The sequence below is a fragment of the Pseudomonas sp. S2_C11 genome (assembly GCF_054668395.1).
Genome location: NZ_CP162765.1, coordinates 1,310,857 through 1,368,527 on the forward strand (window position 1 = coordinate 1,310,857; position 57,671 = coordinate 1,368,527).

At 61.0% G+C, this 57,671-nt stretch carries 44 protein-coding genes (2 of these 44 only partly in view); 16 read left to right on the forward strand and 28 right to left on the reverse strand.

Annotated elements, in window-relative coordinates; all coding sequences use genetic code 11:
• Positions 1–25: the 5' end (the start) of a hybrid sensor histidine kinase/response regulator gene (locus AB4N48_RS06105; protein ID WP_460094951.1), read on the reverse strand. The gene continues 2,297 nt to the left of window position 1, outside the view; only the first 25 of its 2,322 coding nucleotides appear in the window; its start codon is at positions 23–25; its stop codon lies off the left edge, out of view.
• 165 nt (positions 26–190) lie between these two features.
• On the opposite strand from AB4N48_RS06105, the gene AB4N48_RS06110 reads away from it, so the two are divergent.
• Together AB4N48_RS06110 and AB4N48_RS06115 are read left to right on the forward strand one after the other, a co-directional pair.
• Positions 191–1,081, forward strand: coding sequence for an ATP-binding protein (locus tag AB4N48_RS06110; protein WP_041478431.1), 891 nt, complete (start codon positions 191–193; stop codon positions 1,079–1,081).
• A complete protein-coding gene (locus tag AB4N48_RS06115; protein ID WP_016770850.1) occupies positions 1,078–1,560 on the forward strand; it encodes a GAF domain-containing protein in 483 nt (160 codons plus the stop codon). The genes AB4N48_RS06110 and AB4N48_RS06115 overlap by 4 nt, the downstream gene beginning before the upstream one ends.
• Here AB4N48_RS06115 and AB4N48_RS06120 read toward each other — a convergent pair whose 3' ends face one another.
• The 8 genes from AB4N48_RS06120 to AB4N48_RS06155 form a co-directional block, all read right to left on the reverse strand.
• On the reverse strand, positions 1,561–4,506 hold the full coding sequence (locus AB4N48_RS06120; RefSeq protein ID WP_460094952.1) for an HD domain-containing phosphohydrolase: 2,946 nt from the start codon (positions 4,504–4,506) through the stop codon (positions 1,561–1,563). It lies immediately after the preceding gene.
• Between the two features lie 49 nt (positions 4,507–4,555).
• The gene (locus tag AB4N48_RS06125; RefSeq protein WP_460094953.1) at positions 4,556–8,200 is read right to left on the reverse strand and encodes a transporter substrate-binding domain-containing protein; all 3,645 of its coding nucleotides are present in this window, start codon (positions 8,198–8,200) and stop codon (positions 4,556–4,558) included.
• Between the two features lie 8 nt (positions 8,201–8,208).
• A complete protein-coding gene (locus AB4N48_RS06130; protein WP_041478434.1) occupies positions 8,209–8,835 on the reverse strand; it encodes a response regulator transcription factor in 627 nt (208 codons plus the stop codon).
• A 380-nt stretch (positions 8,836–9,215) separates the two neighbouring features.
• Positions 9,216–10,544, reverse strand: coding sequence for a deoxyguanosinetriphosphate triphosphohydrolase (locus tag AB4N48_RS06135; protein ID WP_016770846.1), 1,329 nt, complete (start codon positions 10,542–10,544; stop codon positions 9,216–9,218).
• Positions 10,545–10,613: 69 nt separating this feature from the next.
• Complete coding sequence (locus AB4N48_RS06140) at positions 10,614–11,777, reverse strand: EAL domain-containing protein (protein ID WP_041478435.1); 1,164 nt, start codon at positions 11,775–11,777, stop codon at positions 10,614–10,616.
• 120 nt (positions 11,778–11,897) lie between these two features.
• Complete coding sequence (locus AB4N48_RS06145; RefSeq protein WP_016770844.1) at positions 11,898–12,236, reverse strand: hypothetical protein; 339 nt, start codon at positions 12,234–12,236, stop codon at positions 11,898–11,900.
• On the reverse strand, positions 12,233–12,619 hold the full coding sequence (locus tag AB4N48_RS06150) for a phage holin family protein (protein WP_008079909.1): 387 nt from the start codon (positions 12,617–12,619) through the stop codon (positions 12,233–12,235). The genes AB4N48_RS06145 and AB4N48_RS06150 overlap by 4 nt, the downstream gene beginning before the upstream one ends.
• Positions 12,620–12,621: 2 nt before the next feature.
• Entirely contained in the window at positions 12,622–12,936 is a 315-nt protein-coding gene (locus AB4N48_RS06155; protein WP_016770842.1) for an ElaB/YgaM/YqjD family protein, read from the reverse strand.
• 302 nt (positions 12,937–13,238) lie between these two features.
• Here AB4N48_RS06155 and AB4N48_RS06160 point away from each other — a divergent pair, with 302 nt between their 5' ends.
• A complete protein-coding gene (locus AB4N48_RS06160; protein ID WP_150637780.1) occupies positions 13,239–14,447 on the forward strand; it encodes an ammonium transporter in 1,209 nt (402 codons plus the stop codon).
• Here the strand turns inward: AB4N48_RS06160 and AB4N48_RS06165 are convergent.
• Positions 14,444–16,156, reverse strand: coding sequence for a cation:proton antiporter (locus AB4N48_RS06165; RefSeq protein WP_236168505.1), 1,713 nt, complete (start codon positions 16,154–16,156; stop codon positions 14,444–14,446). The genes AB4N48_RS06160 and AB4N48_RS06165 overlap by 4 nt on opposite strands.
• 198 nt (positions 16,157–16,354) lie before the next feature.
• On the opposite strand from AB4N48_RS06165, the gene AB4N48_RS06170 reads away from it, so the two are divergent.
• The 3 genes from AB4N48_RS06170 to AB4N48_RS06180 all read left to right on the forward strand — a co-directional run bounded on the left by AB4N48_RS06170 (position 16,355) and on the right by AB4N48_RS06180 (position 17,983).
• The gene (locus AB4N48_RS06170; protein WP_016770838.1) at positions 16,355–16,591 is read left to right on the forward strand and encodes a glutaredoxin family protein; all 237 of its coding nucleotides are present in this window, start codon (positions 16,355–16,357) and stop codon (positions 16,589–16,591) included.
• Positions 16,592–16,704: 113 nt separating this feature from the next.
• Positions 16,705–17,022 carry a hypothetical protein gene (locus tag AB4N48_RS06175; RefSeq protein ID WP_016770837.1) on the forward strand — a complete coding sequence of 106 codons (318 nt, stop codon included), beginning with the start codon at positions 16,705–16,707 and terminating at the stop codon, positions 17,020–17,022.
• Positions 17,023–17,092: 70 nt separating this feature from the next.
• Entirely contained in the window at positions 17,093–17,983 is an 891-nt protein-coding gene (locus AB4N48_RS06180) for a pseudouridine synthase (protein ID WP_460094956.1), read from the forward strand.
• A gap of 82 nt (positions 17,984–18,065) precedes the next feature.
• Here AB4N48_RS06180 and AB4N48_RS06185 read toward each other — a convergent pair whose 3' ends face one another.
• A complete protein-coding gene (locus AB4N48_RS06185) occupies positions 18,066–18,287 on the reverse strand; it encodes a YgdI/YgdR family lipoprotein (protein ID WP_016770600.1) in 222 nt (73 codons plus the stop codon).
• 78 nt (positions 18,288–18,365) lie between these two features.
• A complete protein-coding gene (gene mobA, locus AB4N48_RS06190; protein WP_056788518.1) occupies positions 18,366–18,968 on the reverse strand; it encodes a molybdenum cofactor guanylyltransferase MobA in 603 nt (200 codons plus the stop codon).
• 81 nt (positions 18,969–19,049) lie between these two features.
• Here mobA and moaB point away from each other — a divergent pair, with 81 nt between their 5' ends.
• Both moaB and AB4N48_RS06200 read left to right on the forward strand, forming a co-directional pair.
• Positions 19,050–19,589: a molybdenum cofactor biosynthesis protein B gene (gene moaB, locus AB4N48_RS06195; RefSeq protein ID WP_016770598.1), complete on the forward strand. Its 540-nt coding sequence runs from the start codon at positions 19,050–19,052 to the stop codon at positions 19,587–19,589.
• Positions 19,573–20,799 carry a molybdopterin molybdotransferase MoeA gene (locus tag AB4N48_RS06200; protein ID WP_460094957.1) on the forward strand — a complete coding sequence of 409 codons (1,227 nt, stop codon included), beginning with the start codon at positions 19,573–19,575 and terminating at the stop codon, positions 20,797–20,799. Before moaB ends, AB4N48_RS06200 begins: the two co-directional genes overlap by 17 nt.
• A 59-nt stretch (positions 20,800–20,858) precedes the next feature.
• Here AB4N48_RS06200 and AB4N48_RS06205 read toward each other — a convergent pair whose 3' ends face one another.
• Entirely contained in the window at positions 20,859–21,167 is a 309-nt protein-coding gene (locus AB4N48_RS06205) for a hypothetical protein (protein WP_172834003.1), read from the reverse strand.
• A gap of 315 nt (positions 21,168–21,482) precedes the next feature.
• Here AB4N48_RS06205 and yegS point away from each other — a divergent pair, with 315 nt between their 5' ends.
• Positions 21,483–22,400 (forward strand): lipid kinase YegS, encoded by a 918-nt coding sequence (gene yegS, locus AB4N48_RS06210; RefSeq protein WP_041478444.1) that lies wholly within the window; start codon positions 21,483–21,485, stop codon positions 22,398–22,400.
• Here yegS and AB4N48_RS06215 read toward each other — a convergent pair.
• The 3 genes from AB4N48_RS06215 to AB4N48_RS06225 form a co-directional block, all read right to left on the reverse strand.
• Positions 22,384–23,043, reverse strand: a complete 660-nt coding sequence (locus AB4N48_RS06215; protein ID WP_041478445.1) for a response regulator — start codon at positions 23,041–23,043, stop codon at positions 22,384–22,386. The two genes, yegS and AB4N48_RS06215, sit on opposite strands and share 17 nt — an antisense overlap.
• Positions 23,040–23,933, reverse strand: a complete 894-nt coding sequence (locus tag AB4N48_RS06220; RefSeq protein ID WP_024013690.1) for a sensor histidine kinase — start codon at positions 23,931–23,933, stop codon at positions 23,040–23,042. The genes AB4N48_RS06215 and AB4N48_RS06220 overlap by 4 nt, the downstream gene beginning before the upstream one ends.
• 462 nt (positions 23,934–24,395) lie before the next feature.
• The gene (locus AB4N48_RS06225) at positions 24,396–24,866 is read right to left on the reverse strand and encodes a hypothetical protein (protein WP_056788632.1); all 471 of its coding nucleotides are present in this window, start codon (positions 24,864–24,866) and stop codon (positions 24,396–24,398) included.
• 454 nt (positions 24,867–25,320) lie between these two features.
• Between AB4N48_RS06225 and AB4N48_RS06230 the strand changes: the two genes are divergently transcribed.
• Positions 25,321–26,256, forward strand: coding sequence for a chemotaxis protein CheV (locus AB4N48_RS06230; protein ID WP_016770829.1), 936 nt, complete (start codon positions 25,321–25,323; stop codon positions 26,254–26,256).
• A gap of 191 nt (positions 26,257–26,447) precedes the next feature.
• Positions 26,448–27,254: an MOSC domain-containing protein gene (locus AB4N48_RS06235; RefSeq protein ID WP_122700118.1), complete on the forward strand. Its 807-nt coding sequence runs from the start codon at positions 26,448–26,450 to the stop codon at positions 27,252–27,254.
• 72 nt (positions 27,255–27,326) lie between these two features.
• Here AB4N48_RS06235 and ppnP read toward each other — a convergent pair whose 3' ends face one another.
• The 8 genes from ppnP to AB4N48_RS06275 all read right to left on the reverse strand — a co-directional run bounded on the left by ppnP (position 27,327) and on the right by AB4N48_RS06275 (position 36,833).
• A complete protein-coding gene (gene ppnP / locus AB4N48_RS06240; protein WP_007940055.1) occupies positions 27,327–27,611 on the reverse strand; it encodes a pyrimidine/purine nucleoside phosphorylase in 285 nt (94 codons plus the stop codon).
• 71 nt (positions 27,612–27,682) lie between these two features.
• Positions 27,683–28,225 (reverse strand): 3'-5' exonuclease, encoded by a 543-nt coding sequence (locus tag AB4N48_RS06245; protein WP_041478448.1) that lies wholly within the window; start codon positions 28,223–28,225, stop codon positions 27,683–27,685.
• A 70-nt stretch (positions 28,226–28,295) separates the two neighbouring features.
• Positions 28,296–30,257: an acetyl/propionyl/methylcrotonyl-CoA carboxylase subunit alpha gene (locus tag AB4N48_RS06250; protein ID WP_310217436.1), complete on the reverse strand. Its 1,962-nt coding sequence runs from the start codon at positions 30,255–30,257 to the stop codon at positions 28,296–28,298.
• A gap of 292 nt (positions 30,258–30,549) precedes the next feature.
• Positions 30,550–31,347 (reverse strand): enoyl-CoA hydratase/isomerase family protein, encoded by a 798-nt coding sequence (locus tag AB4N48_RS06255; RefSeq protein WP_460094958.1) that lies wholly within the window; start codon positions 31,345–31,347, stop codon positions 30,550–30,552.
• Positions 31,344–32,501, reverse strand: a complete 1,158-nt coding sequence (gene atuD / locus AB4N48_RS06260; protein ID WP_056788533.1) for a citronellyl-CoA dehydrogenase — start codon at positions 32,499–32,501, stop codon at positions 31,344–31,346. Before atuD ends, AB4N48_RS06255 begins: the two co-directional genes overlap by 4 nt.
• Positions 32,502–32,531: 30 nt before the next feature.
• Positions 32,532–34,148 carry a geranyl-CoA carboxylase subunit beta gene (gene atuC / locus AB4N48_RS06265; protein ID WP_460094960.1) on the reverse strand — a complete coding sequence of 539 codons (1,617 nt, stop codon included), beginning with the start codon at positions 34,146–34,148 and terminating at the stop codon, positions 32,532–32,534.
• A 3-nt stretch (positions 34,149–34,151) separates the two neighbouring features.
• Positions 34,152–35,036 (reverse strand): SDR family oxidoreductase, encoded by an 885-nt coding sequence (locus AB4N48_RS06270; RefSeq protein ID WP_460094962.1) that lies wholly within the window; start codon positions 35,034–35,036, stop codon positions 34,152–34,154.
• A gap of 12 nt (positions 35,037–35,048) precedes the next feature.
• Positions 35,049–36,833, reverse strand: coding sequence for an acyclic terpene utilization AtuA family protein (locus AB4N48_RS06275; RefSeq protein ID WP_460094963.1), 1,785 nt, complete (start codon positions 36,831–36,833; stop codon positions 35,049–35,051).
• 184 nt (positions 36,834–37,017) lie between these two features.
• Between AB4N48_RS06275 and AB4N48_RS06280 the strand changes: the two genes are divergently transcribed.
• From AB4N48_RS06280 to AB4N48_RS06290, 3 genes are all read left to right on the forward strand, one after another.
• Positions 37,018–37,641, forward strand: coding sequence for a TetR/AcrR family transcriptional regulator (locus AB4N48_RS06280; protein WP_041478455.1), 624 nt, complete (start codon positions 37,018–37,020; stop codon positions 37,639–37,641).
• Between the two features lie 93 nt (positions 37,642–37,734).
• Positions 37,735–38,532, forward strand: coding sequence for a substrate-binding periplasmic protein (locus AB4N48_RS06285; protein ID WP_460094964.1), 798 nt, complete (start codon positions 37,735–37,737; stop codon positions 38,530–38,532).
• Positions 38,533–38,617: 85 nt separating this feature from the next.
• On the forward strand, positions 38,618–39,631 hold the full coding sequence (locus AB4N48_RS06290) for a GNAT family N-acetyltransferase (RefSeq protein ID WP_460094966.1): 1,014 nt from the start codon (positions 38,618–38,620) through the stop codon (positions 39,629–39,631).
• Positions 39,632–39,767: 136 nt separating this feature from the next.
• On the opposite strand, the gene AB4N48_RS06295 is transcribed toward AB4N48_RS06290, so the two are convergent.
• Positions 39,768–40,322: an RNA polymerase factor sigma-70 gene (locus AB4N48_RS06295; RefSeq protein ID WP_008088195.1), complete on the reverse strand. Its 555-nt coding sequence runs from the start codon at positions 40,320–40,322 to the stop codon at positions 39,768–39,770.
• A 370-nt stretch (positions 40,323–40,692) separates the two neighbouring features.
• Between AB4N48_RS06295 and AB4N48_RS06300 the strand changes: the two genes are divergently transcribed.
• Both AB4N48_RS06300 and AB4N48_RS06305 read left to right on the forward strand, forming a co-directional pair.
• The gene (locus tag AB4N48_RS06300; protein WP_460094967.1) at positions 40,693–53,691 is read left to right on the forward strand and encodes a non-ribosomal peptide synthetase; all 12,999 of its coding nucleotides are present in this window, start codon (positions 40,693–40,695) and stop codon (positions 53,689–53,691) included.
• 192 nt (positions 53,692–53,883) lie between these two features.
• The gene (locus tag AB4N48_RS06305; protein ID WP_460094968.1) at positions 53,884–54,699 is read left to right on the forward strand and encodes an alpha/beta fold hydrolase; all 816 of its coding nucleotides are present in this window, start codon (positions 53,884–53,886) and stop codon (positions 54,697–54,699) included.
• A 136-nt stretch (positions 54,700–54,835) separates the two neighbouring features.
• Here the strand turns inward: AB4N48_RS06305 and dsbG are convergent, their stop codons facing one another.
• The 3 genes in view from dsbG to dsbD are tightly spaced (each overlapping or abutting the next) and all read right to left on the reverse strand, a layout consistent with a single transcriptional unit that may run on beyond the window.
• Positions 54,836–55,606: a thiol:disulfide interchange protein DsbG gene (dsbG, locus tag AB4N48_RS06310; RefSeq protein WP_252882429.1), complete on the reverse strand. Its 771-nt coding sequence runs from the start codon at positions 55,604–55,606 to the stop codon at positions 54,836–54,838.
• Entirely contained in the window at positions 55,582–56,463 is an 882-nt protein-coding gene (locus AB4N48_RS06315; RefSeq protein WP_041478462.1) for a TlpA disulfide reductase family protein, read from the reverse strand. The genes dsbG and AB4N48_RS06315 overlap by 25 nt, the downstream gene beginning before the upstream one ends.
• Positions 56,463–57,671, reverse strand: the 3' portion of a protein-coding gene (dsbD, locus tag AB4N48_RS06320; RefSeq protein WP_460094970.1) for a protein-disulfide reductase DsbD. It continues 525 nt past the right edge of the window; the window shows 1,209 of its 1,734 coding nt (coding positions 526–1,734); its start codon lies beyond the right edge, outside the window; the stop codon is at positions 56,463–56,465. Before dsbD ends, AB4N48_RS06315 begins: the two co-directional genes overlap by 1 nt.

The following is a 57,671-nucleotide window of genomic DNA, read 5'->3' on the forward strand; positions in this document are numbered from 1 at the left end:
GCCGGTGGGTGAATTTGATATCCATGGGTTGTTGAACCACTTCCGTTTCCCTTCGCTGCTCAAGCATAGTCGATCATGCAGGGATACCGAGGTTCCCGAATCGCCTTGTAACAAGGCTTGCTGAGGCGATTTTATCTGTGTGTCGTCGCTGGATCGTCATCATCACTGTGAAAGTGCCCGAGGAGAAGACGTGGATTCCCGATTGAATGCTTTTCTTGAACGCGCCGAGTCGGTTCTGGCGCGAATCGAACCACTGTTGCCGGCACCGCGCCCTGTCATTGACTGGAACACTTGCCTGGCAGCGCGCTGGCAGCGTGACGGTCGCAGCGGCTACCTGTTGCCGCTGGAAGTCAGCCTCGACATGCGTCTGTCCGACCTGATCGGCGTCGACCGGCAGTTGGAGCAGTTGGGGCGCAACACACAACAATTTCTTGATGGCATGCCGGCCAACCACGCCTTGCTCTGGGGTTCACGCGGTACCGGCAAGTCTTCGCTGGTGCGTGCGTTGCTGGCCGAGCACGCCGGTGCCGGCCTGCGTCTGATCGAGATCGAACGCGATCACTTGGCTGACCTGCCACGCGTGGTCGAGCAAGTCGCCAAATTGCCGCAACGATTCGTGCTGTTCTGCGATGACCTGTCGTTCGAATCCGGCGAAGGCGACTACCGCGTGCTGAAAAGCGTGCTCGACGGTTCGCTCGAGCAGGCCCCCGACAATGTCTTGTTGTACGCCACTTCCAACCGCCGCCACCTGGTGCCGGAAAAGGAAAGCGACAACGAAAACTGGAAGCGCGTCGACGGCGAACTGCACCCGAGCGAAGCGGTGGAAGACAAGATCGCCCTGTCCGACCGTTTCGGTCTGTGGCTGTCGTTCTACCCGTTCACCCAGGAACATTTTCTCAACGTCGTCGAGCACTGGATCGGCCAGTTGGCCGCCAAGGCCGGCCTGAGCTGGCAGCGCGACGAAGCACTGGACATCCTCGCCGTGCGCTGGGCCACCGGCCGCGGTAATCGCAACGGACGTTGCGCGTATCAATTCGCCCGCTACTGGGTGGGACTGAAATTGCTGGAGCACAAGGCATGATTGATTTGCAACAAAGCGGCCAGGGCCTCGAGGGCTACGGTATGTTGGCCGCGCAACTGGAATCGCTACTGGCGGACGAACGCGACTTCATCGCCAATGCGGCGCAGTTTTCCGCATTCCTGTTCAACCAGCTCGATGATTTGAACTGGGCCGGTTTCTACCTCAATCGTAACGAAGAGCTGGTGCTCGGCCCGTTTCAGGGCCAGATCGCTTGCGTGCGCATCCCGTTCGGGCGCGGTGTTTGCGGCGCCGCTGCTGCCAGCCTGCAAACCCAGCGCGTCGAGGATGTACATGCCTTCCCGGGCCACATCGCCTGCGACAGCGCGTCCAACAGCGAACTGGTTGTGCCGTTGGTCAAGGACGGACGCCTGATCGGCGTGCTCGACCTCGACAGCCCGAAGCTGGCGCGTTTCGGCGCCGAAGATCAGGCCGGCATCGAGCAACTGGCGGCGATTTTCCTGCGCCTGACCGACTGCTGATCAACCGCCGAGGCCAGCCTTGTGCAACAGGCTGGCCGTATCCACGCTGTCGATTTGCGCGGGATCGAGAAACCGCGTTGCGTACTGCATGTACACCCCTTCGTTGATGAACAGGCCGAACAGCGGCGCATCGATGTGCGCTTCACGGCACATGGTCGCCATGATCCCCAGCGCGTCGCTCAGCGACTTGGCTTTCTTGTAAGGGCGATCGGCGGCGGTCAGCGCTTCGAAAATATCGGCAATCGCCATCATCCTGGCCGGCAGGCTCATCTCCTCGCGTTTCAGCCGTTTCGGATACCCGGTGCCGTCCATTTTTTCGTGATGGCCGCCGGCGATCTCGGCAATGCTGTCCAGGTGACCGGGGAAAGGCAGGTGGCTGAGCATCATGATCGTCTGCACCATGTGATGGTTGATGATGTAGCGCTCTTCGCGGGTCAGCGTGCCGCGGGCGATCTTCAGGTTGTACAACTCGCCGCGGTTGTACTTGTACGCGGGCACATCGAGTTTGAAGCCCCAGGGGTTGTCCTCGGGGATCAGTTCGCTCTTGTCGCGTTCGATCAGATGCTCGGGTTTGTCGGCCAGCAGACTTTCACTGACGGGCAGCAGCGGCGCAGGGGTTTTCGCCTGGCGGCGGTTTTCTTCCCATGACACACCGAGGCGATCATCAAGTGTGCGCAGCCATCTGCGTTGCGCCACTCGCTCGAGGCGTTGCAGGTCGGCCTCGGCCATGGCCTCGCCACCGAGATTGCAGCGGGCGACAAAGGCGAAGTCGTTGTCGAGCATCAGCAACTCACTATCACGGTCGCGGGCCAGCGCCGCTTCGTCTGCACCGCTTGCCAGGGTCTGCCAGTAGTTGATCCACACGTCACGCTTGAGCACTTCGAAGCGGGTGCGGATTTCATGGATGCGGTCGTTGATGGTCTCGAGCTTGGTGGCTTTGTCGACCACGTATTCCGGCGTCGTGACCTTGCCGCAATCGTGCAGCCACGCAGCGATGTGCAACGCCTCCCATTCATCCTCGCTCGGTTGGTAGGCGCTGAACGCCGGGTCCTGGCTTGCCGCAGCAGCCTGGGCGAGCATCAACGTCAGTTCCGGCACCCGCTGGCAATGGCCGCCGGTGTAGGGGCTCTTGGCGTCAATCGCGCTGGCCAGCAGTTGGATGAAGGCGTCGAGCAGTTGTTTTTGCCGCGCTTGCAGACGCTGACTTTCGATGCTCACCGCCGCCGCGCCGGACACCGCCTGCAAGAAGGCAATTCGGTCAGGCCGCAGCTTTTCCAGATCACTCGGCTCACCACTGTCATTGACCAGCAGAATCAGCAGGCCGATGGTTTCATCGTGCTGGTTGTGCAGGCGGATGCCGATCAGGTGAATGCGCGGTGATTCCATGACGAGGAGGATTTTCTGCAAGTCGCCGGCCTGATCGAAGCCCAGATGGCTGACGGTATTGTTGGCGCTGGCCAGTTGCTCGAACCACGCCGGGCCGGTGTTCTTATGCAGCTCGCGTCCCTCAATGTCGAACGCCTCCAGCTTCTGCGGCACGCCATCAATCACCAGTCCATAGGGTTCCATGCGCGCGCCGTCGGCTTCGCGCAGGTAGATCAGACCGGCCTGCGCCTGAGCAATCTGTACGGTTTCGAACAGCACACGTTCGAGCAGCGGGGCAAAACGGGTTTCGGCGCACAGGCTGTCGGTGATGCGGAAGAAACTGCCCAGGGTTTCTTTCATCCGCGCCATCGACAGGCTTAATTGATCGACTTCCAGTACGGGCGAGCGGCGCGCCAGCGGAGAACTGAAGTCGAAGCTGCGGATCGCGTCGGCTTCTTTGACCAAGGCATGCAGCGGCTTGACCAGAATCCGCGAAATCACCCAGCCCAATGGCAGGCACAGCAAAAGGATGGCCAGGGTGATCAGCGCGCCTTGCCAGCGCATGCGGAACGCATCCACCAGTAATTCGTCTTCCGGCACCAGCAGCGCCAGTTGCAGACCTTTCGGCCCGCCTTCCTCGATGCCGGTGCGTGCGACGATCCATTGCCGGTCGTTTACTTGCAGACGCTTGCCGATATTGTCGGAGCTGAGCAGCGCGTTCAGCTCAGGGCTGAGATCGGCCGCTCTGGCCAGCCGCGCAGTGCGGTCATCGACGATCAGGCGATGGCTGTCGGGGTAAGCCACGGCGTTGCCGTCGGTGTCGTACAGCGCGATCTCTGTCGAAGGCGTGACCCGGTGCTTGCCCAGGGCGGTCGACAGCGAAGCGAGGGTCAGGTCGGCGCCGATCACCGCGTTCTCGCCGCTGCGCCGGGCCAGCGTGGTGCCGACATTGTGGGTCGAGAAAAATACATAGGGCTCGGTGGTGATTTGCCCGGCCTGTTGCAGGGCGTCGCTGAACCAGGTCCGGCTGCGCGGATCGTACGGCTCTTGGGGATGCTCGCGGCGGTTGATCGGTGTCAGGGCCTGATCAAAGAACAATGATTGCGAGCGTACGGCGCCTTGTGGAGCATGCTCGATGCTCCAGACCTGATAGGCCGCCGCTTCCGGCGCCTGAAGCTGTGCCTTCAGAGCCGGAGTACGCAGCGCGCGCACCATGAAGAAATCGCCATTGGCGTAACCCAGATACAGCGACGCCAGCGCCGGGTTGTCGGTGAGCGACTGGCTGAAGGGTTTGAGCAAGGGCAGGCGTTGTTCCAGATCACTAGCCTGGGCTGCCGGGGTATCCGCCAGCAGGCTCAACAGGTTGCGGATCGGCTGATAGGTTGCCTGCAGATCGAGGCGTACATCCTGCTCGATGCGGTCAAACAGCTTTTCGCTGCTCGACAGGATGATCTGCGTGGTCTGGTGGTAATTGAACAGGCCCAGCACCACGCCGGTGAGCAATAAAAGAAAGGTGAACATGACGCTGATGTGCACGTGCAGCGGCAACCGGCGTTGCTCGGGGCGCAGTGGGCTGTGCATTGCAGGCTCTCCATGAATGTTTAACTCACTGCTCAGCGTCCAAGCATAGTTAAGACTCGCTCACTGTGCCTTGATCGGCCAGGGACAATTGCTGTTGCAGGGCCTGCGCCAGTTCGAGCATCGCTTGGCTGGTTGCCGCCCAGCGACGGGCAATCTCCTGTGACGCGAGCGCTTGCTGGCAGGCGTCCTCGAGCTCATCGCAACATTCGATCAACCGCGAGGCCTGCGCGATGCGTGCTGCGCCCTTGATCTTGTGCGCAACCACTGCCAGCGCTTCGCGATCATCCTCGGGCGACAGCCTCAGCAGTTCTTCGCGGTCGAGACGGCTGCTCTTGAGCAGTTCCACCAGCATGCGCCGGGTTTGCCCGGGGTTGTTGCCGGTCAGCAGGCTCAGACTTTGCAGGTCGAAGACCGAGGCCGGTGATGCCGGCGTGATGCCGTCGATCCATTGTCCGAGCAAGGTCAGACTCAACGGTTTGAACAGGCAGTCGTCCATGCCGGCGAGCTTGCAGCGCTGGACTTCTTCGGGCTGGGCATTGGCGGTGAAACCCAGCACGGTGCACGGCGGGCGGTGGTTTTGCAGTTCAAGCTGGCGAATCCCACGGGTCATGTCATAGCCGTTCATCAAGGGCATGTTGCAGTCGACGATCACCAGATCGAAATGATCGGCCTTCCACCGCTCGAGGCCGCTGCAGCCATCTTCGGCAATGCTGAAGCGATGACCGAGAAACTCCAGTTGCTGACACATGAGCAAACGGTTGGCCGGATGGTCGTCGACAACCAGGACATGTAACGGCGTTGTCGCAGGCTTGATCAACGGTTCGCTTTTCGGCGGATTCGCCTTTGCCGGCAGGCTGTCCAGCGGCAGCGATATGCAGACTTGAGTGCCGATACCGGGCTGGCTGCTCAATTGCAGTTGTCCGCCCATCATTTCGCAAAGATTGCGACTGATGACCAGCCCGAGGCCGGCGCCGTTTTTTGCCTGCCTACTGCCGTTGTCCGCCTGCGAGAACGGCTCGAACAAGCGCTGTTGATCTTCGGCGCTGATGCCTGAGCCGCTGTCCTGCACGGTCAGCTGCATCAATGTTCGCCCAGCAGCGTCTGCCGGGATCAGGTCGAGGGTGATCCGCACGTGGCCGCTTTCGGTGAACTTGATAGCGTTGCTGACCAGGTTGGACAGCACCTGCTTGAAGCGCAGCGGATCCAGATGCACATCCACAGCCGGGTGCGGCGGGTTGAAGACGACTTGCAAGGCAAGGTTTTTCTGCCGCGCGAGGCCGTCGAAGATGCGCGCAACGGAGGTCACCGTGTCGACCAGATTGATCCATTCCGGGGACAGGCTCAGACGGCCGGACTCAATGCGGGCGATGTCGAGAATATCGCCGATCAGCCCGAGCAGATCCTTGGCCGAATGGTAGGCCGTGTCGATCGAAGCGCGATCGGGGTGCTGGGGATCGATGCGTCGCAGGGTCAGTTCGAGCATGCCAATCACGGCGTTCATCGGTGTACGGATCTCGTGGCTCATGGTTGCCAGGAAGGTACTTTTGGCCCGGTTCGCCTCGTCTGCCTGTTCTTTGGCCGCACGCAGTTTTTCAAACAATTGGCGGCGTTCACTGATATCGATCCAGCCGCCAATGATGCCCTGGACGGCACCGCTGGAGTTGCGGTAGGGAAGTATCCAGTGGTAAATCGTCAGGCGGCGGCTGCCGATGTGCAGAGGCCGGTCGAGTATCAAGGGAATGCCTTCGGCAATGACTCTCTGGTAATCGGCCTGGAACGCCTCGGCCTCGAACGCGTTGCTCAGGGCGCCTTGCACGACGCCTTTGCCGATGATGTCCTCGCGTCTGGCGTTGAACGCTTCGAGATAACTGTCGTTGCAACTTTGCAGCAGACCCTGGCGATCTCGCACGTAGATCGGGTGTGGTGTGCCGTTGACCAGCGAGCGCATGAACTCCAGTTGATCGTTCAGCGCGCGTTCGGCGGCCTGACGTTGCTTGATCTGGTGGCGCATGTAGGCGTTCCAGGTCAGTAACAGCAGCAGGATCAGGCCGGCGGCCGCGACTACTTGATAGAACAGGCGCTGATAGTTTTGCCAGATGTTCTGGGAGGCGGTGGAGTAACCGCGCCAGCGACCGTTGATCACGCCGAGCTCCTCGGGAGCGATGCTCAGCAGCGCCTTGTTGATGATCGAGGCCAGTTCGGTGTTGTCACGGGCGGTCGCCAGCGAGAAGGCTGCCTGACTGGTGCCGATCGTGGTGGTGATTTGCAGTGGCCGATCGAATATGCGCGATGAGATGAAATAGTTGGCGATTACCAGCGAGTTCACCGCGCCGTCGACGTGATTGTCGGCCAGCATCGACACGGCGCTGAAGGTGTCGGGGGTTTCGATCAGTTCGATGCCCGGAAAATTCTCATGCAAGTAGGCGACCAGCGGATTGCCTTGGGCGATCGCCAGACGCTTGCCTTTGAGTTGGGCCAGGTTGGTCGGGCTGTCGGCGCTTTTGCGGGTCAGCAGCACGTAGGAATTTTCCAGATAGGGACGACTGAAACTCAGGTTTTTTTCACGTTCGGTGCTGGGCAACAGGGCGGCAATCAGATCGGCCTTGTGATTGTCGATCTGCCTGATCATTTCCGCATCGTTGCGACTGCGCTGGATTTCGAAACGCAGGCCGGTACGCAAGCGAATCAGTTCGAGCAGGTCGGCACTGATGCCGCGGAAATTGCCGGCGCTGTCGAAGAAGGTCAACGGTGCGTACGCCTCATTGACCACTACGCTGACGACGGGATGCTGCTTGAGCCAGTTCTCCTCACGATCCGTCAGCTGGAGTTTACTGTCGGTGAGCAGCAGGTCGCTGCCGGCGCTCCAGCGTTTGGCGATGTCATCGCGCTGGCTGCGCGGGATCGCTGCGAGCACGGTGTCGATGATGCCCAGCAACTGCGGATTGCTGCGCCGCACGGCGAAGCTGAAGCCATGGGCTTCCTGCTTGCCGAAGTTGGCCATGCGGACGTTATTGAGATAGCCCTTGTTGATCATGTAATGGGTGGAGAGGGTGTCGCCGAGAAACACATCGGCCTGGTCGAAGGCCACCGCGTTGATTGCGTTCTGATAGGACGGATAGCAGGTGATAAGCGCCTTGGGATACAGCGCCTTGATCTCCGGCAGCGGCAAATAGTGATACACCATGCTCAGGCGCAGGCCGGCGAGGCCTTCGGTCAGCGAGCGGGTTTCATCTTCGCGGGTCACCAGTACCGGCTGATCGACCGCGTAAGGTGTGGAGAGCGCGAGGTTGGCATTGCCTGCTTCGTAGCCGTTGGCTGTGCCAAGCAGGTCGATCTGGCCATCGATCAAGGCGCGAATGGCAGCCTCGCGCGAGGGAAAGCGTTGCACGCGAATCGGCAAACCGGTGGCCTGACCGAGAATCCCTGCGTAATCGGCGGTCAGTCCCTCGTAGTCCTGGCCACTGACGGTCATGTCGAATGGCGGGTAATCAGGTGCGGAGGTACCCAGTTTCAGTTCGCTGCGAGTCTGTAGCCATTGCCGTTGTGACGGTTGCAGGACAATCCCGACAGCCTCGGTTGCCGAGCGGCTGAGCAACGCATAGTCGGGTGAGGGGCTTGGCGAGGCGAAGGCATTGGCGCTCAGATACAGAACGGCGCTCAAGGTGATCAGGTAGTCCTTCAGACGGCTGGGCATGTGGGGTCTCACACGAGTGCGTTGCGTTTGGCCATCTCGATAAGTTCTACAAGGGATCTGGCTTTGAGTTTTTGCATCAGACGCTTTTTATAAGTGCTGACGGTCTTGTTGCTCAGAAACATGCCCTTGGCAATTTCCTTGTTGGTGCGTCCTTGTGCAAATAACTGCAATACCATCAGCTCGCGATCATTAACGGATTTGAATAGTTCAAGTTCTGCATATCGAGTGTCATCGCTGCGCACCGGATTAAGTGCCTGACTGGGGAAGTAGTTGTAACCGGAAAGTACCGCTTTGATTGCGCTGACCAATTCGCTCAAGTCTTCCTGCTTGCAGACATATCCCGATGCACCGGATTGCATGCAGCGGATACCGAACAGCGTAGGACACTGCGCCGTCAGAATCAGAATCTTGAAATTGGAACCCATGGTGTTGAAGCGGGCCAGTACTTCGAGGCCGTCCAGCTTGGGAATGCTGATATCGAGAATGACCAGGTCGGGCATGCATTCACGGACCATCTGCATGGCATCGACACCGTTATCGGTCTCACCGACGACCTTGTAGCCTTCATGTTCCAGGAGCATTCGCACGGCGAGGCGGATGACCGGATGATCGTCCACAATAAAAACGGAGTTCATAAATAGAGTCCCATGCAAGCATGAATAAAGCGCGCACCTTAGCTCAGATGCATGAGCACTCGCATGGACTGGTAGTGTCGCGACTACGTTATCGGATTAATCCTACGCGTAATGAAGAAATGGACTACGTTGAAATTAGGATTGGCGTAAGGAAGCACGAGAGTTCAATTCGCCGAAGATGGAAATTATCCGAGAGCCAATATTGATCTCCAATTATTTACTGGTGTTTAAAGTTGTGTTTAACAAGTGCGGTTCGTTTTGTTTGGTTGCCTGGGTCAGCGCGATCCAGTCTGACCAGTTTAAAGAACGCGTATAACGTTCGTGGCGATAACTCACCGGGCATCAGCCGGCCAGACCAATGGCCGGCTGATGGGGGACGATCAATGACTTGAGCGGCCGGTCATTTCCAGTGCCATGTCACTGGCGTAACTGTCGGTCATGCCGGCGATGAAATCGATCATGCGCAGAAACGAACTGTGCAGCGAACCTTGAGGGTCCGGCGCATTGTTGCCGAGCAAATCGAGAATACGCCGGCTCTTGAACGACGGCGTGCGGCCGTTGTGCTGCTCCAGCGCGGCACCGCAGAACGAATTGAGCAGAATCTCCAGCGTGGTATACGCGCCGATCTCATGCAGCGTCTTGCGCTTGTCCTGGAAGATCTTCTTGCGCGCGATGTCCTTGGCGTTCAACACGCAGCGCTTTGCCGGCCCGTGCATGTGTTCGACCAGATCGCCGTGCAGTGTGCCGGCGAGCAGGGCATCCTGCTGTTCGACAAATGCCCGCGCCGCCGCGTTGGTCAGGTGCTCGATGGCCTTGCCGCGCAGGATCGCCAGTTTGCGCCGCCGGGAATCCTGCGGGCCGAGCTGGCGATAGGTTTCCGGCAAATCGTCGCCGACCAGACCGAGCAGCAGTGACTCGACTTCGGCGTATTCGAGCAGCTCCATTTCCAGACCGTCTTCGAGATCGATCAGCGCGTAGCAGATGTCATCGGCAGCCTCCATCAAGTACACCAATGGATGGCGTGCCCAGCGCTGGTCTTCGATTTGCGGCAGACCGAGTTTGTGCGCGATCTGTTCGAGCAATGGCAGCTCGCTTTGGTAGCAGCCGAATTTGTGTTTCTTGTAGCCGAGGGAGTCGGCGTGGCGCGCGGTCCACGGGTACTTCAGATAGGTGCCCAGCGTCGCGTAAGTCAGGCGCGTGCCGCCATCGAACTGGTGATATTCAAGCTGCGTCAGCACGCGAAAGCCTTGAGCATTGCCCTCGAAATTGAGGAAGTCACCACGCTCGGCTTCGCTCATGCCATCGAGCCAGCCGCGCCCGGCGGCTTGTTGAAACCAGTGGCGAATCGCGTCTTCGCCGGAATGGCCGAATGGCGGATTGCCGATGTCATGGGCCAGGCAGGCCGACTGCACGACCATGCCGAGGTCGGCCGGGTCGCACCAGTCTGGCAGCGCGCTGCGCAAGGTTTCACCGACACGCATGCCCAGCGAACGGCCGACACAACTGACTTCCAGCGAATGGGTCAGGCGCGTGTGAATGTGATCGTTGCTGGTGACCGGATGCACTTGGGTCTTGCGCCCGAGGCGGCGGAAGGCCCCGGAGAAAATGATGCGGTCATGGTCTTTGTGAAAAGGGCTGCGGCCGAGTTCTTGCGGGCTGTGCAGCGGCTTGCCGAGGCGTTCGCGGTTGAGCAGGGTTGGCCAATCCAAGGCTGAATCTCTCCGTCTGGTGACTGATCGCCCTAGCTTCCCGGTTCGGCCCCGCGCCTGCAAGCGGAACTACAGACCCGCCGCATCGATATCGATCAGCAGCAGCCGTTCACCGTTATCGAAGAACTGTCCGGCAGTCAGGCAATACTGGTTGCTGGTGGCGTCGCGATAGGTGTTGGACAGGGTCAGGCGGCGTTCTTCCCAGCCTTCGGCCAGCAGATGATAGAAGTACGGTCGCCACGACCAGTTGTGCCCCAGATAGCGGTCATCGGCAAACCAGCCGTCATGGCGCCATTCGAGGTTGGGAGTCAGTTGCGTGCCGTGGCGGTCGCACTGATAAAAGCGCAGCAGCCAGGGAAACGCCTGCAATTGCGGCAACGCACTGAGCGGGGCGCGGGCCTGCGCCCATTGCTGCAGAATCGCCATCAGTTCGCTGAGCTGCTGACGCATTTGCATCAGCCGCCCGCGCTCGCTGAGTTTCTGCTTCACGTAGCGTTGCCGCAATTGCGCGAAATGCGCGACGAAGGCATCGGTAGCGAAGAATTCTTCTTGTGCTCGGGCGAAGAGAAATCCCTGCACATAGCGCGAGCCGCACTCCAGCGCGAAATTCAGCTGCGCTTCGGTTTCGACGCCTTCGGCGATGATCCAGCAGCCGGTTTTCTCGGCCATCTGGGCGAGAGCCTTGACCACATCGCTGCTCGGTCCGCCGAGGGCTGCAGCCTGAAACAGGCGCATATCGAGCTTGAGAATGTCCGGTTGCAGGGCCAGGACCCGATCCAGCTGCGAATAGCCTGCGCCGAAATCATCAATGGCGATTCTCGCCCCTGCGTCACGGTAGCGCCCGACCACGTGGGCCAGGCGTTCGCTGTTACCACCCAGTTCGGTGATTTCAAATACGATGCGCTGCGGATCAACCTCGTGTCGCGCCAGTTGTTTGAGACTTGGCAGCGCTTGATCGGCGCGCAGGCGGCTGATCCAGCGTGGCGACATGTTCAGGCTGAGAAACCACTCGGCCGGCGCTTCATGCAGGCGGCTGAGGGCGTGATCACGGATTTGCCGGTCGAGACGGCGCAAGGCAGTGGCCGGCGTGCGCGGATCGGCGAACAACGGTCCTACCGAGGTCAGTTGACCATCGCTCTGACGCAGGCGACCCAATGCTTCGACGCCTGCAATGCGGCCGGTGGCGGTATCGATGAAAGGCTGAAAACAGGCGAGCGGTTGCCCGTCGATCACGGCAAGTCCTTAATCTTGTTTTTGGTTTGGCCGCGCTTGCCGGATAGGCACGCGGGATGGAATCTCCCGATAAGGAGATTCATCCCGGCGCTACTGCAAGAATGTAGCCAGAAGGGCGATTCAGCGTTTGCCCGAGCTGTGCATGACCAGTCTGATCAGCGGCCCAAGCGTCGTGCCCAGACGCAGCAGTCGCGTCAAACCGCCACCACTGCTGCGTTTCGAGCCTTTGCCGGTGAGGAAACCCAGCAGCGTCACCGCTGCCACGCCCCACAACGGCGCGTGCTTGATGCCGAAACCATCCTGCACGTTCTGCTTCATGCCACGCATGCGCTGCAACGGTTGCAGCACTTGCGCGGTTTCGTGGCGGATTTCCTGACGGTGCATTTCCATGCGCAGGCGGATCAGCGCCTTGCGCATTTCCCGGCGGGAGCTGTTGTGCGGAAGTTCAGGCAGGCTCATGGCAGCAGACGCTCCCGGTCGTTGGCCAGCTCTTCGAGCGTGCCGTGGAAAGGCGAGGACTCATCGAAAATCGCCGCTTTGAGGCGCAGACCGCAGAAGATCGACGCCAGCGTGTAAAACACGCACAGGCCGATGATCGCCGCCAGGCGGTAGGTGTCCCAGAAGATGATCATCACCAGCGTCGACAGACCTACCAGCAACAGCAGGGCAAAAACCAGCGCCAGGCCTGCGAACAGCAGCAGGCTGACAGTGCGTGATTTCTGCTCCTGCAGCTCGATGCCGAACAGTTCGACATGACTGTGCAGCAGGCCCAGAACGGCAGCGCCGAGGCGACGCGTAGAGGAGGCGGTGCCCGCAGTCGGGCCGGATTCACCGATCGACATGATCAGCGCCGAGTTGCCAGCAGGCCGATCAGAAAGCCGACGCCGGCAGCGATGCCCACCGACTGCCATGGGTTGGCCGACACATAGTCTTCAGTAGCGGTTACGGCCGCCTGACCGCGCTCACGCAGGGTGTCTTCGGTCACCTTCAGGGTTTCCCGGGCACGCAGCAGGCTGTCATGAATCTGGGCACGCAGCTCATCGGCCTGATCACCCGCGAGGGTCTTGGTGTGTTCGAGCAAGCGTTCGGTGTCGGCGACCAGAGTCTGGAAGTCGTTCATCAGGATTTCTTGAGCAGTCTTTGCCTTGATGCTGGCCATGGGTGGATCTCCGTAGGTGGCTTTGAAGCGTTCGAGTATGAGCCTTGCGCGAAGGTTCAGTGCAAATGCCTGGTACAACTTTTGCTGTGTCGTGGTGCGTCGCTCGGTATATGTGCGCTGTTGCCGGGCGTCCCAGCAGAAAAACTCTAATTAATTTACTAGCAGTTCGTGATCGGACATCGATAAATGCGCCAAATCAGTTCATCAACCCCTCCCGTTGCATGACTGGTGAGTCTTGATTTGGTGCATGAAATGCCCGCATGAACCGCTTTGGTGCCTTTCAGCCTTGGGTCTGCCTCCTCATGGAAAATCTGCAAAGCGCTGTGGACACGCTGGTTCACAGCTCCAACACGTTGTTCATTCTGATCGGTGCGGTGATGGTACTGGCGATGCACGCCGGTTTCGCCTTTCTGGAGGTCGGCACGGTCCGGCAGAAGAACCAGGTCAACGCGCTGGCGAAAATCCTCAGCGACTTCGCCGTCTCGACCCTGGCCTATTTCTTTATAGGCTATTGGATCTCCTATGGCGTCACCTTCATGCAACCGGCGGCGGTGCTCACGGCTGACCATGGCTATGGACTGGTGAAGTTTTTCTTTCTGCTGACCTTCGCTGCCGCGATCCCGGCGATCATTTCCGGCGGCATTGCCGAACGCGCGCGGTTTGTCCCGCAGTTGTGCGCGACGGCGCTGATCGTGGCGTTTATCTATCCGTTCTTCGAAGGGCTGATCTGGAACGGCAACTTCGGTTTGCAAAGCTGGCTGGCGGCGCAGTTTGGCGCGGCATTCCATGATTTCGCCGGCTCGGTGGTGGTGCATGCCGTGGGCGGTTGGCTGGCGTTGGCCGCTGTTCTGCTGCTCGGGCCGCGCAATGGTCGCTATCGCGATGGACGCCTGGTCGCGTTCGCGCCGTCGAGCATTCCGTTTCTCGCACTGGGCTCGTGGATCCTGATTGTCGGCTGGTTCGGCTTCAACGTGATGAGCGCGCAGACGCTGCAAGGCGTCAGTGGCCTGGTCGCGGTCAACTCGCTGATGGCCATGGTTGGCGGTACCGTCGCGGCGTTGATCGTTGGGCGCAATGACCCGGGCTTTCTGCACAACGGCCCGCTGGCCGGGCTGGTGGCGATTTGCGCCGGCTCCGACCTGATGCATCCGGTCGGAGCGCTGGTGACCGGCGCGATCGCCGGAGCCTTGTTTGTCTGGTGCTTTACCGCTGCGCAAGTCAAATGGCGCATCGATGATGTCTTGGGTGTCTGGCCGTTGCATGGTTTGTGTGGCGTGTGGGGCGGGATTGCCTGCGGCATCTTCGGTCAGTCTGCGCTGGGTGGCCTGGGCGGCGTCAGCCTGATCAGCCAGTTGATCGGCACTGCGCTTGGCGTCGCGGTGGCGCTGGTCGGCGGCTTCGTCGTCTACGGCGCGATCAAGGCATTGCATGGGCTGCGCCTGAGTCAGGAACAAGAGTATTACGGCGCCGACCTGTCGCTGCACAAGATCGGCGCGGTGAGTCAGGACTAGATTTCCTCATCATTGGCTCCGGGATAGAAACCGTGGAGCAGGCGATAGCGATCGATACGCACTTGATCGACCTTCTCCTGCACTTTGTGCGCGGGCAGGCCAAGCATGATCAGCGCGTGTGAAGCGAGCATCAGGCTTGACTCCAGAAGCTCCGGCACCACCTCGGTGGCGCCGGCAGCTCTGAGTTCCGCCGATTGGCTGTCGTCACGGGTGCGTACCAGAATCGGCACCTGTCGGTTGAGGCGGCGGGCTTCACGCAGAATGCGCAACGCCACATCACTTTGATCCACGGCAATCACCAGCAGCCTGGCGCGCAACAGGCCGACGGCTGTAAGCAGATCGCCACGCGCCGAGTCGCCGTAATGCACGTCGCTTTCCGCGGATGCGGCTTCCTGCACCCGCACCGGATCGTTGTCCAGCGCAACATAGGCTTGCCCCGCATTGCCCATGAAGCGGCCGATGGATTGGCCGACGCGACCGTAGCCGCAGATCACCACGTGCTGGTCGAGGTCGGCGTTGAGCGCGCTGATCTGTTCGATCTGCGCTTCCTGATTGGGCTTGCGGTGCAGCACGGCCGCAATGCGCGGCGCCGCACGCAACAGCAGTGGCGTGAGCAGCATCGAACAGAACGTCGCCGCGAGCAGCAGCGCCCCCGGCTCGGCCGGCAACAGACTGTTCTGCTGCATCTGCGCCATCAAGGCAAAACAGAACTCCCCGCCCTGGGCCAGGGCCAGACCGCTGCGCCACGCGGTTTCGCTGTCACTGCCGCGCCACTTCACCAGCAGCGCGACCACGGTGCCCTTGATCAGCATCAGGCCAAGCGTCAGGCCGATGATCAACAGGCTGTGACTGACGAACAGTTGCAGGTCGATGAGCATGCCGATGCTGACGAAGAACACGCCGAGCAGAATGTCGCGAAAGGGCCGGATGTCAGCTTCGATCTGGTGCCGGTAATGGCTTTCCCCGAGCAACATGCCGGCAAGGAAAGCGCCGAGTGCAGGCGACAGCCCCAGCAAGTGCGTGAGCCAGGCAGTCAGCAGCACGATCACCAGCGCCAGCAGGACGAACAGCTCCGCCGAACGCGAGGCCGCCACTTCATGAAACAGCCGTGGCAATAACCAGCGACTGGCGAGCAGCAGGCCGAAGAACAGCACCAAGGTTTTGCCCAGGGTCAACGGCAAGGCCCAATACCAGGCCTGCTCGCTGGTGCCGGCGAAGACCGGAACCAGTGTCAGCAGCAATACCGCGACAACGTCCTGAAACAGCAACACGCCGACCGCGTTCTGGCCGTGGCTGCTGAACACTTCACCAAGACTGCCCAGCTCCTTGGTCACGATCGCCGTGGATGACAGCGATAATCCGGCACCGAGCAACAGCGCCGGCATCAGCGGCATGCCCAGGCCCATCAACAGGGTGCCGAGCAGCGCTGCGCTGATCAGCACTTGCTGACTGCCGAGGCGAAACACCACCTGGCGCAGCGCAATCATCTTCGACAGGGAGAACTCCAGGCCTAGCGAAAACAGCAGAAACACCACGCCCAGCTCGGCGACATCCGGCAGATGTTCGCTCTCGTTGACCCAGTCGAATGCGTTCGGCCCGACCAGTAATCCCACGCACAGGTAACCCAGTACCGGCGGCAGTCGCAGGCGCCGGAACAGGGCAATCACCACCAGGGATGAGGCGAGGATGATCAACAGATTTGCAAACACGGGACACTCCGCTGTCAGGGCGTTGGCCTCTGAAGCGTAGAGGCAAAAAGTCCGCGAGGATGACGCATTTGCAATTTGCGCTGAATGATTTGCGTCAGGATTTTGCGCCGGGAGCGTTGGGGCCTTTGGGCGCCGCCGGGTCGACGAGGGTTTAGTGGCGTCCTAGAATGGGCTCACTTGTTTTCCGGTAATGCCGTCATGCCTCCTGAATGTCAGCTGTTCGGCACCCTCGGGTGTCACCTGTGTGAAGTCGCCGAAGCCGAGCTGATGCCCTTCGTCGAGCATGGTCTGCTGGTTGAACTGGTGGACATTGCCGAAGACGAATCATGGTTCGAAAAATACAGCTTGCGCATCCCGGTACTGCGGCGCGTTGACACTGGCGCGGAGCTGGATTGGCCGTTCAGTGGCGATGAAATCGCGGCGTTTTTACGATGATGGGGTTTACTACCGTTCTTCCGCTGGTCGCAGCGATACATCCTTGCGTTGGCGCTCGCTGACTTCTTCGGTTACTGTATGTCCATACAGCAATCGAGTCAGAGGGATGAACCGTGGTCAATGTCGAACAGTTGAAGAGCAGCGTTAACCGGATGTCGGTCGACGTGGTGCGCGAGGCCGTCCTCGAATTGCGCCTGGACGGGCTGGTCACGGAAGGCAAGACGCCGTTCAACAAGCTGCATTTCAACACCTGCTTTGCCGAGATCGAAGCCCTGTTCCAGCGCGCCGGTTATCACAAGCAGCTGGATGTGGTCGGTTATCAGGGCCTGCTGTATGCCTTGTACGATCCGGGTCGCTGGGAGGCGGTCGATGTCTTGCGCTGGCTGAAGGAGTTCACCGAAGCGGCGGCACTCAAGTCGATTCCGGCCTGATGAAACTGCGCTAGGTGGCTTTGCCTCACTGTTGGATAATGCCGGCCTGCATTGAGGATTTCTGTTTCGTATGACCAGCCCCGTATTTTCCGCTGCGCACAATCAGGCCAGCACCTTGTATTTGCCGCCCGGTCCCTGGCTGACGGTACTCGATTGCCTGTGCGAGCACTTCAGCGCTATCGGCCGCGAACAGTGGCTCGACCGGATTGCTCGCGGGCGGGTGCTGGATGCGCAGGGCCAGCCGATTGCGCTGGACTTGCCGTACAGGGAAGGTCTGCGCATTCACTACTTTCGCGAAGTGCCGGACGAGAAGCCGATCCCGGTGCTCGAGTCGATTCTCTACGCTGACGAACATCTGGTAGTGGCCGACAAACCTCATTTTCTGCCAGTAACCCCGGCCGGGGAGTATGTCGAACAAACCCTGCTGCGCCGGCTGATCCGTCGGCTGGACAATCCGCATCTGGTGCCGCTGCACCGCATCGACCGGCACACGGCAGGTCTGGTGATCTTCTCGGCCAAGCCGCAAACCCGCTCGGCCTATCAGTCGTTGTTCCCGACGCGGCAGATCGACAAGCGCTATGAAGCGATCGCCCCGGCGCTGCCCGAGCTGAATTTCCCTTTGGTGCACAAGAGCCGTTTGGTCGATGGCGAGCCGTTTTTCCGCATGCAAGAAGGGCCTGGCGCCAGCAATACCGAAACGGCGGTCGAGGTGCGTGAGAAAAATGGTGATCTGTGGCGCTATGGCCTGTATCCCGTGACGGGCAAGAAGCATCAGTTGCGGGTGCACATGACGGCGCTGGGAGCGAGTATTTGCAACGACCCGTTTTATCCGACGGTGTTGAAAGATGTCGAGGACGACTACGCCAACCCGTTGAAGCTGCTTGCGCAAGGCCTGCGCTTCATTGACCCGGTGACCGGGGAATTGCGGGAGTTCGAGAGTCGAATCACCTTGCAGTGGTAATGCTGAAACTGCTTTCCGAGCGCCCATGAAAAAGCCCGCATGACAATGCGGGCTTTTCTGTATCCGGTAACGACGCGGAGCCTTACAGCTCTTTAACGGTACGAACCTGATCCTTGTTGATGCGGGTCTCTTTGCCGTCCAGCTGCTGGAACTCGTAGAAGCCCGAATCATCATCGTATTTCGGGGTGTCGACGGCCTGGATTTCGCGACCGTCATTCAAGGTGATCACTGTCGGCGAGGAGCAACCGGCGAGGGTTGCCAGGCCCAGTGCGAGCATGAAAGTGGCGAGGGTCCGTTGAGTCATGAGTGTGTCTCCGAATGGGAAATCTTCTGGTTACTGAGCTTGAGACGTAAACAAGGCGTGAGAGTTCCTTGGATAGTGTCAGTCTGACACAGTGTTGTGCAGATGTAACAATTCGGGGGTGTTGAGGTTGGCCAGTCGCGGGTCGTTGTCAGGGCATTGCAATGCGACGGCGCCGAGACTGCGCATCACCCTGCCCGGGCTGCGCTCGCCTGCATTCCAGGCTGCTTCGAACGCTGGCAACAGCGCCACCGGAATCACGCACAACAGCGGTTCCCAGTGCTCGCCGTGGCGCAGCATTAAAGGTTTTTCACGTTGCAGATCGGCAGTGGTCAGCATGGCTTCCAGCAACGCCGTGTCGATTCGCGGCACATCGCATGGCAACACCAGCAAATGCGCATGGCGCGCCGCTTTCAGTCCAGCACGAATACCGGCCAGCGGCCCGGGGAAATCGCCTTCATCATCCATTACCAACTGATCGGCAAACCCGGCATAACGCTCGCGATTGCGGTTGCACGAGATGATCAGATCGTCGGTCAGCGGCCGTACCTTGCGCTGGAGATGCGCGATCAACGGCTCGCCCAGCCACTCGATGAGGCCCTTGTCCTGACCGCCCATGCGTTGACCGCGTCCACCGGCCAGAAGCAGGACGGAGCAGGGTGGCAACGGCTTGTTCGAGGGCATGACGACTCTCCAGAGGGGCGGCGGAAAAATGAGCCGCTGTGATATAACACCGGGCTGTTTCCCCTACAACTGGAAGAGCCTATGAAAGCCAAGGCTGATGTACCTTTCGTGCCGCTCAATATTGCGGTGCTGACTGTCAGCGACACCCGAACCCTGGAAACCGATACCTCCGGCCAGGTCTTCGTCGATCGCTTGATCGCGGCCGGTCACGCGCTGGCCGAGCGTGTTTTGCTTAAAGATGATCTCTACAAAATTCGCGCGCAAGTCGCCAATTGGATTGCCGACGATGTGGTCCAGGTTGTGCTGATCACCGGCGGCACTGGCTTTACCGGGCGTGACAGCACACCGGAAGCGGTGGCATGCCTGCTCGACAAACAGGTCGACGGATTCGGCGAACTGTTCCGCCAGATCTCCGTGGCCGATATCGGCACTTCGACCGTGCAGTCCCGGGCCTTGGCTGGTCTGGCCAACGGCACGCTGGTGTGCTGCCTGCCGGGTTCGACCAATGCGGTGCGCACTGGCTGGGATGGCATTCTTGCTGAGCAACTGGACGCCCGTCATCGTCCGTGCAACTTCGTCACCCATCTGAAGCAGGCGGCGCCTTGTGAATCCCGTGGGTAAGCCGGGCAAGACCGGCAGTCTGCTGCCTGTCGAAACGGCGCTCGAGCGTTTGCTGGCCATGGCCGATGCGTCGCGCATTGTCGAGTGCGAGCACTTGCCGCTGGCTCAGGTCGAAGGGCGGGTGCTGGCTGAAGATCTGATCTCGACGCTGGATCTGCCGCCGTGGCCGAACAGCGCCATGGACGGCTACGCCTTGAACCTGGCGGATTGGCAGGGCGAGCCGCTGCCAGTCAGCCAAAAAGTTTTTGCCGGGCAATCTCCGCAGCCGTTGGAACCAGGCAGCTGCGCACGCATCTTTACCGGGGCACCGCTGCCGCCGGGCGCTGACTGTGTCGAGATGCAGGAAAATGCCGAAGTTCAGGCCGACGGCCGAGTGCGCTTTCTTGAGCCTTTGAAGGCCGGGCAGAACATTCGTCCGCAAGGGCAGGAAACCACGGTCGGCGAATTGGTACTGCAAGCTGGAACCCGGCTCGGACCGATTGAGCAAGGCCTGGCTGCTTCGCTTGGCTGTGCCGGGGTTAACGTCGTGCGCAAGCCGCGGGTGGCGGTTCTGTCCACTGGGGACGAGCTGGTTGAACCCGGTCAGGCATTGGGTCCGGGCCAGATCTACAACAGCAATCGCGTACTTCTGTGCAGCTGGTTGCAGCGTCTGGGCTGCGAAGTGATCGATGGCGGAATTCTTCTGGACGATCTGCCCGCGACGCGGGCGCGGCTGGGTGAGCTGCAAAATGTCGATCTGGTCCTCTCTACCGGCGGGGTCTCGGTCGGTGAAGCGGATTTCCTCGGCATTGCCTTGCGTGAAGAAGGCGAGCTGGACCTGTGGAAACTGGCGATCAAGCCCGGAAAACCATTGACGTTCGGTCATTTCCGCAACGTGCCGGTGATTGGCCTGCCCGGCAATCCCGCCTCTACGCTGGTGACGTTCGCCTTGCTGACGCGGCCTTATCTGTTGCGACGCCTGGGTGTGCAAGATGTCGAGCCGCTCAAGTTTGCAGTGCCAGCAGGCTTTGTCTGGCCGGTGGCCGGCAACCGTCGTGAATATCTGCGCGGGCGCTTGGAGCAGGGGCGGGCGATCATTTACCGCAACCAAAGTTCGGGTGTGCTGCGTAGCGCGGCGTGGGCCGACGGATTGGTGGAAGTCCGAGAAGGCCGCACGCTGAGCGAGGGTGATGAAGTGAGCTTCATTCCCCTCAGTGACCTTCTGGGGTAGACCATCTCGCCCATGCACGCGTCGGCTGATACGCACGGCGCGTGCAACGAATGATTCGGTCAGTTGCTGATCAATGTCACCAACTGGTCGAATCGGCTGTTGGCCACCCATCCCAGCAGTCCGAGGATGACAGCGGTGGCACCCGCCGAATACGCCAGACGGTGTTTGATCGTCCGGACATCATTGAGCACTTCGTCCATATCGCGGCGCATGTATTTGAAGTGAGTCTCCAGCTCGCTGACTCGGGGTTCCATATCAAACTCTCCAGGGGTCTTGGCGCTGTTACAGAAGTCTGGTTTCTTGCTGGCACGACTTTCGGCGAGAGCGGCGACCGGGCTCACCGGTGCCTTGGTTTCATGGTTGTGCATGGAAGTTCTCGCCGATCGTATCAACTGCACGCTTGCTGGTTTTGCCATTGCTCGATTCATGGAAATAAATCGGGGGGTATCCGTTCATTACCGGCACATCCTTGTGTTATTGGGTTGAAGGTTGATGCTGCTGGCACACGGTGACCCAATGGTCGGACGGGGTCAATTAAGCCGATTCCTCTTGTTTCGTAAGAAAAAATACCGCTGTGTAGGACGCCAGCAGTTGGACGAAGAATTAATTGCCAGCTCGGTGGCTTTTTTAAGGCGCACAGTGGTCAAGATGTTTCAATCGATTTCAATTCTTGGAGTGACGTTATGAGTGAACGCCGGGCACTGCTGATCTTGCATGGCAAACAGGCACTCAACGAGGATGTCCGCGCTGCCGTCGAAGCCAAGCGTGAGCAAGGCTGGGAGCTGGCTGTGCGAGTGACCTGGGAGGCCGGCGACGCCCAGCGTCTGGTCGAGGAAGCGTTGGCGGCCGGCTACAGCAAAATCATCGCCGGTGGCGGTGATGGCACGTTGCGCGATATTGCCGAGGCGCTGGCTCAGCATCCGCAAAAAGCCAGTCTTGTGTTGCTGCCGCTGGGAACCGCCAACGATTTCTCCCGCGCCGCCGGTATTTCCCTGGAGCCTGCCGAAGCCCTTGAGCTACTGGATGTTCAGCCCTCGGATATCGATCTGGGCGAAGTGGGCGGGCAGATTTTCCTGAACATGGCGACCGGCGGATTCGGCAGCCAGGTGACCGCCAATACTTCGGAAGATCTGAAAAAGGTCTTGGGCGGCGCCGCGTATCTGTTTACCGGCCTGACCCGGTTCAGCGAACTGCATGCCGCTTACGGCGAGTTGCAAGGCCCGGATTTCCATTGGCAGGGTGAGCTGCTGGCGCTGGGTATCGGTAACGGTCGGCAGGCGGGTGGCGGCCATGTGCTGTGCCCCGAGGCACAGGTCGATGATGGTTTGCTGGACATCAGTATCCTGCCGGCACCGCAAGAACTGGTCGGCACGCTGAAGAATCTGCTGAGCGAGGGCTTCGGCCTCGACAACATGTTCGTGCGGGCGCGATTGCCGTGGGTCGAGATCAAGGTCGCCGAAGGGCTGAGCATCAATCTCGACGGCGAGCCGCTGGAAGGCGACAGTCTGCGTTTTGTTGCGAAACCCGCAGCGTTGCAGGTGCACTTGCCAAAGGACTCGCCGCTATTGAGTCAACTGACGCCAGTCAGTCATCAAGACTGATGATCTGCTCGCGCACGGCGAACAGCACCAGGCCCGCCACGTCATAGATCTGCAGGCGCTTCATGATCTGTGCGCGGTGGGTTTCCACGGTCTTGACGCTCAAGCCCAGGCCGTTGGCGATTTCCCGGGTCGATTTGCCGCGCACGATCAGGCGAAGGATTTCCAGCTGGCGCGCGGTCAGATTGTGCGAATCGGCGATGTCCGGCTGGCTTTTCTGGTTGCGGGTCAGTGCCTGATTGATAACGGTGTGAGCGATGGCCGGGCTGAGATAGCGTTCGTTGTTGCGCAGGGCTTCCAGCGCGTGCTCGAGCTCGGTGGCCGTGGTGTCCTTGAGCAGGTAGCCATGGGCACCGGACTCCAGCGCTTGCATGATCAGCGCCGGGTCGGTGTGCATCGACAGAATCAGCACTTTGCTCTGCGGCCGCACACGCTTGAGGCGTTGCAGCGCTTCCAGGCCACCGGTTTCCCGCATCGAGATGTCCAGCAATACGATGTCGGGGCTCAGTTGCTCGACCATTTCGAGCAATTGCGAACCATCACTGGCTTCGCCGATTACCGCGTAACCGGGAATATCCAGAACCAGAGCACGCACGCCGGCTCTGATCAGCGAGTGGTCATCCACCAGAAGTAAGTTACAAGTCAACGCATAACCTTATTCGTACTGGCCCGTTCGAGCGCTCGCGGCGCCCACGGGAAAAGTGCTTCGATTCGAGTGCCTTTGCCCGGCTCGCTGATAACGCTCAATGTGCCGCCCAACTGTTCGATGCGCTCGGCCATTCCGGCCATGCCGCGTTGACCTTCTCTGGCCGGGTCGGCCGCCGGGGCAAAACCCAGGCCGTCATCACTGATCAATAGCGTCAGACCTTGCGGCAATCGCTGTACCCGAATCAACAGGTTTTTTGCCTGTGCGTGCCGGAGGATGTTGGTCACGGCTTCCTGGGCAATGCGAAACGCGGCGACGGCCATTTCCTCGGGGATGCCGTTGAGCCGCTGCTGGCAATCGAGACTCCAGTTGACCGGCGTGTTGGCCAGTGTCTTGAGCAAGTGCGCACGCAGGCTGGCTTCGAGGCCCAGACTGGTCAATTGACGTGGATTGAGAATCGCCGAGACGTCACGCACCTTGGTCAGGGTTTCATCCAGTGTGTCGCAGAGCACCTTGCATTGTTCCTGCAGATCCTCCGGCAGGCGGCGTTTGAGCCAGTCACTTTGCAGCTTGGCGGCAGTGAGCAACTGGCCGATATCGTCGTGCAATTCACGGCTGAGGCGATGACGCTCGTTTTCCTGGACTTGCAGAAGTCGATCAGCCAGCTCTTGTGGTTGAAACTTGATCGATTTGCGTGACAAGCGATATTGCACCCAGACGCACGCGGTGGCGGCGATGTCGAGCGCCAGCAATCCCAAAGGAAGGCGTGCGGAAACAACATACGCCAGCAGACTGCCCAAGGTCGCCAGAACACACAGAACAAGTGTGAAGCGCCGGGCGTTTTCCCGAGAAGGTGGCCATGTAATGAGTGACTTGAGACTGGCGTACATAACGGATGGAGCCAATGGATGTTCGCTGCGGGCAGACCGACCGGTGACTGGCGGATCTCTGTGTGGAAATACTGTCATTTATGTTATTGATTCAAACCGCATTCATTAAGCGATCATTGACCGGCAATAACATCGAAAAGGTAACACTGAAGTCAGTATGCCATTAACCGGCAGGCAACTAACCGGCGGCATAATACCACTTAACATACCGTTGGTCGCGGTTGCTATATATGTCTATTCAGTCAGGAAATATCGGATCGTGGACGCAAGTTCCATATTGGAAAAAGCTGGAGTTGTTGTATTTGGGCCACTTCGATTTGCCTGGAAGTGTCGCTGGTTGCACACAGGGAAAACCCTGATGGCGGCACCTGGAAATTAACCGTTGGTCGGGCTGATTATTTGCCCCGGATTGTCGCTTTCAGGCACGAAGTATTCATTTACGACAATATCGCGACTTCCGGCTCAAGCCTGGCGCGCGGTAAAGGATGAAGAGAGCAAACGTTTGCTCACCATCTTGGGCTCGAACGAGGTTTGGCCCATTTGTGCCGCGAAGGCCTCGAGCAGATCAGTCTGTTCGCTTTTATCCAGGGTCAGCTGCCCGGTCCTGGGATCGACCAGCTCGAGCTGCCACGCCATCAAGGTCAGGCAGTCACGTAACGCATCGAGGGCCTGCTCGTGCAGATCTACGTGATCCTGCTGCAAATTGAGCAGGCTGTAGATGTGCAGGGAAAACTCGGAGATCGCTTCCAGCGCCAGTGCTTCGGCCCGGCCGGCCAGCTTCAGCAGAGTGCCGAGCATGCAGTCGATGGCATCCTTGTCATTGCTGATCAGTTGCAGATGGCTCAGGCATTCTTCGGACTTGGCGAGAAGCGTTTCGGCCTCGACCAGAAATTCGGGGAAGCGTTGCGCCCAGTCTTTACGGTCGATTGGCATGTTCATCTCCACCACGTCGTGTTGGTTGACGGATGGCCGTGTGTGGCGACGATCGTGAATCGTCGGCAGATCGCGCCCGGCGGTGCAGGTGCACGGACCGAGGGGTTCCAGAGGGTGGGTTGCCACTGAATTGCGATCGCACACAATAGCCTGACTCCGTTCATGCAATGAGAATGGCGTCACAGTAATGGCTATTGGAAATGGCGAATATCAGGTTGGGCCTGATTGATCCTAGGGGAATCCCTTAGGCGCGGGAACCTAACGTGCAAACCGAGGTCGCGCCGCAATGAATCTAGCAGATGAAATCACGATTGCCAGTAAAGCATGATGTCAGTGTGACATCAATGGCCGTTTATGGCATTTTTAGCGGCGCGCTTTACAGCAATCAAGATTAGCTGAATGCAGCCGATAAACCCCCATAGTGAATTCATCAGAACAAGCCCAGGAGTCATTGATGGCCGGCATTCTCGACACGGTAGACCAACGCACGCAACTGGTGGGTGAGAATCGCCTGGAAATCCTCATGTTTCGCCTGGCCGGACGCCAGCTGTTCGCGATCAACGTGTTCAAGGTTCAGGAAGTGCTGCAACTGCCCAAGCTGACCCTGATGCCGCAGCGTCATCCCTTCGTCTGCGGCGTGGTCAATCTGCGTGGGCAGACATTGCCGGTGATCGACCTGTCGCAGGCAATCGGTATGCGCCCACTGGTGCCGGGCCCGAACAGCACGATCATCGTCACCGAATACAACCGTTCGGTGCAGGCCTTCCTCGTCGGCGGTGTCGACCGCATCGTCAACATGAACTGGGAAGCCATTCTGCCGCCGCCGACCAGTGCCGGCCGCCAGCATTATCTGACCGCGATCAGCAAGGTCGACGATCAACTGGTGGAGATCATCGACGTCGAGAAAGTCCTCGCTGAAATCGTCCCGTACAACGCCAAGGTCTCGCGCGAGAAACTCGACGATCCGGTACTCGAGCGCGCCCGTGGCCGCGAAGTCTTGCTGGTGGACGATTCCAACGTAGCGCTTTCGCAATTGCGCGATACCCTCGGCCAGCTCGGGGTGAAAATGCACATTGCCAGCGACGGTCTGAAAGCCTTGAACATGCTCAAGGCCTGGGCCGATACCGGCGTGCATATGACCGATAAACTGCTGATGATCTTCACCGATGCGGAAATGCCGGAAATGGACGGCTATCGCCTGACCACGGAGATCCGCAACGACCCTCGCCTGCGTGGCCTGTACGTCGTGCTGCACACCTCGCTGTCCGGCAGTTTCAACGACTCGATGGTGAAGAAGGTCGGTTGCGACAACTTCCTTTCCAAATTCCAGCCGGACAAATTGGTTGATGTGGTGCGCCAGCGTCTGATGCTCGACGCCGTGCCGGCCTGAAACACGCACATCTTGCTTCCTGTGGGAGCGAGCCTGCTCGCGAAAGCGCAGGGTCGGACACATTGATGGTGAATGTGCCGGCCTCTTCGCGAGCAGGCTCGCTCCCACAGAAGTGTATTTACATTAATGACGGCTTTGATTCGGTATTGAAGCTCGTATAGGGTGGCGTTTTTCCTCCAAGGAAGCTGGCCATGCTGCGTCTGAGCGCGCTTTATCGTTACCCGTTGAAATCCGGCAAGGGCGAAATCCTGCAAAGCATTGAGCTGGACAAGCTCGGGCTGGCGGGCGACCGACGCTGGATGCTGGTGGACGAGGCCAGCGGGCGCTTTCTGACCCAGCGTGCCGAAGCGAAGATGAGTCAGTTGTCGGCGTTATGGAATGCCGGCGGCGGTCTGACTCTGAGCGCTCCCGAGCAGGGTTCTATCGAAGTCGCGCTGCCCGCGGCCGACGCCGAGCTGCGCGGTGTGACGATCTGGCGTGACACCCTGCGTGTGCCGGACGCCGGTGATCAAGCCGCGCGTTTTGTCAGTGACTTCCTCGGCAAGCCGACACGTCTGGTGCAAATGCCACTTGAGCGGGCGCGCACCACGCAGTCGGGTTTCGGCAAGGACGACGATCAAGTGGCGTTCGCCGACGGTTATCCATTGCTGCTGATCGGCGAAGCCTCGCGGCTGGCACTCTCGGAAACGGTAGGGCGAGAGCTGGAGATGCTGCGCTTCCGTCCGAATCTGGTCATCGAAGGCAGCGCGCCTTACGCCGAGGACAACTGGAAACGTATTCGCATCGGCGATATCGAATTCCGCGTGGTCAAGCCGTGCGCGCGTTGCATCATGACCACTGTCGACCCGCAAACCGGTGAGCGTAGCGCCGATCGCGAGCCGTTCGCGACGTTACAGAAACATCGCTCAACCGCCGATGGCGCGATGTTCGGGCAGAATCTGGTCAACGACGGCAACGGCCGCCTGGAAGTCGGCATGCCGGTGGAAATCCTCGAATAGGTTGTCGCTGAAACGAAAAATGCCCGGGTCTTTTGGACGCGGGCATTTTTTTGCGCAGTGAAACCGGCGGGATCAGCCGCGGTATTCGCACAGGTAAGCGGTATCAACGGCGACTTTCAGTTGGAACTTGCTGTTGGCCGGGACGTTGAACTGGCTGCCGGCGGCGAAGGTTTCCCAGTCGCTGCTGTCTGGCAGTTTTACGGTCAGCGCGCCGGAAACCACATGCATGATCTCGCGCTGGCTGGTGCCGAATTCGTATTCGCCCGGGGCCATGACGCCAATGGTCGCCGGACCTTCAGCGGTGCCAAAGGCGATCGACTTGACGGTGCCGTCGAAGTACTCGTTGACTTTAAACATGGGCGGATTCCTCGAAAAGGGCTTAGAAGGGGGCGGCCAGTATGCACAAGGCTTTTCGCGCCGTCACGCGTCTAAAGCGGCAGGACCAGCGGCAATAACCGTGCAGTATTGCGGGCATCTTCCAGCGCGCGATGTTGTTGGCCGTTGAACTGCATGCCCGCTAGCTGCAACGCGGCGTTGAGCCCCAGCGGTCGTTCCAGGCGGCGGGCCTTGGCGAAGCGCTGTTTGAGGTTCATGTGCGGGACTTTGCTCAGGCCGCTGTCGATGTTCAGGCGCTGCCACTCCTGGAGCAACTGCTGGCGATCGTAGCCGCCCCAACTGGCCCAGCCTTCAAGGCGAGCCTGATGCTGTGCCAGCCAACGCTCAAAGGCTGGCCAGACCTCGCTCAGCGGTTGTGCCGAATCGATGTTGGCCTGAGTGATGTGTGTCAGCTCCCGACAGAATGACGTCAGCAATGGCCGGCGGGTCGGTTTGACGAAGCGCTGGAAGTGATCCTGCTCGCGCCCGGCGCGGTCGACCAGGGTCGCACCGATCTCGATTATTTCCATCTCCGTGACCGGCCAGCCACCCTCGTCTGTGGTGGCTTCCAGATCTATGACCAGCCAATGGGGCATCGCAGGGTTCCTGATTTCCGCGTTCTGATTTATCAGAGCGTAGTCAAACCCCGCGCTTGTGCCCGGGCGACTACTCGACCTGCAACAGAACCTGACGATTTTTTACCTGATCGCCGACCTTCACTTGCACCCGTTTGAGCACGCCATCGATGCCGGCCTTCAACGGATGCTCCATTTTCATTGCCTCCAGTACCACCAGCAATTGACCCTTGCTGACGGTACTGCCTTCGCTGACCAGCACGTCGACAATGGCACCGTCCATCGGCGCTTTGAGGGTGCCGGAAGCGACGCTGGTCTGACTGTCGATCGGCGCATGAGTTCGATCCTCCAGGCGCAGGCTGCCTGGATGGGTGAACAGCCACAGGTGCCGATCGTGCAGACGGTAGGCATGACGCTGGCGCAGGCCGTCGATTTCCATGGTTACCGATTGCGCGGTGTGCTTGATGATTTTCAACTCCAGCGTGCGTTCGCCCAGCTGCACGACACATTCGCCGGATTTGCGCGCCAGCACCGACAGCGTCCAGTCCTGCTCGTCACTGCCGAGTCGATAGTGCAACGGCACGCTCGCGTTGTTGCGCCAGCCGTTCAGCGGGGCGCGATGGGGCAGGGCGCTGGCCTGATAGAACAACACCACAGCAATCGCCAGTTGCTCCGTCGTCGGCACATAAGTGTTGAGGCTGGCATGGCTGGAAAAATGGTGCTGGATGAAGGCGGTGCTGAAATCGCCGCTGATGAACTGCGGATGTTGCAGCAGGCCCTCGAGCAAACGTTGATTGCTTTGCACACCGAGCAGCACGGTGTCCTGCACCGCACGCAGCAGCTTGCGCCGCGCCTCTTCGCGGGTTGCACCGTGGGCGATCAGTTTGCCCAGCATCGGGTCGTAGAACGGGCTGACCGACTGGCCTTCAAGCAGACCGTGATCGATCCGTGCACCGTGGCCCGACGCCGGTTGCCATGCGGCAATTCGGCCGGTTTGCGGGAGAAAATCCGCAGCGGGATCTTCAGCGTAGAGGCGCACTTCCATGGCGTGACCGTCGAGACGGATCTGCTCCTGCGTCAGCGGCAGCGGCTGACCCTCGGCAACCAGCAACTGCCACGCGACCAGATCGAGGCCGGTGATCAATTCCGTCACTGGATGTTCGACCTGCAGACGGGTGTTCATTTCCAGAAAGTAGAATTGCCCGCGCGCGTCGAGCAGGAACTCCACGGTGCCGGCGCCGACGTAATCCACCGCGCGCCCGGCCTTGAGTGCTGCTTCGCCCATGGCCTGGCGCAGCTCGGCGGTCATCACCGGGCACGGCGCTTCTTCGATGACTTTCTGATGGCGGCGCTGGATCGAGCAATCGCGTTCGCCGAGATAGACCAGATGCCCGTGCTGGTCGCCGAACAGTTGCACTTCGACGTGGCGCGGGTCGATCAAGGCCTGCTCGAGAATCAACTCGTCGCTACCGAAACCGTTCATTGCTTCGGACCGCGCGGTACGCAGTTGCGCCGCCAGTTCGCTGGCCTCGTGCACCAGACGCATGCCGCGTCCGCCGCCACCGGCGCTGGCCTTGATCATCAGCGGATAACCGATCCGCGCGGCTTCGGCCAATAGGGTCGCGTCGTCCTGCGCTGCGCCTTGATAGCCGGCAATGCATGGAACCCCGGCCTCAAGCATGGCAATTTTCGACAGGCGTTTGCTGCCCATCAGTTCGATGGCTTTGACGCTGGGGCCGATGAAAATCAGCCCGGCTTCGGCGCAGGCGCGGGCGAAATCGGCGTTTTCCGAGAGGAAGCCGTAGCCGGGGTGAATTGCATCGGCGCCGCTGCGTCGGGCGGCGTCGATGATCGCCGCAATGTTGAGGTACGACTGCTGCACCGGCGCCGGGCCGATGTGCACGGCCTGATCGGCCATTTGCACGTGTAGCGCATCGGCGTCGGCGTCACTGAACACGGCGACGGTGCGATAGCCCAGCGCCTGGGCCGTGCGCTGGATGCGGCAGGCGATTTCACCGCGGTTGGCGATCAGGATTTTGTGGAGGGTAGGCATGGTGGGGTTCCTGAAATGATAGCGGTGAATGGGATGGCCTCTTCGCGAGCAGGCTCGCTCCCACATTTGGAACGCATTTCAACCGCGAATTCGGGCGCTCCTGAGTTTTGGGCGGCGAAGGTGCGGGCCTCTTCGCGAGCAGGCTCGCTCCCACATTTGGAGCGCATTTCAACTGCGAACTCGGGGGCTCCTGAGTTTTGGGCGGCGAAGGTGCGGGCCTCTTCGCGAGCAGGCTCGCTCCCACATTTGGAATGCATTTCGACCTGTGGGAGCGAGCCTGCTCGCGAAGCTTTTAGCTGACCCACCGAGGGTTACGTTTCTGCATAAATGCCATGGTCCCCTCGATTCCCTCGTCTCCAGTCACCGCCGCGCTGAACCACTGCGCCGCCTCATCGAGCAATTCACTCGAAGGCTGTCCGGCACTCGCCAGCAACAATTTTTTCGTCATCGCATTCGCTTCCGGTGCGCAGCGCAGCACCTGTTGCAACACCTCATCCAGTCTCTCGGCCAACGCTTGCGCATCCTGTTCAACGAAATGCACCAGCCCCAATCGCTGCGCCTCAGGGCCATCGAAACGCGCCGCCGTCAGCGCGAGTCGGCGGGTTTCGGTCAGGCCTATCCGTTGCACCACAAACGGTGCGATTTGCGCTGGGATCAGGCCGAGGCTGGTTTCCGGCAAGCCGAACTGCGCCTTGTGATCGCTAATCGCAATATCGCTGACGCAAGCCAGGCCGAAGCCGCCGCCGAGCACGGCGCCTTGCAGCACAGTGATCAGCACTTGCGGCGTGTGTTGGGCTTGTTCCAGCAACGCACCGAACACCCGGTTCAGCTCGCGGTAAGCGTCCGCGCCCTGAGCCCGGGCATTGGCCATGTCCTTGATGTCGCCACCGGCGCAGAAGTGCCCGCCGGCACCGCTGAGCACCAAGGCCCGCACTGAGCGGTCATCACGCACCGCCGCCAGCACCGCGCGCAGTTCGGCGACCATTTGCAGGCTCATCGCGTTGCGGCTGTCCGGGCGGTTGAGGGTGATGTGCAGTACGCCACCATGCAGTTCCAGCAACAGCGCCTGGCAATCGGGCAGGTTGCTCATTTCTTTTTCCCCGGCAGGATGCCCATCAGTTTGCAGATGATCCCCAGCATGATTTCGTCGGCGCCGCCGCCAATCGAGACCAGGCGCACATCGCGATAGGCGCGGGCCACCGGGTTGTCCCACATGAAGCCCATGCCGCCCCAATATTGCAGGCAGCTGTCGCTGACTTCACGGCCGAGGCGTCCGGCCTTGAGCTTGGCCATCGATGCCAGGCGCGTGACGTCCTGGCCTTTGATGTATTGCTCGGTGGCCTGATAGACCAGGGCGCGCAGGCATTCGATTTCGGTCTGCAATTCGGCGAGGCGGAAGTGGATCACCTGGTTATCGATCAGCGCGTTGCCGAAGGTCTTGCGCTCCTTGCAGTACTCGATGGTGCTGTCGATGCAATATTCCAGGCCCTTGATCATGTTCGCCGCGCCGAACAGGCGTTCTTCCTGGAACTGCAGCATCTGCATCATGAACCCGGCGCCTTCATGGCCGATGCGATTGCGCTGCGGCACGCGCACGTTGTCGAAGAACACCTGCGCGGTTTCCGAGCTGCGCATGCCGAGCTTGTCCAGGTGCGAACTGAGGCTGATTCCCGGGGTGTTCATCGGCACCATGATCAGCGACTTGTTGATGTGCGGCTTGTCGTCCGAGGTGTTGGCCAGCAGGCAGATGAAGTCGGCGCTCGGCGAGTTGGTGATCCACATCTTGCTGCCGTTGATCACGTAGTCATCGCCGTCCTTGCGTGCCGTGGTTTTCAGCCCGGCGACATCGGAGCCGGCGCCGACTTCGGAAACGCCGATGCAACCGACCTGTTCGCCAGTGATGGCCGGCCGGAGGAACTCTTCGCGCAGTTCATCGGAGCCGAAGCGGGCGAGGGCGGGTGTGCACATATCGGTCTGCACGCCGATCGACATCGGAATCCCGCCGCAATGAATGGTGCCGAACTCTTCAGCGGCGACGATCGAATAGCTGTAATCAAGGCCCATGCCGCCGAATTTTTCCGGCTTGGAAATGCCCAGCAGGCCCAGCTCACCGGCCTTGCGGAAAATTTCGTGGATGGGAAAGCGTCCGGCCTTTTCCCACTCTTCGACGTGCGGGTTGATCTCGTGGGTGACGAACTGGCGAACGGTGCGGCGCAGGGCTTCGTGTTCCGGGGTGAAGATCATTGTTGTTGTTCTCCGTAGGATCCGTGGCGGTCAGAAGCGGCTGACGCCGAAGCTGTTGGGTTGCAGCGTGCGCATGTCGGCTTCGTGGCAAATATCCAGCAAGTAACCGAGCAGGGTGCGGGTGTCGCGCGGGTCGATCAGGCCGTCGTCCCACAGGTTGGCGCTGCCGTACAGTGCGGTGGACTGGCTGTCGAGTTTCTGCGCTGTCATCTGTTCGAGCATGTCGAGCATTTTCGGATCAGGCTCGATGCCGTCCTTGAGCTGTTTGGCCTCAGTGACGATGCGCAGAACCTTGCCGGCCTGAGCGCCGCCCATCACCGCTGTGCGGCTGTTGGGCCAGGCGAAAATGAAACGCGGATCGAGCCCGCGTCCGCACATGGCGTAGTTGCCGGCGCCGTAGGAACCGCCGACGACAATGGTCAGTTTAGGCACTCGTGCGTTGGCGACCGCTTGAATCAGTTTCGAGCCGTGCTTGATCACCCCTTGCTGTTCCGATTCGGTGCCGACCATGAACCCCGTGGTGTTGTGGAAAAACAGCAGCGGCGTCTGGCTCTGGTCGCACAACTGGATGAACTGCGCCGCCTTGCTCGCACCTTGCGGGGTGATCGGGCCGTTGTTGCCGATGAAGCCGCAGGCGCGGCCCTGGATTTTCAGTTGGCCGCAAAGGGTTTGCTGATCGAACTCGCCTTTGAACTCGAGAAAGTCCGATTCATCGGCAATCCGCGCGATGATTTCGCGCACGTCGTAGGGCTTTTTTGCATCGTCCGGGATCAGCCCGAGCAGTTCGTCGACGGGGTAGTGCGGTTCTTTGAATTGCGGCTCCGGCAGCCACGGCAACTGCTCGTTCCATGGCAGCATGCGCATGATGTCGCGGACCTGGCGTATGCCGTCAGCGTCGTTTTCAGCGAGATATTCGGCAGTGCCGGCGACTTGCGCGTGCATTTCGGCGCCTCCGAGTTCTTCATCGGTGGCCACTTCGCCGGTCGCCGCTTTGAGCAACGGTGGGCCAGCGAGAAACAGCTTGGCCTTGCCGCGCACCACCACCACGTAATCCGACAACCCCGGTTGATAGGCGCCGCCGGCCGTGGCCGAGCCGTGCACCACGGTGATCTGCGGCAAACCCATCGCTGACATGCGCGCCTGATTGGCGAAACTGCGCGCACCTTCGACAAAAATCTCCGCCGCGTAGTTGAGATTGGCACCGCCGCTTTCGGCGAGGGTGATCATCGGCAGTTTGTTTTCCCGAGCGATCTGTTGCAGGCGCAGGGATTTTTTCAGGCCGCTCGGCGAGATCGTGCCACCCTTGATCGCGCTGTTGTTGGCGACCACCATCGCGCGGATGCCGCAGACATAACCGATGCCGGCAATCAGCCCGCCACCGGCCGAACTGCCGTCCTTGTCGTCATGCAACTTGTAGCCGGCGAGGCTGGCCAGTTCGAGGAACGGCGCGCCGGGGTCGAGCAAAAGGTTCAAGCGCTCGCGGGGCAACAGTTGCCCACGTTTGCTGAATTTTTCTTTGGCTTCGGCGGCCTTGTTCAGCAGGTTCTGTTCGAGCTGCTGCACCTGCTCGATGGCGGCGAGCATGGCCGCGCGGTTGCGCGCGAACGCTTCGCTGTGCGGATCGAGTTGCGACTGAATCTGCGCCATGGCTTATTCCTTGTCCTTGAGCGCGTCGGGACGCAACACTTCTGGTAAAAACGCGCGGTGGAAACCATTGAATGATTCGCTGTGGCTGGCCTTGTGCAGCGGCCAGGCGCGACTGCCGAGGCTGGCGGCGCCGTCGATTTTCACTGTGGTGCCGCTGATGAATGCCGCCGCCGGGCTGAGCAGAAACACGATCGCCCCACTGACTTCCGATTCGGTGCCGATACGCTTGAGCGGCACATGCTCGCGCAGGGTCGGAATTACCGCTTTGAATGCGCCTTCGTAAGTGTCCATGCCGCTGGACGCAATCCAGCCCGGCGCCACCGCGTTGACCCGGACCCCGGCGTAACCCCACTCGAACGCGGCGGTCTTGGTGAAATTGTCCATGCCCGAACGCGCTGCCCCCGAGTGGCCCATGCCGGGCATGCCGCCCCACATGTCAGCGAGCATGTTGACGATGCTGCCGCCATGTTTGCTCATCGACTGGTTGAACACTTCGCGGGCCATCAGAAAGCCGCCGACCAGATTGGTCCGCAGCACCGTTTCAAAGCCCTTCTGATTGATCGAAGCCAAGGGCGACGGGTATTGGCCGCCGGCGTTGTTGACCAGGCCGTGGATCGGCCCGTGTTCGGCGATCAGCTCTTTGACCAGTTGCTTGACCGCTTCTTCATCGCGGATATCGCAGGCCTTCCAGTGCGCGCGGCCACCGTCCTCGGTGATTTCGGCGGCGACTTTTTCGAGCTTTTCCGGCTTGCGCCCGACCAGCAGCACATTGGCGCCGAGGGCCGCCAGTTCATGGGCGGTGCAGCGACCGATGCCGCTGCCGCCACCGGTGACAATCAGGTTCTGGCCGCTGAACAGATCGGCGCGGAAAATCGACGCGTAAGCCATGCACACCATCCTCTAGTCGAGCTGTTCGGCGATGCTCTGCGGCACCGGGATCTGGATTTCCAATAGTTGCTGGGCGAAGGCTTTGCCTTGCGGGTCGATGCGCAGACTGGCGACACCGCCACCGCCGAGGGCGTTTTCCAAAAGAAAGTTGAGGCTGTGGGTGCCGGGCAGATACCAGCGTTCGACACGCCCGAGAAGCGGATCGAGTACGTGCCGCATCCAGTCGACCACCACCGAGGTGGTCAGCGCTTCGGCGATCCACGGCAGGTAATCGGGATGGCGCGGCATCACGCCGATATTGCTGTGGTTGCCCTTGTCACCGGAGCGCGCCACCGCCAGTTTCACCAGCGGCACACTGGCATCGGCGCGGCCCTGGGGTCTGGGTGGCTGATGGGCGATCGGCAAATTTGCACTGTCCAGAGCCACCGGGTCGGGCAGGGCGCACGGATGACGTTCGCCTGCGATGTCGACTTGCAGGGTGCAGGCGCTTTTATCGATGAGGAAAGAGAACAGACGGATGAGGGGGTATACGGTCGGACGACCGCCGACGATGCCGGTCAAGCCCGGCGCCATGCCGGTCGCGGCCTGGGCGATCTCTCTGGAAAACAGTACCAGCGCGCGTTTGTCAGGATGGCGCACGGCGATTTTGATCACCACTTCACGGCTGTCGCGGCGCTGGCCGTGGGGGCCGTAGGTGGCTTCGCTGCCGAGCAGTTCGACATGGGTTTCGCTGTACGGCGCCCAGCCGCGCAGGCTGAACATCTCGGCGGTCTTGTCGATGATTGCCTGACTGACCCGCCGTGCCTTGTCCACTGCGTCGATGCCGGCCATCAGGCAACTGGCGGTGCAGCGAAAACCGTCCGGGTACGTGGCGCTGACCTTGTATTTATCGGTAGGCGGCAGGCCTTTGGCACCGTGCACGTGCACGACGTTTTTGCCTTGTTGCTGGAGTTTGACCTGGCTGAAATCGCAGATCACGTCGGGTAACAGATAGGCCTGCGGATCGCCGATTTCGTAGAGCATCTGCTCGCCGACCGTCAATGGCGTGACGAGTCCGCCGGAGCCTTCGGGTTTGCTCACGAGGAACTGGCCATCGGCGCTGACCTCGACGATCGGAAAACCGATGTGCTCGTAATCCGGCACCTCGCGCCAGTCGGTGAAATTACCGCCGGTGCACTGCGCGCCGCATTCGATGATGTGCCCGGCCAGTGCGGCCTGGGCGAGTTTGTCGTAGTCATGCCACGACCAGCCGAATTCGTGAACCAACGCCGCACTGACCACGGCGCTGTCGACCACCCGGCCGGTGATGACAATGTCGGCACCCAGGCGCAGCGCTTCGACTATCCCCGGCGCGCCGAGGTAGGCGTTGGTCGACACGCACATGCGCGGCAATGGGGCGCCGCTGAACATTTCGCTGATGTCGGCAGGGTTTTTGAGTTGTCCTTGCAGGTCATCGCCGAGCAACACGGCAATCTTCAGCTGGACCCCGGCCTGGTCGCAGGCCGCTTGCAGGGCCGCCGCGCAAGCCTGCGGATTGACCCCGCCGGCATTGCTGATCACGCGGATGTTCTGTTCGGACAGCTGCGTCAGCAGCGGCGCCAGCACTTCAACGAAGTCACCCGCGAACCCGGCCTGCGGGTCTTTAAGACGCGCACCAGCCATGAGCGACATGGTGATCTCGGCCAGATAATCGAACACCAGATAATCCAGGTTTCCGCTGGAGACAAGCTGGGCGGCAGCAGTGGAAGTGTCGCCCCAAAAAGCACTGGCGCAGCCGATTCGCACGGTGGTTGGCATTTTTATCTCCGACTCAGGGACCTGCGACAGAAGTGTCTGGAGGCTACCAAGCAAGCGCTTGGTTTGTAAACAGGCGAAACATTCTTCTGCCCAAGCGCTTGCTTGGTGCCCGCGCGCGGCTTAAATTGCGCGCAACCCTGCGGTTACAGGGGGCAACACACTGATCGACTGTAGGAGAGAACGGGTGGACGAGCAAAAAGCCCTGCGGGTCATGCGCGAACTGGTCGACCAAGGCCAGTTGACCGACCCGGACAGCGCCCGTGGCAAATTGCTGCAAGTGGCGGCTCACCTGTTTCGCAACAAAGGCTATGAGCGCACCACAGTGCGTGATCTGGCCAGTGCTGTGGGCATTCAGTCGGGAAGCATTTTTCATCACTTCAAAAGCAAGGATGAAATTCTCCGCGCGGTGATGGAGGAAACCATCCGCTACAACACCGCGTTGATGCGCGCAGCCTTGGCCGAGGCGAGCGATGTGCGCGAAAGGGTGCTGGCACTGATTCGTTGCGAGTTGCAGTCGATCATGGGCGGCAGTGGCGAGGCGATGGCCGTGCTCGTGTACGAATGGCGCTCATTGTCCGAGGACGGTCAGGCTAAAGTCCTCGCTTTGCGTGATGTTTATGAAGACATCTGGTTGCAGGTTCTGGGCGAGGCCAAGGACGCCGGCTTTATTCGCGGCGACGTTTTTATTACCCGACGTTTCCTTACCGGCGCACTGTCCTGGACCACCACCTGGTTCCGTGCCGGCGGCAGTTTGAGCCTCGATCAACTCGCCGATGAAGCGTTGATTCTGGTCCTCGAAGCGCGTTGAACGGTTGTCGGACCGGCCGGGAAACTGGCTAAGTCGGCGAAACCGCCTAGCTTGAATGCATTGATCGCTATTTTTTTCGGGGAGTGGGGTGTTTTGAAGTCTTCGCCAATTCGGACAGCCGCCGGGCTGCTGCTCGCTGCGCTGGCTGCGTTATGGGTATTGCCCGCTCAGTCAGCGCAATTGGTCCGGGTCGGCGCCGCGCATTTCCCGCCTTATACGATTCGCCCGGAAAACGGCGCCGACACCGGCCTGTTGCCGCAATTGGTCGAAGCGCTGAACCGCTCGCAGAGCGACTATCAATTTGTCCTGGTGCCGACGTCGATCCCGCGCCGCTTCGGTGATTTCAAGCAAGGCCGCATCGATATGGCGATCTTCGAGAACCCCGAGTGGGGCTGGAAGGACATTCCCCACGACGACGTCGACATGGGCCTGGAAGACGCCGAGATTTTTGTCGCGCAACGCGAAGACGGCCGCCAGCAAAACTACTTCTCGAGCCTGTCGGGCAAACGTCTGGCACTGTTCAGCGGTTATCACTACGAATTCGCCGACTTCAACGCCGACCCGAAATATCTCGCGAAAAACTACAACGCGACGCTGACCTATTCCCACGACAGCAACCTGCTGATGGTCCTGCGCGGGCGCGCCGACATTGCCCTGGTCACCCGTTCCTATCTGTTCGATTACCTGCTGCGCAACGAGAAGGTCCGCGATGAGCTGTTGGCGTCGCAGCGTACCGATCAGATCTATCACCATTACGCGATTCTGCGGCCAAGCGCTCCTATCACCGGCGAAGCCTTCGGTAACCTGCTGCAGCATTTGCGCGACAACGGCGAATTGCTGAGGATTTTCGAGCCGTACAGGATTGCCGTGATGCCGGCGCCTCATCACTGAAGCGCTAATTGCCTCTCGCGCTTAAATTTCCCCTCCCGGCTCACGTCACTTCGTTGAACTGTCGACGATTACGTGAGCCCGACCCATGTCCAATCTGAATGACCTGACTGCCTTGGCGTTGCCCTCGGGCAGTCGATTGATCGCTGATGCTACCGAGAGCCGGCTGAGCCTGAGCCTGGACGGGCAACCGCTGATTCGGCTGCGCCTGGACCGCGAGGCCAATGGCCCGATCCAGCTTGATGAGCGTTTTGCCCTGCCGCCCGGCCAAGCCTTGTGGGCGGCCTGTTATTGGCTGTTCGCCCGTGACCCGGCGTGTCAGCAGTTGATCTGGCAACTCGATCAGCCACCGACCGAAGCCTTGCGCAGTGGTTTGCTGATCAATACCGAAGTCGCCGGCGAGTATCGCTGCGAGCGCACGCTGTTCTGGCAACTGCCGCAGCCGTGGCTGGGCACTTCACTGACCGGCAGCTATCCGCAGCAAATGGTCATCAGCCAGGGCAAGCGCCATCCGCTGCGACCGGTGAAGCCGCGCGGTGAAGTCTATCGGCGTTTCGATGCGCGGCTCGGCGCATGGATTTCCTTGCGAACGCTGGAAATCGAAGAAGATCTGTCGCGCTTCAATCGCTGGCAGAACAGCCCGCGCGTGGCGAGTTTCTGGCAGGAGGAGGGCAGCCTTGAGCAGCATCGCGAATACCTCGGCAAGCTCGAGGCCGATCCGCACACGCTGACGCTGATTGGTTGTTTCGATGACCAGCCTTTCGCTTACTTCGAAGCCTACTGGGCCAAGGAAGATCGCATCGCGCCGTTCTACGATGCCGGCGATTACGACCGTGGCATTCACATGCTGGTCGGCGAGGAAAGTCATCGCGGCCCGCATAAAGTGGCGAGCTGGTTATCGGCGCTGGTGCATTACCTGTTTCTCGATGATCCACGCACCCAGCGCGTGGTCGCCGAGCCACGTGCCGACAACGCGAAGATGATCGGACATATGCACAACCAATGTTTTCACTGCGAGAAGGAATTCGATTTTCCGCACAAGCGCGCGGCGCTGATGATTCTGGGGCGGGAGCGGTTTTTTGATCGGTGCCGGTTGGCCTGATGTGTTCGGCCTCGGAATTTCGTTGGGTCTGAGGCCGCTTTCGCGAGCAGGCTCGCTCCCACACTGGGTTTGTGTCGTTGATCAAACCCTGTGGGAGCGAGCCTGCTCGCGAATGGCTTGACGCAGAATCCGGATCCTAACGACGACCGGCAATCACCGCATCCCGCCGACTGCCCGAGACCTTGCGGCAGTGCACCAAAGCATCACGAATCATGAAGTTGACCAGGGTGGGCGATACGCCCAGTTCCTTGGCGATGTCTTTCTGCGGCACGCCGTGCAGACGGTACATCTCGAAGGCATAGCGGGTGCGGCTGGGCAGCTCGGTCAGCGCATCGGCGATGTGTTCCAGAGTCGAGAAGTTGATGTGCGAAGTTTCCGGCGAAGCGCCCTGAATCACCACGTTCAAGCCTTCCTCTTCCGGGCCTGAGTATTTCTGTTCGAGCGCCTGCTTGCGGTAGTGATCGATGGCGAGGTTGCGCACGATCTGGAACAGGTAGCTCAGCTGAGCCTTGATCGACGACGTGATCGGCGGGGCCGATTGCAGTCGGAAAAACGCATCCTGAACCACGTCTTCGGCACGAGACCTGCAACCGGTAATACGGGCTGCAATCTTGACCAGAATCAGTCGATTGTCGACGAATGCCTGAAGTAGCGGTGAATCGCACCTGCTTGTGGATACTTGTTCCGTCATGGAAATCACCTTGCTGCCAATAGGTTAGTGGGAGGGCCTCGGGGGACGGCGCCGTCCTACACATCGAGCGACAAATTATGTTGAATGATAATGATTGTCAAATGAGAAAGAGAAGTAGTGCTGTAAGTCGATGTGTTTTGCCAACTGCGACACGCCGCCGCACCCTGGCCCCGCTGGACGTCGTGCCTGCCGACTAATTATTTCCCCACTCCATCCGTTCTCATTGGTGAATGGCCCGGGTGCAGATCCCCGGCCTCAGCGCATTCCGATGCCTTGCGCGGTCGGCACAGACCGCGCCCCGCACGCCTCTCGACAGGTGTGACGCAGCCACCCGATTCCACTTGCAAGCCGAATTCAGGCAGGAAACCTCATGACCGACGCGTTCGAACTCCCCAGCACCCTGGTCCAAGCCCTCAAGCGTCGCGCAGCCCTGACGCCGGACCGACTGGCCTTGCGTTTTCTCGCCGAAAACCCGGAGCAGGCTGTGGTGCTCAGCTATCGCGAACTGGATCAACGCGCGCGCACCATCGCCGCTGCGCTGCAGGCCGAGGCCGGATTCGGTGAGCGTGCGGTGTTGCTGTTTCCCAGCGGCGCGGATTACGTCGCGGCGTTTTTCGGTTGCCTGTACGCCGGTGTGATTGCGGTACCGGCCTATCCGCCGGAATCCGCGCGTCGTCATCATCAGGAGCGTTTGCTGTCGATCATCGCCGACGCCGAGCCCAAGCTGCTGTTGACCAGCGCCGATCTGCGCGATGCCTTGCAACAAATCGACGGCGCGCCGCCGCTGTTGTGCGTCGACACTCTGGACAGCGCACTGGCCGAACAGTGGGTTGAGCCGCCACTGCCGCCCGAGCACATCGCCTTCCTGCAATACACCTCCGGCTCCACCGCGCTGCCCAAGGGCGTGCAAGTCAGCCATGGCAATCTGGTCGCCAATGAACTGCTGATCCGTCACGGTTTCGGGATCGACGTCAACCCGGACGACGTCATCGTCAGCTGGTTGCCGCTGTATCACGACATGGGTCTGATCGGCGGTCTGCTGCAACCGATTTTCAGCGGCGTACCGTGCATTCTGATGTCGCCGGCGTATTTCCTCGGCCGGCCGTTGCGCTGGCTGGAAGCGATTGCCGAATACGGCGGCACCATCAGCGGCGGCCCGGATTTCGCCTACCGTTTGTGCAGTGAGCGGGTCAGCGAGTCGGCCCTTGAGCGCCTCGATCTCAGTCGATGGCGCGTGGCCTATTCTGGCTCCGAGCCGATTCGCCTCGACACCCTTGAACGCTTCGCGGAAAAGTTCGCTGCTTGCGGTTTCAGCGAAAACAGCTTCATGGCTTCGTACGGTCTGGCCGAGGCGACCCTGTTTGTCGCAGGCACGCCGCGCGGCACCGGCATCCCGGCACTGCGCGTGGACGATCAGGCGCTGGCGCAAAACCGCGCCGAGCCGGGCGACGGCAGCGCGGTCATGAGTTGCGGCATCAGCCAGCCTGAGCACGCGGTGCTGATTGTCGATCCCAACACGCTCGAGGAACTGGCCGACAAGTCCGTCGGTGAAGTCTGGGCCGCCGGCCCGAGCATCGCCCACGGTTACTGGCGCAACCCCGAAGCCAGCGCCAAGACTTTTGTCCAGCACGCCGGCCGCACCTGGTTGCGCACCGGCGACCTGGGTTTTATCCGTGACGGCGAACTGTTCGTGACCGGGCGCCTGAAAGACATGCTCATCGTCCGTGGCCATAACCTGTATCCGCAGGACATCGAGCAGACTGTCGAGCGCGAAGTCGAAGTGGTGCGCAAGGGGCGTGTGGCGGCGTTCGCGGTCAATCACAACGGCGAAGAGGGCATCGGCGTCGCTGCGGAAATCAGCCGCAGCGTGCAGAAAATCCTTGCGCCAGATGCGCTGATCAAAGCCATTCGCCAAGCCGTGGCCGAGGCCTGTCAGGAGGCGCCAAGCGTGGTGGTGCTGCTCAATCCGGGCGCGTTGCCGAAAACCTCCAGTGGCAAACTGCAGCGCTCGGCGTGCCGCAATCGTCTGGCTGATGGCAGCCTCGACAGTTACGCGCTGTTCCCTTCGATTACAGCGGCAACGGAAACCGCGACCAGCAGCACTTCGGATCTTGAAGCGTTGATCGGGCAAATCTGGGCCGAGCAACTCAACGTCAAGCAGGTCAGTGGCGACGACCATTTCTTCCTGCTCGGCGGCAACTCGATCGCCGCCACGCAAGTGGTCGCACGGGTTCGCGAAGCACTTGATGTGGAGCTGAGCCTGCGCCTGCTGTTCGAAGCGCCAACCCTGTCCACCTTCGCTGCCGCTGTGGCGCAGCTAAAACAGGACGGCGGCAGCGCTCAAGGTCCGATCAGCACCTTGTCGCGCAGCGAGCCGATGCCGCAGTCGCTGGCACAAAATCGTCTGTGGATCACTTGGCAACTCGATCCACAGAGCAGCGCCTACAACATTCCCGGCGGCCTGCGCTTGCGTGGCGAACTCGACGAAGACGCCGTGCGCAAAAGCTTCCAGCAACTGATCGAGCGCCATGAATCTTTGCGCACACGTTTCTTCGAGCGCGACGGCGTGGCATTGCAGCAAGTGCTCGCTGATGCCGAATTCAACCTGCAACTGATCGACATCAGCGACCTGCCAATGTCCGAGCGTGAAGCCCGTGCCGAGCAGATTCGCGAAGACGAGGCGCGCACTCGGTTCGATCTGGAAAAAGGCCCGTTGCTGCGAGTGACGCTGGTGCGCCTCGATGATGAACAGCATCAGTTACAGGTGACCCTGCACCACATCATCGCTGACGGCTGGTCGCTGAATATTCTCCTCGACGAATTCTCGCGTCTCTACGCGGCGGCAACCCAAGGGACGCCGGCGACACTGGCAGCGCTGCCCACGCAATACGCCGATTACGGCAACTGGCAGCGGCAATGGCTGGCGCAAGGCGAGGGCGAGCGGCAACTGGCGTACTGGCAAGCGCAACTGGGCGAAGAACATCCGCCACTGGAACTGGCCACCGATCACCCGCGCTCGGCCAGACACAACCACAGCGCCGCGCGCCACAGCGTGCGCTTGAGTACCGAACTCAGCGAGGCGATCCGCCAGACCGCGCAGGCTCACGAAGCCACGCCGTTCATGCTTCTGCTCGCTGCGTTGCAAAGTTTGCTGCACCGCTACAGCGGTCAGCGCGACATTCGCATCGGCGTGCCCAACGCCAACCGTCCGCGCCTGGAAACCCAAAGCCTGATCGGCTTCTTCATCAATACCCAGGTGTTGCGTGCGCAAATCGATTCGCGCCTGACATTTGCCGAGCTGCTGAACCAGACGCGCCAGGCCGCACTCGGCGCCCAGGCCAATCAGGATCTGCCCTTCGAACAATTGCTCGAAGCGTTCCCGCAGGCCCGCGAACAGGGACTGTTCCAAGTCATGTTCAACCATCAGCAGCGCGACCTCAGTGCGCTCAAGCGCCTGCCGGGTCTGCTCGCCGAAGAACTGCCGTGGCACAGTCGCGAAGCCAAGTTCGATCTGCAGTTGCACAGTGAAGAGGATCGTAACGGGCGCCTGAGCTTGGCGTTCGACTACGCCAGCGAACTGTTCGACGCCGCGACCATCGAGCGCCTGGCCGAGCATTTCCACAATCTGCTCAGCGAAGTTTGCGAACAGCCACAGCAGGCCATCGGCGATCTGCGCTTGCTGACCGCCAGCGAGCAGAATCAGCAGAAAGACTGGAGCGTGGCCCCGTGCAGCCCGGCGGAACAATGGCTGCCGGACCTGCTCGAGCAACAAGTGCGCAAAACCCCGCAACGCACCGCGCTGGTGTGGGACGGCGGTCGTCTGGATTTTGCCGAGCTGCACGCGCAAGCCAACCGGCTCGCCCATTACCTGCGCGACAAGGGCGTCGGCCCTGACGTGTGCGTGGCCATTGCCGCCGAGCGTTCGCCGCAACTGCTGATCGGCCTGCTGGCGATCATCAAGGCTGGCGGCGCCTATGTGCCGCTTGATCCGGATTATCCGGCCGAACGTCTCGCGTACATGCTCCGCGACAGTGGCGTCGAACTGCTCCTGACCCAGACGCAATTGCTCGAGCGTCTGCCGGCCAGCGATGGCGTCAGCGTGATCGCCATGGATGCGCTGCACCTGGATAAATGGCCGAGCCAGGCACCGGGCCTGCGACTGCACGGCGACAACCTCGCCTACGTGATTTACACCTCGGGTTCCACCGGGCAACCGAAAGGCGTCGGCAACACCCACGCCGCGCTGGCCGAGCGCCTGCAATGGATGCAGGACACGTACCGCCTCGACGAAACCGACGTGCTGATGCAAAAAGCGCCGATCAGTTTCGACGTCTCGGTGTGGGAATGCTTCTGGCCGCTGATCAGCGGCGCGCGGCTGCTGCTTGCCGCGCCCGGTGAGCACCGTGACCCGTATCGCATCGCGCAACGGGTCCAGCAATACGGCGTGACCACGCTGCACTTCGTCCCGCCGCTGCTGGCGCTGTTCATCGATGAGCCGCTGAGTGCCGAATGCACCAGCCTGCGCCGGGTGTTTTCCGGCGGTGAAGCCTTGCCCGCCGAGCTGCGCAATCGGGTACTGGCGCAATTGCCGGCGGTGCAATTGCACAACCGTTACGGGCCGACTGAAACCGCGATCAACGTCACCCATTGGCACTGCACAACTGCCGATGGCGAGCGCTCGCCGATTGGCCGGCCGCTGGGCAATGTGATCTGCCGCATTCTCGATGCCGATCTCAATCCAGTGCCGGCAGGCGTGCCGGGCGAGCTGTGCATCAGCGGTATTGGTCTGGCTCGCGGTTACCTGGGTCGTCCGGCGTTGACCGCCGAGCGTTTTGTCGTCGATCCACTGGGTGAGCAGGGCGCCCGTTTGTACCGTACCGGCGACCGTGCGCGCTGGACGTCCGCCGGCGTGATCGAATACCTCGGTCGTCTCGATCAGCAGGTCAAGCTGCGCGGCTTTCGCGTCGAACCTGAAGAAATCCAGGCGCGACTGCTGGCGCAAAATGGCGTCGCCCAGGCCGTGGTCCTGGTGCGGGAAACCGCTGCCGGTGCGCAACTGATCGGCTACTTCACGGCGACCGATGCGCAGGAAAATGCCGATGAGCAAATTATTCGGCTGAAAGCTGCCCTCGCTGACGAGCTGCCGGAATACATGGTGCCCGCACAATTGCTGCGCCTTGATGCGATGCCGCTGAGTCCCAGCGGCAAACTCGACCGCCGCGCCTTGCCCGAGCCGCAATGGCAGGTGCGTGAACATATCGAGCCGGTCAGCGAACTGGAGCAACAAATCGCCGGGATCTGGCGCGGAGTGCTGGGTCTGAAGCGGGTTGGCCTGCGCGATGATTTCTTCGCCCTCGGCGGTCACTCGCTGCTGGCCACGCAAATCATTTCGCGCACACGTCAGGCCTGTGACGTCGAACTGCCGCTGCGCACATTGTTCGAGCACAGCGAACTGGGCGATTACGCCGAACAGATTCGCCTGATCCAGGTCAGCGGCCGCACCAATCAACAGTTGCCAATTGGCACAGTCGACCGCAGCCAAGCGGTGCCGCTGTCCTATTCGCAGCAGCGCATGTGGTTCCTCTGGCAGATGGAGCCGGACAGCCCGGCGTACAACGTCGGGGGCATGGCGCGCTTGCGCGGCGTGCTGCACGTCGAGCATTTCGAGGCGGCGTTGCAGGCGCTGATCCTGCGCCACGAAACCCTGCGCACCACATTCCCAAGTGTCGACGGTGTCGCCCGCCAGCAAGTGCATCCCGAGACCGGCGTGCGCATGGGCTGGAAAGATTTCTCCAGCCTGCCGGCAGAAGTCCGGGAGCTACAAGTCCAGCAACTGGCCGATGCAGAAGCGCACCAGCCGTTCGATCTGGAAACCGGTCCGCTGCTGCGCGCCTGTCTGGTCAAGACCGCCGAGCACGAGCATTACTTCGTCCTGACCTTGCACCACATCGTCACCGAAGGCTGGGCGATGGACATCTTTGCCCGTGAACTCAGCGCGCTGTATGAAGCGTTCGTCGATGAGCGCGCCTCGCCGCTTGAGCCGCTGCCGGTGCAATACCTCGACTACAGCGTCTGGCAGCGCAACTGGCTGGAGTCCGGCGAGCGCCAGCGCCAGCTCGATTACTGGACCGCGCAGCTCGGTCGCGAACATCCGCTGCTGGAACTGCCCGGCGACCGTCCGCGTCCACCGGTACAGAGCCATCAGGGCGAGCTGTTCCGTTTCGATCTGAGCGACGATCTCGCCGCGCGGGTGCGGGCGTTCAACGCGCAAAACGGTCTGACGTTGTTCATGACCATGACCGCCGCGCTCGCCACATTGCTGTACCGCTACAGCGGCCAGACCGACCTGCGCATCGGCGCGCCGGTGGCCAACCGCATTCGCCCGGAAAGCGAAGGGCTGATCGGGGCGTTTCTCAACACCCAGGTGCTGCGTTGCCGGCTCGACGGACAGATGTCGGTCGGCGAACTGTTCGAGCAGGTGCGCCACACCGTGATCGAAGGCCAGTCCCATCAGGATCTGCCGTTCGATCATCTGGTCGAAGCCTTGCAGCCGCCACGCAGCGCGGCTTACAACCCGCTGTTCCAGGTGATGTGCAACGTGCAGCGCTGGGAATTCCAGCAGAGCCGCACGCTCGCTGGGATGACCGTCGAGTACCTGGCCAACGATGCGCGGGCGACCAAGTTCGACCTCAATCTGGAAGTCACCGACCTCGATCATCGTCTCGGTTGCTGCCTGACCTACAGCACCGATCTGTTCGACGAACCGACCATCGCGCGTATGGCCAGGCATTGGCGCAACCTGCTTGAAGCGTTGATCGCTGATCCGCAGCAACGCCTCAGCGAACTGCCTTTGCTCGACAACACCGAGCAACAACACCTGCTCGACAGCCTCGGTATCGAGCCGGGCGAGCATCGTCTCGATCAGTGCATTCATTATCTGTTCGCCGAACAGGCACTGGCGCGCAAAGACGCACCAGCACTGACTTTCGCTGGGCAGACCCTGAGCTACGCCGAGCTCGATGCCCGTGCCAATCGTCTGGCCTGGGCGCTGCGTGAACGCGGGGTCGGCCCGCAAGTGCGGGTCGGTCTGGCGCTGGAGCGTTCGCTGGAAATGGTCATCGGCCTGCTGGCGATTCTCAAGGCTGGCGGCGCTTATGTGCCGCTGGATCCGGAGTATCCGCTCGACCGCCTGCATTACATGATCGAAGACAGTCGCATCGGCCTGCTGCTCAGCGATCGGGCGATGTTCGAAGCCCTCGGTGAGTTGCCGCCAAGCGTGGCGCGTTGGTGTCTGGAAGATGACAGCGCCGGGTTGGCCGACTACCCGGCCAGCGAGTTGCCGTTTATCAGCCTGCCGCAACATCAGGCTTATCTGATTTACACCTCCGGCTCGACCGGCAAACCGAAAGGTGTGGTGGTCTCCCACGGTGAAATCGCCATGCACTGCCAGGCCGTGATCGAACGCTTCGGCATGCGCCCGGACGACTGTGAACTGCATTTCTATTCGATCAACTTCGACGCTGCCACCGAACGTCTACTGGTGCCGCTGCTCAGCGGCGCGCAGGTGGTGTTGCGGGCGCAGGGCCAGTGGGACGCGGAAGAAATCTGCGGCTTGATTCGCACGCATCGAATCAACGTCCTCGGTTTCACGCCGAGCTACGGCAGCCAGTTGGCGCAGTTCCTTGCCACGCAGAATGAAGTCCTGCCGGTGCGCATGATCATCACCGGCGGTGAAGCGCTGACCGGCGAGCATCTGCAGCGCATTCGCGCGGCATTCCAACCGGCGCAGTTTTTCAATGCTTACGGCCCGACCGAAACCGTGGTCATGCCGCTGGCCAGTCTGGCGCCGCAGGTACTGGAAGAGGGCGCCGGCAGTGTGCCGATCGGCAGCGTGATCGGTGCGCGGGTCGCGTACATTCTTGATGCCGATCTGGCCTTGGTGCCGCAGGGCGCGACCGGTGAATTGTTCGTCGGTGGCGCCGGTCTGGCTCAGGCCTATCACGACCGTCCGGGCATCAGCGCCGAGCGTTTTGTCGCTGACCCGTTTGCCGCTGATGGCGGGCGCATGTACCGCACCGGCGACCTGGTGCGCCAGCGTGCCGATGGTCTGGTCGAGTATCTGGGCCGGATCGACCATCAAGTAAAAATCCGTGGTTTCCGCATCGAACTGGGCGAAATCGAAACGCGCCTGCTCGATCACCCTTCCATCCGCGAAGCAGTGGTGCTGGCGCTGGATGCGCCGACTGGCAAGCAGTTGGTGGGTTACCTCGTTACGGAGGTCGCCGGACACGGCGAAGCGCAACAGGCTGAACTGCGCGAAGCGCTCAAGTCGCACCTCAAGGCGCAACTGCCGGACTACATGGTGCCGACCCACCTGATGCTGCTGGCAAGCATGCCGCTGACCGCCAACGGCAAACTCGACCGTCGCGCCTTGCCGGCGCCGGACCCGCAGCTCAATCGTCAGGACTATGTCGCGCCGAGCAACGAGCTGGAACAGACCCTGGCGCAGATCTGGTGCGATGTGCTCAACGTCAGGCAGGTCGGCCTCAACGATAACTTCTTCGAACTCGGTGGCGACTCGATTCTGTCGATTCAGGTGGTCAGCCGCGCGCGTCAGCAGGGCATCCACTTCAGCCCGCGCGACCTGTTCCAGCATCAGACCGTGCAGACGCTCGCCGCCGTTGCCAGTCGCACTCAGCAAGTGACTGCCGAGCAAGGCCTGGTGGTCGGTGAATCGCGCCTGACGCCGATTCAGCACTGGTTCTTCGATACGGACATTCCCCAGCGCCAGCACTGGAATCAGGCGCTGTTGCTTGAGCCGACCGTGCCCCTTGAATGGCAACGTTTGCAGCACGCATTGCGGGCAGTGATCGAACAGCACGACGCCTTGCGTTTGCGTTTCAGCGAAGTCGATCAAGCGTGGCAAGCAACGCACCAGCCGCTGACGAATGAGGAGGTGCTCTGGCAGTTCAGTGTCGATTCGCTGGACCTGTGCGAAGCCCTGTTCGCCGATGCGCAACGCAGTCTGCATCTGCACAACGGCCCGTTACTGCGCGCAGTGCTTGTCGATGTAGCGGATGTTCAGCAACGCCTGTTCATCGCCATCCACCACTTGGTGGTCGACGGTGTTTCCTGGCGCGTGTTGCTGGATGATCTGCAAACCGCCTATCGCCAGCTCGACGCTGCGCAGCCGCTGAAACTGCCGGCGAAAACCAGCGCCTTCAAGGACTGGGCCGCGCGTTTGCAGGCCTACGCCGGCAGCGACTCGCTGCGTGAGGAATTGAGCTGGTGGCAGGCGCAAACGGCCGGGCCGAGCGCTGATCTGCCTTGCGAAAACCCGCAGGGCGGCAGGCAGAATCGCCATGCGCAAACCGTCAGCGTACGCCTCGATGCCGAGCGCACCCGGCAGTTGCTGCAACAGGCACCGAGCGCTTACCGCACCCAGGTCAACGACCTGCTACTGACCGCGCTGGCCCGTGTACTGTGCCGCTGGAGCGGCCAGCCCTCGGCACTGATTCAACTGGAAGGCCACGGTCGCGAAACCCTGTTCGATGAGATCGATCTGACCCGCACCGTCGGTTGGTTCACCAGCGCTTATCCGCTGCGCCTGACTCCGCACAATGTCGAAGAGGCCGCCGGGCAGGGCGCTTCGATCAAGGCGATCAAAGAACAATTGCGCGCCGTGCCGCACAAAGGTCTCGGTTATGGCGTGTTGCGTTATCTGGCCGATGACGGCTGCCGCCAGAGCATGGCCGCGCTGCCGCAGGCGCAGGTCACCTTCAACTACCTCGGCCAGTTCGACCAGAGCTTCGGCGCCGATGCGCTGTTCCGTCCGCTGGATGAAGCGGTCGGTGCCGCCCACGATCTGCAGGCGCCGTTGCCCAACGAGCTGAGTGTCGACAGTCAGATTTACGGTGGTGAATTGCTGCTGCGCTGGACTTTCAGTGCCGAGCGTTACGAGGCGCAAAGCATTAACGATCTGGCCGACGCCTACCTCGGTGAGTTGCAAAGCCTGATCGCCCATTGTCTGCAAGACGAGGCCGGCGGCCTGACACCGTCGGACTTCCCGCTGGCCAGACTGACTCAGGCGCAACTCGATGCGCTGCCGGTGCCGGCCGCGCACATCGAAGATGTCTATCCGCTGACGCCGATGCAGGAAGGCATGTTGCTGCACACCCTGCTCGAACCCGGCACCGGTCTGTACTACATGCAGGATCGATATCGCATCAACAGCGAGCTCGACCCCGAGCGTTTCGCCCAGGCCTGGCAAGCGGTGGTCGCCCGTCACGAAGCGTTGCGCGCCTCGTTCTGCTGGAACGTCGGCGAAGACATGCTGCAAGTGATTCACACCCCGGGTCGCACGCCGATCGAGTATCTGGACTGGAGCGCCGTCGCCGAACCCGAGCAGGAACCGAAACTGCAAGCGCTGCTGAAAAGCGAGCGCGAGGCCGGCTTCGATCTGCTCAATCAGGCGCCGTTTCACCTGCGCCTGATCAAGGTCGGCGCGGCGCGTTACTGGTTCATGATGAGCAACCACCACATTCTCATCGACGCCTGGTGCCGTTCGCTGCTGATGAACGATTTCTTCGAAATCTACAGCGCCCTCGGTGAAGGTCGTGAAGCGCAGTTGAGCGTGCCGCCGCGATATCGCGACTACATCGGCTGGCTGCAACGCCAGAGCCTGGCCGAGGCGCGGCAGTGGTGGCGGCAGAATCTGCAAGGCTTCGAGCGCACCACGCCGATCCCGAGCGACCGGCCGTTTTTGCGCGAGCACGCTGGCGAAAGCGGCGGCATGATCGTTGGCGACCGCTACACCCGCCTCAATGTCGAGGACGGTGCACGGCTGCGGGAGCTGGCGCAGGCACATCAACTGACCGTCAACACATTCGCCCAGGCTGCGTGGGCTCTGGTTTTGCGGCGTCTGAGCGGTGATCGCGATGTGCTCTTCGGCGTCACCGTGGCCGGGCGGCCGGTGGAGATGCCGGAAATGCAGCGCACCGTCGGCCTTTTCATCAACAGCATCGCCCTGCGGGTGAAGATGCCTGCGGACGATCAGCGCAGCAGCGTGCGCCAGTGGCTCAGCGCTTTGCTCGACAGCAACATGCAACTGCGCGAGTACGAATACCTACCGCTGGTGAATATCCAGGAACAGAGCGAATTGCCCAAAGGCCAGCCGCTGTTCGACAGCCTCTTCGTCTTCGAAAACGCCCCGGTGGAAGTCTCGGTGCTTGACCGTGCGCAGAGTTTGAATGCGACCTCGGATTCCGGCCGCACGCACACCAACTTCCCGTTGACCGCGGTGTGTTACCCGGGCGATGACCTTGGCTTGCACCTGTCCTATGACCAGCGTTACTTCGACGAATCGACGGTCGAGCGCATGCTCGCTGAGTTCAAGCGCCTGCTGCTGGCGCTGGTCGACGGCTTCCATGGCGACATGGCCGATTTGCCGCTGCTGGGCGACGAAGAACGCGATTTCCTCCTGCACGGTTGCAACCAGAGCGGCCATGACTATCCGCTGGAGCAAAGCTACGTGGCGTTGTTCGAAGCGCAGGTCGCGGCGCATCCGCAGCGCGTTGCCGCCAGTTGCCTCGACGAGCAACTTAGCTACGCCGAGCTGAACCACAACGCCAACCGCCTCGGCCATGCCCTGGTCGCCGCCGGGGTGCGAATGGATCAACCGGTGGCGCTGCTCGCCGAGCGTAATCTCGACCTGCTCGGCATGATCATCGGCAGCTTCAAGGCCGGCGCTGGTTATCTGCCGCTGGATCCGGGCCTGCCGAGCCAGCGTCTGAGCCGCATCATCGAGCTGAGCCGCACGCCGTTGCTGGTGTGCAGCGCCGCTTGCCGTGAACAGGCGCAGACCTTGCTCGAGGAGTTTGGCTGTTCGAATCGTCCGCGCCTGCTGGTGTGGGAAGAGGTGCAGGCGTCGGCGGCAGCGACGCACAATCCGGGCATCCACAGTGGCCCGGATAATCTCGCCTATGTGATCTACACCTCGGGTTCGACCGGGCTGCCTAAAGGCGTGATGGTCGAGCAGCGCGGCATGCTCAACAACCAGTTGAGCAAACGTCCGTACCTCGACTTGAGCGAGGCCGATGTGATCGCGCAGACCGCCTCGCAAAGCTTCGACATTTCCGTCTGGCAGTTCCTCGCCGCACCATTGTTCGGCGCGCGGGTCGACATCGTGCCGAACGCGATTGCCCACGATCCGCAAGGTCTGCTGGCGCATGTGCAGGCGCAGGGCATCACCGTGCTCGAAAGTGTGCCGTCGCTGATTCAGGGCATGCTCGGCTCCGAGCGTCTGAGCCTCGACGGCTTGCGCTGGATGCTGCCGACCGGTGAAGCGATGCCGCCGGAACTGGCGCATCAATGGCTGCTGCGTTACCCGGATATTGGTCTGGTCAATGCTTACGGCCCGGCGGAATGTTCCGACGACGTGGCGTTCTTCTGTGTCGACATGGCCTCGACGCGCGGCAGTTACTTGCCGATCGGCACGCCGACCGACAATAACTTGCTGTACCTGGTCGATGGCGCGCTGGATCTGGTGCCTTTGGGCGCGGTGGGTGAGTTATGTGTTGCCGGCACTGGTGTCGGTCGCGGTTACGTCAGCGATCCGCTGCGCACCGCGCCGGTGTTTGTGCCGAACCCGTTCGGCGCGCCGGGCGAGCGCTTGTACCGCACCGGTGACCTGGCGCGGCGCCGCGCGGACGGCGTGCTGGAATACGTCGGCCGCGTCGATCATCAAGTGAAGATTCGCGGTTACCGCATCGAACTCGGTGAAATCGAAGCGCGCCTGCATGAACAACCGGAAGTGCGTGACGCTGCGGTTGGTGTGCAGGAGGGCGTCAACGGCAAGCATCTGGTCGGTTATCTGGTCGCGGCCGACGCAGCGCTCAACCCGGGCGAACGCCTGGAGCGGATCAAGCAGCGCCTGCGTGCCGAACTCCCCGAATACATGGTGCCGCTGCACTGGCTATGGCTGGAGCAGATGCCGCTCAATGCCAACGGCAAACTCGACCGCAAAGCCTTGCCGGCCTTGGAGATCGGTCAGTTGCAGAGCGAGGATTATCTGGCCCCGCGCAACGAGCTGGAGCAGACCCTGGCTGATATCTGGGCTGAGGTGCTGAAAGTGGAAAAGGTCGGCGTGCGCGACAACTTCTTCGAACTGGGCGGGCATTCGTTGCTGGCTACGCAGATCGCTTCGCGGGTACAAAAAGCCCTGCAACGCAACGTGCCGCTGCGCGCGATGTTCGAGTGCAGCACGGTGGAGGAACTGGCCGAATACATCGATGGGCTGGCGGCCAGCGACATTACAGAGGAGAAGGTTGACCGGTTGAATGATCTGATGGCGGAGCTGGAGGGGTTGTAGTTCTCTAGTGTCTGTACTGGCCCCATCGCGAGCAGGCTCGCTCCCACACAGGATCTGTGGTGTTTACAAAACCCCTGTGGGAGCGAGCCTGCTCGCGAATGGCGTCTGTACATTGCCGTACATTTCCATCCTTGACGATCACCAACCGGCAGCTCAGTCTGCCGGTTCTGTTTTTTCTCGCGGAGGTGGTCGATGCCCTTTTTCACGGTTGACGGACAAGCACTGCACTACATTGATCAAGGCACCGGCCCCGCCGTGTTGCTGGCCGGCAGTTACCTTTGGGACCAAGCGATGTGGGCGCCGCAGATCGCCGCGCTGACCCCGCATTATCGCGTCATCGCCCTGGATCTGTGGGGCCATGGCGATTCCGGAAAGTTACCTGAAGGCACCACATCGCTGGACGACATCGCCCGACAGGCGCAGGCCTTGCTCGATCACCTGGACATCGACCGCGTCACCCTCGTCGGGCTTTCGGTCGGCGGCATGTGGGGCACGCGCCTGGCACTGTCCGCACCGCAACGTCTCAACGGTCTGGTGCTGATGGACACCTACGTCGGTGTCGAGCCGGAACCGACGCGCCAGTATTACTTCTCGTTGTTCAAGCAGATCGAAGACAGCGGCACCATCTCCGACCAATTGCTCGACATCGTCGTGCCAATCTTCTTCCGCCCGGGCATCGACCCGCAGTCGGCGCTGTATCAGGATTTCCGCTCGAAATTGAAGGGCTACTCGCCCGAGCGTCTGCGCGAAAGCATTGTGCCGATGGGCCGCATCACGTTTGGCCGCAACGACCTGTTGCCACGGCTGGGCGAGCTGAACCCGGCGACGACGCTGGTGCTGTGCGGTGATCAGGACAAACCACGGCCACCCTCGGAAGCCCGGGAAATGGCTGAGTTGATTGGTTGCCCGTGTGTGCTGGTGCCGGAGGCGGGGCATATCTCCAATCTGGAGAATCCCGGGTTTGTCACTGAGGCGCTGCTGGCGTTTCTGACCGAGCGCAACCGCTAGACCGAGGGAATTCCAATCGCGGGCCAAGCCCGCTCCCACAGGGTTTCAGGTGTTCACCTATTCCGTGTTCATCACAAGATTCTGTGGGAGCGGGCTTGCCCGCGATGAGGCCGGGTCAAGCGATAAAGAATCGGCTTTATTTAGGCCCGAGAATCTTCACCAGCTTGTCCGGCGATGGCGCGCCTTGCTGCTGTTGCAGTTCACCTTTGTCATCCATATAGAAAATCGCCGGGGTGGCTTGCAGTTCGAGGTCTTCCATCAACTGCATGTTGGCCGCGAGTCTGGTTTGCACGGCGACCGGAATGTCTTTCAAAGCCTTGAGGGCGCTGCTCTTACCGGCGCTCTCATGATCTTGCAGGGCCTTGGCCGGGTCTTTCGCCGCCAGCAGCGCGGCTGATTTGCCCGGGCTGTCTTCGCGGATGATGCCGACCATGATGTGGCGCAGCTGCACTTTGCCGGCCTTGACCCATGGTCGCGCCTGTTCCCAGAACATGTTGCAGTACGGGCAGTTCGGATCGCTGAACAGGTACACCGTGCGCGGTGCATCCTTGTTGCCGTCCTGAATCCAGTTGCTCGCCTCGAACTTGGCCCAGACTTCCTTGGACATCGGTGCGTAGACCAGTTTCTGCAGCGGCTCGCTACTCAGGTCCTTGCCGTCGGCGTCGTACAGATTACCCACCACGACGTGTTTGCCGTCCGGGGTCAGGTACAGCGCCATGCCGCGATTCTGGTATTGCGCGGCGTACCCGCGCAGGCCATCAGGGGCGTCGAACTGGCCGACGATTTTCGCGCCCTTGGCTTCGATTTTTTTGATCGCTGCGGGTAGTTCTTCAGCGGCCTGCACCGACGGCAAGTGCAGCAGGGCAGTGCCCAGAGTCAGCGTCAGCAGGTGGCGGAGGCGGGGCATGGCAGTTTCCTTGCAGAGTTGGCCGGGGCAACGGCCTGATTCGGGCTTGAAGGCGAAGTGTCGAACGTTTCCAGAGCGCGGGCCAGGCTGGCGTTCGACAGTTCGCCGAGGTGACTGGTCAGCAAGCGACCGTCCGGGCTATAGAACAGCGTAGTCGGTAACGCCATGGAACCCACGGCCTGACCGAGACGGCCGCCGCGGTCGAACAGCACGTTGTTCAGGCTCAGGCCCTGGGTTTCCAGGAACGTCGCCACGCTTTGCATGCTTTCGGCCTGATTGACGAACAAGAACGTCAGATCAGGGCGCTGTTGCTGGGCGTTTTCCAGCACTGGCATTTCTCGCCGGCACGGCGGGCACCAGGTCGCCCACAGGTTGATCACCAGCGGGCCGCCCTGATAGTCGCTGAGCTTGATCTTTTCCCCGGCGGCGTTGCGCAGGGCAATATCCGGCAGCCGGGTGCCCTGTTCGTAGATATTCAGAGACAGGGTGGCAAGCAGCCAGAACGCCACGCCACTGACCACGCCGAAGCCTAGCGGGCGGCGCAAAGCGGGCCGGCGCCAGCCGCGATACAACGCCGCCAGCAACAGCACGATCACTCCGGGCCAAGCGAGGAAACCACCGTCGCGCAGATCGATGATCTGCCACGGGTCATTGCGATAGTGCGACCAGTACAGCGCGACAAACGCAATGCGCGCCGCAAGCATGCCCAGCAAGAACAGACTGAACAGCGCTGACTCGGGGTTCTCGCCGCCGCGCTTGGCCACTCGCCAGCCGACAAACGTCGCCAGCGCCAGAGCACTGATCAGCAGCAGGTGGTTGAGCGCGATGGCGAAAGTGCCGAGGGTGAACGTCAGCATCAGTTGGCGTCTCGGGTGGTGGACCAGCGTTGCAGGAAGGTCTCGGCATCGACCTCGCCGGTGATGCGCTGGTTGCGGCGTTCTTCACCGTCGGCGCCGATCCAGATGAACGTCGGCGGCCCCGGCACTTTATAGCGACTGAGCAGCTCACGGCTCGCAGCGTTGTCTGCGGTCACATCCAGGCGCAGCAGGCGCACATCGCTCAGGGCCTGCATGACTTTGGCTTCACCAAACACCTTCTTCTCCATCACTTTGCACGACACACACCAGTCGGCGTAGTAATCGAGCAACACCCACTGGCCCTGAGCCTTGGCCGCGTCGAGTTCGCGTTGCAGTGCCGCCGGTTCCTTGATTGTGCTAAAGGCATCGTGACCCGTCGGCGCCGCGCTGGCGACAGGGCCGGCGCTGTAGACCTGCAATGGCTGATACGGATCATCACTGCCGCCCGCCGCACCGATCACCAACAAGCTGCCCCACAAACCGAGCAACAAGGACAGGGCGCCAAACATCTGCGCGACGCGGCCAAACCCTGCGGATTGTTTCCAGGCGCTGTAAGCGGCGATCAACAGCAGAGCGCCGCACAGCCCCAGCCACAACGACGGGTCCAGTACCGGGCGCAGCATCAACAATGCAGTGGCAAGAAAGAGAAAGCCGAATATGCCCTTGAGCAGATTCATCCACGCGCCGGGCTTGGGCAGGAATCGGTTGCCCACGGTGACCAGCAGCAACAGCGGCACACCAATGCCGATGCCCAGTGCAAACAGAATCAGACCGCCGTGCAACGCGTTACCGCTCTGCGCGATGTACAGCAGCGCGCCGGCCAGTGGCGCGGTCATGCATGGCCCGACCAACAGACCGGACAATGCGCCCAGCACCCCGGCGCCGATCAGGCTGCCGCCGCTGCGGCTGCGCGACGCATGTTCCAGGCGATCACGCAGCGCCACCGGCAGTTGCAGCTCGAAGAAGCCGAACATCGGTAACGCCAGTATCACGAAAATCGCCGCAAACGCACCGAGCAACCACGGATTCTGTAACCACGCCTGCAAGTTCGCACCGAGCAGCGCAGCAATCACGCCCATCGCCGCATACACCAGTGCCATGCAGATCACGTAGCTGCTGGCCAAGGCAAAGCCGCGCCGTGGTGTGGCGCCACTGCCGACGATCATCCCGGCGAGAATCGGCAGCATCGGCAGCGAACACGGGGTAAA

Bases quoted from the DNA above. Each gene is read 5' to 3' on its own strand.
- AB4N48_RS06115 (WP_016770850.1), top strand. From the start codon at position 1,078: ATGATTGATTTGCAACAAAGCGGCCAGGGCCTCGAGGGCTACGGTATG.
- AB4N48_RS06120 (WP_460094952.1), bottom strand. From the start codon at position 4,506: ATGCACAGCCCACTGCGCCCCGAGCAACGCCGGTTGCCGCTGCACGTG.
- AB4N48_RS06125 (WP_460094953.1), bottom strand. From the start codon at position 8,200: ATGCCCAGCCGTCTGAAGGACTACCTGATCACCTTGAGCGCCGTTCTG.
- AB4N48_RS06130 (WP_041478434.1), bottom strand. From the start codon at position 8,835: ATGAACTCCGTTTTTATTGTGGACGATCATCCGGTCATCCGCCTCGCC.
- AB4N48_RS06145 (WP_016770844.1), bottom strand. From the start codon at position 12,236: ATGAGCCTGCCTGAACTTCCGCACAACAGCTCCCGCCGGGAAATGCGC.
- AB4N48_RS06150 (WP_008079909.1), bottom strand. From the start codon at position 12,619: ATGTCGATCGGTGAATCCGGCCCGACTGCGGGCACCGCCTCCTCTACG.
- AB4N48_RS06155 (WP_016770842.1), bottom strand. From the start codon at position 12,936: ATGGCCAGCATCAAGGCAAAGACTGCTCAAGAAATCCTGATGAACGAC.
- AB4N48_RS06160 (WP_150637780.1), top strand. From the start codon at position 13,239: ATGGAAAATCTGCAAAGCGCTGTGGACACGCTGGTTCACAGCTCCAAC.
- AB4N48_RS06170 (WP_016770838.1), top strand. From the start codon at position 16,355: ATGCCTCCTGAATGTCAGCTGTTCGGCACCCTCGGGTGTCACCTGTGT.
- AB4N48_RS06180 (WP_460094956.1), top strand. From the start codon at position 17,093: ATGACCAGCCCCGTATTTTCCGCTGCGCACAATCAGGCCAGCACCTTG.
- AB4N48_RS06185 (WP_016770600.1), bottom strand. From the start codon at position 18,287: ATGACTCAACGGACCCTCGCCACTTTCATGCTCGCACTGGGCCTGGCA.
- mobA (WP_056788518.1), bottom strand. From the start codon at position 18,968: ATGCCCTCGAACAAGCCGTTGCCACCCTGCTCCGTCCTGCTTCTGGCC.
- moaB (WP_016770598.1), top strand. From the start codon at position 19,050: ATGAAAGCCAAGGCTGATGTACCTTTCGTGCCGCTCAATATTGCGGTG.
- AB4N48_RS06205 (WP_172834003.1), bottom strand. From the start codon at position 21,167: ATGCACAACCATGAAACCAAGGCACCGGTGAGCCCGGTCGCCGCTCTC.
- yegS (WP_041478444.1), top strand. From the start codon at position 21,483: ATGAGTGAACGCCGGGCACTGCTGATCTTGCATGGCAAACAGGCACTC.
- AB4N48_RS06220 (WP_024013690.1), bottom strand. From the start codon at position 23,933: ATGTACGCCAGTCTCAAGTCACTCATTACATGGCCACCTTCTCGGGAA.
- AB4N48_RS06225 (WP_056788632.1), bottom strand. From the start codon at position 24,866: ATGCCAATCGACCGTAAAGACTGGGCGCAACGCTTCCCCGAATTTCTG.
- AB4N48_RS06230 (WP_016770829.1), top strand. From the start codon at position 25,321: ATGGCCGGCATTCTCGACACGGTAGACCAACGCACGCAACTGGTGGGT.
- AB4N48_RS06235 (WP_122700118.1), top strand. From the start codon at position 26,448: ATGCTGCGTCTGAGCGCGCTTTATCGTTACCCGTTGAAATCCGGCAAG.
- ppnP (WP_007940055.1), bottom strand. From the start codon at position 27,611: ATGTTTAAAGTCAACGAGTACTTCGACGGCACCGTCAAGTCGATCGCC.
- AB4N48_RS06245 (WP_041478448.1), bottom strand. From the start codon at position 28,225: ATGCCCCATTGGCTGGTCATAGATCTGGAAGCCACCACAGACGAGGGT.
- AB4N48_RS06250 (WP_310217436.1), bottom strand. From the start codon at position 30,257: ATGCCTACCCTCCACAAAATCCTGATCGCCAACCGCGGTGAAATCGCC.
- AB4N48_RS06255 (WP_460094958.1), bottom strand. From the start codon at position 31,347: ATGAGCAACCTGCCCGATTGCCAGGCGCTGTTGCTGGAACTGCATGGT.
- atuD (WP_056788533.1), bottom strand. From the start codon at position 32,501: ATGATCTTCACCCCGGAACACGAAGCCCTGCGCCGCACCGTTCGCCAG.
- atuC (WP_460094960.1), bottom strand. From the start codon at position 34,148: ATGGCGCAGATTCAGTCGCAACTCGATCCGCACAGCGAAGCGTTCGCG.
- AB4N48_RS06270 (WP_460094962.1), bottom strand. From the start codon at position 35,036: ATGGCTTACGCGTCGATTTTCCGCGCCGATCTGTTCAGCGGCCAGAAC.
- AB4N48_RS06275 (WP_460094963.1), bottom strand. From the start codon at position 36,833: ATGCCAACCACCGTGCGAATCGGCTGCGCCAGTGCTTTTTGGGGCGAC.
- AB4N48_RS06290 (WP_460094966.1), top strand. From the start codon at position 38,618: ATGTCCAATCTGAATGACCTGACTGCCTTGGCGTTGCCCTCGGGCAGT.
- AB4N48_RS06295 (WP_008088195.1), bottom strand. From the start codon at position 40,322: ATGACGGAACAAGTATCCACAAGCAGGTGCGATTCACCGCTACTTCAG.
- AB4N48_RS06300 (WP_460094967.1), top strand. From the start codon at position 40,693: ATGACCGACGCGTTCGAACTCCCCAGCACCCTGGTCCAAGCCCTCAAG.
- AB4N48_RS06305 (WP_460094968.1), top strand. From the start codon at position 53,884: ATGCCCTTTTTCACGGTTGACGGACAAGCACTGCACTACATTGATCAA.
- dsbG (WP_252882429.1), bottom strand. From the start codon at position 55,606: ATGCCCCGCCTCCGCCACCTGCTGACGCTGACTCTGGGCACTGCCCTG.
- AB4N48_RS06315 (WP_041478462.1), bottom strand. From the start codon at position 56,463: ATGCTGACGTTCACCCTCGGCACTTTCGCCATCGCGCTCAACCACCTG.